This window comes from Gilliamella sp. wkB72, assembly GCF_001693745.1.
GTDB classification, from domain to species: Bacteria; Pseudomonadota; Gammaproteobacteria; order Enterobacterales; family Orbaceae; genus Gilliamella; species Gilliamella apicola_E.
In genome coordinates this window covers 57,672-115,342 of sequence record NZ_LZEI01000027.1, presented here as the reverse complement: position 1 = coordinate 115,342, position 57,671 = coordinate 57,672, and the positions used below count along the sequence as shown (strand labels likewise).

The 57,671-nt window shown below is 35.1% G+C and carries 55 protein-coding genes and 1 riboswitch (1 of these 56 only partly in view); of the genes, 25 read left to right on the top strand and 30 right to left on the bottom strand.

The annotated features are described in order from the left end of the window. Window positions 1-243 precede the first annotated feature (243 nt). Together A9G07_RS11670 and rsmB are read left to right on the top strand one after the other, a co-directional pair. A complete protein-coding gene (locus A9G07_RS11670) occupies window positions 244-1,587 on the top strand; it encodes a Na+/H+ antiporter family protein (RefSeq protein ID WP_065561762.1) in 1,344 nt (447 codons plus the stop codon). 35 nt (window positions 1,588-1,622) lie between these two features. Then, entirely contained in the window at window positions 1,623-2,909 is a 1,287-nt protein-coding gene (gene rsmB, locus A9G07_RS11665) for a 16S rRNA (cytosine(967)-C(5))-methyltransferase RsmB (protein ID WP_065735255.1), read from the top strand. A 54-nt stretch (window positions 2,910-2,963) separates the two neighbouring features. On the opposite strand, the gene A9G07_RS11660 is transcribed toward rsmB, so the two are convergent. Continuing rightward, window positions 2,964-3,506, bottom strand: coding sequence for an NAD(P)H-dependent oxidoreductase (locus A9G07_RS11660; protein ID WP_065735254.1), 543 nt, complete (start codon window positions 3,504-3,506; stop codon window positions 2,964-2,966). Window positions 3,507-3,611: 105 nt separating this feature from the next. Here A9G07_RS11660 and A9G07_RS11655 point away from each other — a divergent pair, with 105 nt between their 5' ends. The 3 genes from A9G07_RS11655 (at window position 3,612) to radA (ending at window position 6,506) form a co-directional block, all read left to right on the top strand. Then, complete coding sequence (locus A9G07_RS11655; RefSeq protein WP_065735253.1) at window positions 3,612-3,953, top strand: winged helix-turn-helix transcriptional regulator; 342 nt, start codon at window positions 3,612-3,614, stop codon at window positions 3,951-3,953. Window positions 3,954-4,145: 192 nt separating this feature from the next. Then, window positions 4,146-5,120 carry a phosphoserine phosphatase gene (serB, locus tag A9G07_RS11650; RefSeq protein ID WP_065561764.1) on the top strand — a complete coding sequence of 325 codons (975 nt, stop codon included), beginning with the start codon at window positions 4,146-4,148 and terminating at the stop codon, window positions 5,118-5,120. A gap of 9 nt (window positions 5,121-5,129) precedes the next feature. Next, window positions 5,130-6,506: a DNA repair protein RadA gene (radA, locus tag A9G07_RS11645; RefSeq protein WP_065735252.1), complete on the top strand. Its 1,377-nt coding sequence runs from the start codon at window positions 5,130-5,132 to the stop codon at window positions 6,504-6,506. 73 nt (window positions 6,507-6,579) lie between these two features. On the opposite strand, the gene ppnN is transcribed toward radA, so the two are convergent. Next, a complete protein-coding gene (ppnN, locus tag A9G07_RS11640; RefSeq protein ID WP_065735251.1) occupies window positions 6,580-7,956 on the bottom strand; it encodes a nucleotide 5'-monophosphate nucleosidase PpnN in 1,377 nt (458 codons plus the stop codon). 434 nt (window positions 7,957-8,390) lie between these two features. Next, a riboswitch (molybdenum cofactor riboswitch) is annotated at window positions 8,391-8,510 on the top strand. On the opposite strand from ppnN, the gene moaA reads away from it, so the two are divergent. Next, on the top strand, window positions 8,503-9,477 hold the full coding sequence (gene moaA, locus A9G07_RS11635) for a GTP 3',8-cyclase MoaA (protein ID WP_065735250.1): 975 nt from the start codon (window positions 8,503-8,505) through the stop codon (window positions 9,475-9,477). Its footprint overlaps the riboswitch before it by 8 nt. Here moaA and gluQRS read toward each other — a convergent pair. From gluQRS to folK, 3 genes are all read right to left on the bottom strand, one after another. Continuing rightward, entirely contained in the window at window positions 9,457-10,338 is an 882-nt protein-coding gene (gene gluQRS / locus A9G07_RS11630) for a tRNA glutamyl-Q(34) synthetase GluQRS (protein ID WP_065735249.1), read from the bottom strand. The genes moaA and gluQRS overlap by 21 nt on opposite strands. 35 nt (window positions 10,339-10,373) lie before the next feature. Beyond that, complete coding sequence (gene dksA, locus A9G07_RS11625) at window positions 10,374-10,829, bottom strand: RNA polymerase-binding protein DksA (RefSeq protein WP_065561769.1); 456 nt, start codon at window positions 10,827-10,829, stop codon at window positions 10,374-10,376. 135 nt (window positions 10,830-10,964) lie between these two features. Continuing rightward, a complete protein-coding gene (gene folK / locus A9G07_RS11620; protein ID WP_065735262.1) occupies window positions 10,965-11,450 on the bottom strand; it encodes a 2-amino-4-hydroxy-6-hydroxymethyldihydropteridine diphosphokinase in 486 nt (161 codons plus the stop codon). 186 nt (window positions 11,451-11,636) lie between these two features. Between folK and A9G07_RS11615 the strand changes: the two genes are divergently transcribed. Beyond that, window positions 11,637-12,995 (top strand): MmgE/PrpD family protein, encoded by a 1,359-nt coding sequence (locus A9G07_RS11615; RefSeq protein WP_065735248.1) that lies wholly within the window; start codon window positions 11,637-11,639, stop codon window positions 12,993-12,995. Between the two features lie 39 nt (window positions 12,996-13,034). On the opposite strand, the gene A9G07_RS11610 is transcribed toward A9G07_RS11615, so the two are convergent. From A9G07_RS11610 to syd, 7 genes are all read right to left on the bottom strand, one after another. Beyond that, the gene (locus A9G07_RS11610; protein ID WP_065735247.1) at window positions 13,035-13,787 is read right to left on the bottom strand and encodes an amino acid ABC transporter ATP-binding protein; all 753 of its coding nucleotides are present in this window, start codon (window positions 13,785-13,787) and stop codon (window positions 13,035-13,037) included. Between the two features lie 10 nt (window positions 13,788-13,797). Further along, the gene (locus tag A9G07_RS11605) at window positions 13,798-14,469 is read right to left on the bottom strand and encodes an amino acid ABC transporter permease (protein WP_065735246.1); all 672 of its coding nucleotides are present in this window, start codon (window positions 14,467-14,469) and stop codon (window positions 13,798-13,800) included. Continuing rightward, window positions 14,466-15,242: an amino acid ABC transporter substrate-binding protein gene (locus tag A9G07_RS11600; protein WP_141673889.1), complete on the bottom strand. Its 777-nt coding sequence runs from the start codon at window positions 15,240-15,242 to the stop codon at window positions 14,466-14,468. Before A9G07_RS11600 ends, A9G07_RS11605 begins: the two co-directional genes overlap by 4 nt. Next, window positions 15,242-15,763, bottom strand: a complete 522-nt coding sequence (locus A9G07_RS11595) for a GNAT family N-acetyltransferase (RefSeq protein ID WP_065735245.1) — start codon at window positions 15,761-15,763, stop codon at window positions 15,242-15,244. Before A9G07_RS11595 ends, A9G07_RS11600 begins: the two co-directional genes overlap by 1 nt. Continuing rightward, window positions 15,760-17,121 (bottom strand): adenylosuccinate lyase, encoded by a 1,362-nt coding sequence (purB, locus tag A9G07_RS11590; RefSeq protein ID WP_065561775.1) that lies wholly within the window; start codon window positions 17,119-17,121, stop codon window positions 15,760-15,762. Before purB ends, A9G07_RS11595 begins: the two co-directional genes overlap by 4 nt. 374 nt (window positions 17,122-17,495) lie before the next feature. Continuing rightward, the gene (locus tag A9G07_RS11585) at window positions 17,496-18,671 is read right to left on the bottom strand and encodes an amino acid aminotransferase (protein ID WP_065735244.1); all 1,176 of its coding nucleotides are present in this window, start codon (window positions 18,669-18,671) and stop codon (window positions 17,496-17,498) included. Between the two features lie 128 nt (window positions 18,672-18,799). Further along, a complete protein-coding gene (gene syd / locus A9G07_RS11580) occupies window positions 18,800-19,351 on the bottom strand; it encodes a SecY-interacting protein (RefSeq protein ID WP_081303432.1) in 552 nt (183 codons plus the stop codon). A 700-nt stretch (window positions 19,352-20,051) separates the two neighbouring features. Here syd and rne point away from each other — a divergent pair. The 6 genes from rne to metA all read left to right on the top strand — a co-directional run bounded on the left by rne (window position 20,052) and on the right by metA (window position 27,494). Beyond that, window positions 20,052-22,688, top strand: coding sequence for a ribonuclease E (gene rne, locus A9G07_RS11575; protein ID WP_065735242.1), 2,637 nt, complete (start codon window positions 20,052-20,054; stop codon window positions 22,686-22,688). Window positions 22,689-22,750: 62 nt separating this feature from the next. Next, window positions 22,751-23,680, top strand: a complete 930-nt coding sequence (locus A9G07_RS11570; protein ID WP_065735241.1) for an ABC transporter permease subunit — start codon at window positions 22,751-22,753, stop codon at window positions 23,678-23,680. Further along, window positions 23,673-24,533, top strand: a complete 861-nt coding sequence (locus A9G07_RS11565; protein ID WP_065735240.1) for an ABC transporter permease subunit — start codon at window positions 23,673-23,675, stop codon at window positions 24,531-24,533. Before A9G07_RS11570 ends, A9G07_RS11565 begins: the two co-directional genes overlap by 8 nt. A gap of 2 nt (window positions 24,534-24,535) precedes the next feature. Continuing rightward, complete coding sequence (gene sapD / locus A9G07_RS11560) at window positions 24,536-25,525, top strand: putrescine export ABC transporter ATP-binding protein SapD (RefSeq protein WP_065561781.1); 990 nt, start codon at window positions 24,536-24,538, stop codon at window positions 25,523-25,525. A gap of 15 nt (window positions 25,526-25,540) precedes the next feature. Further along, window positions 25,541-26,353 carry a peptide ABC transporter ATP-binding protein gene (locus A9G07_RS11555; RefSeq protein WP_065561782.1) on the top strand — a complete coding sequence of 271 codons (813 nt, stop codon included), beginning with the start codon at window positions 25,541-25,543 and terminating at the stop codon, window positions 26,351-26,353. A 208-nt stretch (window positions 26,354-26,561) separates the two neighbouring features. After that, on the top strand, window positions 26,562-27,494 hold the full coding sequence (metA, locus tag A9G07_RS11550) for a homoserine O-acetyltransferase MetA (protein ID WP_065735239.1): 933 nt from the start codon (window positions 26,562-26,564) through the stop codon (window positions 27,492-27,494). A gap of 626 nt (window positions 27,495-28,120) precedes the next feature. On the opposite strand, the gene A9G07_RS11545 is transcribed toward metA, so the two are convergent. The 10 genes from A9G07_RS11545 to A9G07_RS11500 all read right to left on the bottom strand — a co-directional run bounded on the left by A9G07_RS11545 (window position 28,121) and on the right by A9G07_RS11500 (window position 38,860). After that, the gene (locus A9G07_RS11545; protein ID WP_065735238.1) at window positions 28,121-28,321 is read right to left on the bottom strand and encodes a hypothetical protein; all 201 of its coding nucleotides are present in this window, start codon (window positions 28,319-28,321) and stop codon (window positions 28,121-28,123) included. A 46-nt stretch (window positions 28,322-28,367) separates the two neighbouring features. Beyond that, complete coding sequence (locus A9G07_RS11540) at window positions 28,368-29,147, bottom strand: class I SAM-dependent methyltransferase (RefSeq protein WP_065735237.1); 780 nt, start codon at window positions 29,145-29,147, stop codon at window positions 28,368-28,370. Between the two features lie 15 nt (window positions 29,148-29,162). After that, window positions 29,163-29,840, bottom strand: coding sequence for a nickel pincer cofactor biosynthesis protein LarB (larB, locus tag A9G07_RS11535; protein WP_065735236.1), 678 nt, complete (start codon window positions 29,838-29,840; stop codon window positions 29,163-29,165). 25 nt (window positions 29,841-29,865) lie between these two features. Beyond that, complete coding sequence (locus A9G07_RS11530) at window positions 29,866-30,687, bottom strand: hypothetical protein (protein WP_081303431.1); 822 nt, start codon at window positions 30,685-30,687, stop codon at window positions 29,866-29,868. Beyond that, window positions 30,684-32,003 (bottom strand): LarC family nickel insertion protein, encoded by a 1,320-nt coding sequence (locus A9G07_RS11525; RefSeq protein ID WP_065735235.1) that lies wholly within the window; start codon window positions 32,001-32,003, stop codon window positions 30,684-30,686. The genes A9G07_RS11530 and A9G07_RS11525 overlap by 4 nt, the downstream gene beginning before the upstream one ends. 126 nt (window positions 32,004-32,129) lie before the next feature. After that, window positions 32,130-33,407, bottom strand: coding sequence for an MFS transporter (locus tag A9G07_RS11520; protein WP_065735234.1), 1,278 nt, complete (start codon window positions 33,405-33,407; stop codon window positions 32,130-32,132). Between the two features lie 80 nt (window positions 33,408-33,487). Continuing rightward, the gene (locus tag A9G07_RS11515; protein WP_065735233.1) at window positions 33,488-34,786 is read right to left on the bottom strand and encodes a lactate racemase domain-containing protein; all 1,299 of its coding nucleotides are present in this window, start codon (window positions 34,784-34,786) and stop codon (window positions 33,488-33,490) included. Between the two features lie 45 nt (window positions 34,787-34,831). Next, entirely contained in the window at window positions 34,832-36,349 is a 1,518-nt protein-coding gene (locus A9G07_RS11510; protein ID WP_176713979.1) for a UxaA family hydrolase, read from the bottom strand. A gap of 51 nt (window positions 36,350-36,400) precedes the next feature. Further along, window positions 36,401-37,921 carry a UxaA family hydrolase gene (locus A9G07_RS11505; RefSeq protein ID WP_065735232.1) on the bottom strand — a complete coding sequence of 507 codons (1,521 nt, stop codon included), beginning with the start codon at window positions 37,919-37,921 and terminating at the stop codon, window positions 36,401-36,403. Window positions 37,922-37,954: 33 nt separating this feature from the next. Then, complete coding sequence (locus tag A9G07_RS11500; protein ID WP_065735231.1) at window positions 37,955-38,860, bottom strand: dihydrodipicolinate synthase family protein; 906 nt, start codon at window positions 38,858-38,860, stop codon at window positions 37,955-37,957. A gap of 221 nt (window positions 38,861-39,081) precedes the next feature. Here A9G07_RS11500 and A9G07_RS11495 point away from each other — a divergent pair, with 221 nt between their 5' ends. After that, window positions 39,082-40,224, top strand: coding sequence for an iron-containing alcohol dehydrogenase (locus A9G07_RS11495; RefSeq protein WP_065735230.1), 1,143 nt, complete (start codon window positions 39,082-39,084; stop codon window positions 40,222-40,224). A 57-nt stretch (window positions 40,225-40,281) separates the two neighbouring features. Here the strand turns inward: A9G07_RS11495 and A9G07_RS11490 are convergent, their stop codons facing one another. Further along, window positions 40,282-41,031 carry an IclR family transcriptional regulator gene (locus tag A9G07_RS11490; protein WP_065735229.1) on the bottom strand — a complete coding sequence of 250 codons (750 nt, stop codon included), beginning with the start codon at window positions 41,029-41,031 and terminating at the stop codon, window positions 40,282-40,284. 256 nt (window positions 41,032-41,287) lie between these two features. On the opposite strand from A9G07_RS11490, the gene pgi reads away from it, so the two are divergent. Then, complete coding sequence (pgi, locus tag A9G07_RS11485; protein ID WP_065735228.1) at window positions 41,288-42,937, top strand: glucose-6-phosphate isomerase; 1,650 nt, start codon at window positions 41,288-41,290, stop codon at window positions 42,935-42,937. A gap of 93 nt (window positions 42,938-43,030) precedes the next feature. Here the strand turns inward: pgi and crr are convergent, their stop codons facing one another. The 4 genes from crr to A9G07_RS11465 form a co-directional block, all read right to left on the bottom strand. Next, entirely contained in the window at window positions 43,031-43,534 is a 504-nt protein-coding gene (crr, locus tag A9G07_RS11480) for a PTS glucose transporter subunit IIA (protein WP_065561785.1), read from the bottom strand. A 9-nt stretch (window positions 43,535-43,543) separates the two neighbouring features. Next, window positions 43,544-45,271, bottom strand: a complete 1,728-nt coding sequence (ptsI, locus tag A9G07_RS11475) for a phosphoenolpyruvate-protein phosphotransferase PtsI (RefSeq protein ID WP_065735227.1) — start codon at window positions 45,269-45,271, stop codon at window positions 43,544-43,546. Between the two features lie 52 nt (window positions 45,272-45,323). After that, window positions 45,324-45,581 (bottom strand): phosphocarrier protein Hpr, encoded by a 258-nt coding sequence (ptsH, locus tag A9G07_RS11470; protein WP_065561787.1) that lies wholly within the window; start codon window positions 45,579-45,581, stop codon window positions 45,324-45,326. A gap of 140 nt (window positions 45,582-45,721) precedes the next feature. Then, window positions 45,722-46,048, bottom strand: coding sequence for a hypothetical protein (locus A9G07_RS11465; protein WP_065561788.1), 327 nt, complete (start codon window positions 46,046-46,048; stop codon window positions 45,722-45,724). A 129-nt stretch (window positions 46,049-46,177) separates the two neighbouring features. On the opposite strand from A9G07_RS11465, the gene A9G07_RS11460 reads away from it, so the two are divergent. Beyond that, entirely contained in the window at window positions 46,178-46,720 is a 543-nt protein-coding gene (locus tag A9G07_RS11460) for a YecA/YgfB family protein (RefSeq protein ID WP_065561789.1), read from the top strand. A 33-nt stretch (window positions 46,721-46,753) separates the two neighbouring features. Next, the gene (gene pepP / locus A9G07_RS11455; protein ID WP_065735226.1) at window positions 46,754-48,067 is read left to right on the top strand and encodes a Xaa-Pro aminopeptidase; all 1,314 of its coding nucleotides are present in this window, start codon (window positions 46,754-46,756) and stop codon (window positions 48,065-48,067) included. A 91-nt stretch (window positions 48,068-48,158) separates the two neighbouring features. Here the strand turns inward: pepP and A9G07_RS11450 are convergent, their stop codons facing one another. Continuing rightward, window positions 48,159-48,974 carry a TonB family protein gene (locus A9G07_RS11450; RefSeq protein WP_065735225.1) on the bottom strand — a complete coding sequence of 272 codons (816 nt, stop codon included), beginning with the start codon at window positions 48,972-48,974 and terminating at the stop codon, window positions 48,159-48,161. A gap of 154 nt (window positions 48,975-49,128) precedes the next feature. Between A9G07_RS11450 and ispB the strand changes: the two genes are divergently transcribed. Together ispB and A9G07_RS11440 are read left to right on the top strand one after the other, a co-directional pair. Further along, complete coding sequence (gene ispB / locus A9G07_RS11445; protein ID WP_065561792.1) at window positions 49,129-50,112, top strand: octaprenyl diphosphate synthase; 984 nt, start codon at window positions 49,129-49,131, stop codon at window positions 50,110-50,112. 153 nt (window positions 50,113-50,265) lie between these two features. Beyond that, the gene (locus tag A9G07_RS11440) at window positions 50,266-51,138 is read left to right on the top strand and encodes an EamA family transporter (RefSeq protein ID WP_065735224.1); all 873 of its coding nucleotides are present in this window, start codon (window positions 50,266-50,268) and stop codon (window positions 51,136-51,138) included. A 68-nt stretch (window positions 51,139-51,206) separates the two neighbouring features. On the opposite strand, the gene ffh is transcribed toward A9G07_RS11440, so the two are convergent. After that, window positions 51,207-52,574: a signal recognition particle protein gene (gene ffh, locus A9G07_RS11435; protein WP_065561794.1), complete on the bottom strand. Its 1,368-nt coding sequence runs from the start codon at window positions 52,572-52,574 to the stop codon at window positions 51,207-51,209. A 146-nt stretch (window positions 52,575-52,720) separates the two neighbouring features. Here ffh and A9G07_RS11430 point away from each other — a divergent pair, with 146 nt between their 5' ends. The 6 genes from A9G07_RS11430 to galU all read left to right on the top strand — a co-directional run bounded on the left by A9G07_RS11430 (window position 52,721) and on the right by galU (window position 56,738). After that, the gene (locus A9G07_RS11430) at window positions 52,721-53,104 is read left to right on the top strand and encodes a RidA family protein (protein WP_065735223.1); all 384 of its coding nucleotides are present in this window, start codon (window positions 52,721-52,723) and stop codon (window positions 53,102-53,104) included. A gap of 265 nt (window positions 53,105-53,369) precedes the next feature. Further along, the gene (locus A9G07_RS11425; RefSeq protein WP_065735222.1) at window positions 53,370-54,566 is read left to right on the top strand and encodes an amino acid aminotransferase; all 1,197 of its coding nucleotides are present in this window, start codon (window positions 53,370-53,372) and stop codon (window positions 54,564-54,566) included. Window positions 54,567-54,629: 63 nt separating this feature from the next. Continuing rightward, a complete protein-coding gene (locus A9G07_RS11930) occupies window positions 54,630-54,740 on the top strand; it encodes an entericidin A/B family lipoprotein (protein ID WP_370632592.1) in 111 nt (36 codons plus the stop codon). A gap of 47 nt (window positions 54,741-54,787) precedes the next feature. Beyond that, window positions 54,788-55,285 (top strand): hypothetical protein, encoded by a 498-nt coding sequence (locus tag A9G07_RS11420; RefSeq protein WP_065735221.1) that lies wholly within the window; start codon window positions 54,788-54,790, stop codon window positions 55,283-55,285. A 10-nt stretch (window positions 55,286-55,295) separates the two neighbouring features. Beyond that, on the top strand, window positions 55,296-55,793 hold the full coding sequence (locus A9G07_RS11415; protein ID WP_065735220.1) for a DUF2569 domain-containing protein: 498 nt from the start codon (window positions 55,296-55,298) through the stop codon (window positions 55,791-55,793). Window positions 55,794-55,823: 30 nt separating this feature from the next. Next, complete coding sequence (gene galU, locus A9G07_RS11410; protein ID WP_065561799.1) at window positions 55,824-56,738, top strand: UTP--glucose-1-phosphate uridylyltransferase GalU; 915 nt, start codon at window positions 55,824-55,826, stop codon at window positions 56,736-56,738. 80 nt (window positions 56,739-56,818) lie between these two features. On the opposite strand, the gene A9G07_RS11405 is transcribed toward galU, so the two are convergent. Then, window positions 56,819-57,671, bottom strand: partial view of a cation:dicarboxylate symporter family transporter gene (locus A9G07_RS11405; RefSeq protein ID WP_065735219.1) — the 3' portion only. 569 nt of this gene lie beyond the right edge of the window; 853 of the gene's 1,422 nt are visible here — the last part of the coding sequence; the start codon falls outside the window, past its right edge — the gene reads right to left on this strand; the stop codon is at window positions 56,819-56,821.

The window sequence follows — 57,671 nt, the reverse complement described above, 5'->3', positions numbered from 1 at the left end:
CTATCAGCACCATATCAGCATGAATTGAATATTACCGTTAATTAAAGCAAGTTATTCACACAATTTTCATTAAGGATACAAATCGGTTATTCTTTATTTGCAATGTTAGCATTAAATTTATTATAAGTTTTCTTTAGTCTTACCTAAAAAATAATTTACGCTAGTAAGCGTATACTAACAATTGCACTTTATATATCTATCGCCTAGAATAACTATCTTTATTTTGCTACGAAGAATCTATTTATGAATACTATTCTTGAGCTGTTTTCCTCGGTAAATGCAGTGGTTGTTGCAGTTATTTTAATGTTAGTCCTTTCGCTTTGCCGTGTTCATGTGGTGATTAGCTTAATCATTGGTGCTTTTGTCGGTGGTTTATGTAGCCATTTAACATTAAAAGAAACAATTGACGCTTTTAATACTGGGATTAGCAACGGGGCTAATATTGCGCTTTCTTATGCTATGCTTGGTGCGTTTGCAGTAGCAATTTCAAAATCAGGATTACCAGAATTGTTAGCTGACAAAGCCATTAAGCAGTTAACGACTAATGATGCTAAAACTCGAATTAAATGGTTGTTAATTATCATAATCGGGTTAGTTAGTATTTCCTCACAAAATATCATCCCAATTCATATTGCTTTTATACCGTTGTTAATTCCGCCACTATTATATGTAATGTCGAGATTGCAACTAGATAGACGAATGATTGCTTGTATCATGACATTTGGTTTGATTACACCATATATGTTTTTACCTGTCGGATTCGGTAATATTTTCTTAAATCAAATCTTATTAAAAAATATTATTTCATCGGGGATGGATGTTAGCCATGTTAATGTTATGCATGCTATGGCTATTCCGGCTTTTGGTATGTTTGTTGGTCTACTTTGGGCTATTTTCGTTAGTTATCGTAAACCGAGACAATATAAACTGATTCATGAAGAAAGCCATGCCGAAGAGTTTAGTAATGTAAGTACTCGTTCACTTGTCGTCTCATTATTAGCAATTATTCTCTCTTTTACTGTCCAACTTTATACTGGATCGATGATTTTAGGTGCTTTAATAGGCTTTATCTGCTTTATTGCTTCAGGCTCAATTAAATGGGGTGAGGCAGACGGAATCTTTACCGATGGTATCAAAATGATGGCGATGATCGGCTTTGTGATGATATCAGCTCAAGGCTTTGCTGAAGTATTAAAACAGACTCATGAAATAGAACCATTAGTTGTTAATAGTGCCTCATTATTTGCGGGGAATAAAGTAGTTGCATCTTTTATGATGATGTTAGTTGGCTTGATCATTACACTTGGTATTGGTTCATCTTTCTCTACTGTACCAATTATTGCAGCTATCTATGTTCCTTTATGTGTTCAGTTGGGCTTTTCACCAATAGCAACCGTTTGTTTAATTGGTGCGTCAGGAGCGATTGGCGATGCAGGTTCACCTCCTTCAGATACTATTTTAGCAACATCTGCTGGTTTAAACAGTGATGGTCAGCATGATCATATAAGAGATAGTGTTATTCCAACCTTTACCCATTTTAATATTCCATTGTTTATAGCTGGTTGGGTGGGATCATTAATTTTATAAATATTTAGATTGATGAGTTAAGGTCATTATTGGTTATGAATAAAAAGTCACACTCAAATATTCGAGCTATTTGTGCTCAAGCGATTTTTAACGTACTTGAAGAGGGGCAATCGCTTAGTACGGCCTTAACGTTATTTAGCCATAAAGTAGCAGAAAAAGATCGCGCGCTAATGCAAGAAATCTGTTTTGGTGTGATGCGTGTTTTACCTGAACTTAATTTTTATATTCATACTTTGATGAATAAAGTTCTTACTGGGAAAAATCGAGTTCTACACTATTTATTGTTAGTGGGTATTTACCAAATTTTATATACCAGAATACCTGAACATGCAGCTGTAGGTGAAACAGTTAATGCAGTAAATGATTTAAAAAAATCAGCGCTCAAAGGATTAGTAAATGGCGTATTGCGTGAATTTTTACGCCAACAAGAATCATTACAACGAAAATTTGTACAGGATGATAAAGCACCTCAAACCTTGCATCCAAGTTGGTTAGTTAATCGTCTTACGCAAGCTTACCCCGAGAAATGGCAAGCAATCATTTCTGCCAATAACCAAAAACCACCAATGTGGTTACGCGTTAATCTTAATCACTATTCTGTTAGTGAGTATCAACAATTGTTAACTGAACGGCAAATTGAATCAGAAGCTTTTGCTGATTTGCCTTGTGCTATCAGGTTATTATCGCCTGTAAATGTAACTAAATTACCTTATTTTGCTGAAGGAGCCGTTACCGTACAGGACTTATCTGCTCAATATGCTGCATATTTGTTAGAACCCCAAAATGGTGAGAAAATTTTGGATATGTGTGCCGCTCCAGGTGGAAAAACAACCCATATCTTAGAAATTGCACCTAAAGCAAATTTATTAGCGGTAGATGTTGATGCGGGTCGAGCTAAACGTATTGAAGAAAATCTGGCTCGCCTAAAACAAGTAGCAGAAGTTAAAGTGGGTGATGGGCTTACACCTGAAAAATGGTGCTCGGGTAAACAATTTGACCGAATTTTGCTTGACGCACCATGCTCGGCAACAGGCGTAATTCGTCGCCATCCTGATATCAAGTGGTTACGGCGAGATAGTGATATTGCGCAACTCACTGAGTTGCAACATGGGATCTTAACCAATATTTGGTCTTATTTAAAAACAGGTGGCACTTTAGTCTATGCTACCTGTTCAATCCTACCTGATGAAAACAGATTACAAATTGAGCGGTTTTTACAAGAAAACAGCAATGCCCAACTTGTGGGTGATACGAAACAATTTTTACCAACTATACACGGCGGCGATGGCTTTTTCTATGCTGTTTTAAAAAAAAGTAGTTAATACATTTTTACAATGCCAGCTCTGTTTAAAAATGATTAATGTATTAACATTGCGCTACTTACTGTAATTTTCAATCAATTGAACTAATTGCTGACTATGTTTTAATGCTTTTGCTTTTATTGTCGTTTTTTCTCCCTCAATAACAGGCGACACGCCATATAAAATGGCAGGGGAAAGGTATTTCATTTGCGTGTAGAGTGCTGAAGTTTTAACGGATTGAAGTAAATGATTCATTAATTCAGGGGAATATTTTTGAAAATTTTGCTCTGTTTGTCCTACAGTTAAACTTTGCAATAACTTTTTATCTTTTAATTTATCGCCTTTCGAGCCATAAGCAAATTGATAGGTTAATACCTCATCAAACCATATTTTAAGTATTGCTGGCATGTTGAACCAATACATAGGGTATTGTAGAACGATAAGATCATGTCTAAGTAAAGCAGCTTGTTCTTCTTGTACATTGATTTTGTAATCTGGATAAAGTTGGTGAATATTACGAATTTCAATATCCTTAACTTTATCTTGTAATGTTTCAATAATCGTTTTATTGGCAATTGATTGTTCAATATTAGGGTGACCTAAAATAATTAATGGCATAATTGTTCCTTTGTTTTTATACTATAAAAAATTTAGTTACTCTCTTTAGTTTAGTGATTAATATTTTTTCAGCAATATCTATCTAATTTGATAGTAGGAATGTGTATGCAAAGCAGTGAACATCGATCATCAATACGATATAAGAATAAAATTTATTATTGCCCAATAAGTTTAGCTATGGATTTAATCGGTGGAAAATGGAAAGGTGTTATCCTTTATTATTTGCTTTCTGGTGAAAAACGATTTAGTGAGTTAAAAGTGGTGATCCCTGAAATCACTGATATGACGCTGAGCATCCAGCTTAAAAAGTTGGAGGAAGATGAACTTATCACTCGTAGTGTATATGGTGAAAAACCACCACTTAAAGTGTTATACAAATTAACCCCTTTGGGTGAAAAAATTGGCCCAGCACTTGAACAGCTTTGTATGTGGGGACTATCTGTTTAGTCTTCTTTCTTCATTTCTAAACTGAAGCTAATTACTATTGATTAACAATGAAATTTCTTGCAAAAAAAGTTGAGGAACGGGGTTTTTGAGCCGTAAAATTTAAGAAATAACTTCTTATAATCCTTACTTGGACAATCTTTAGTAGATATGGTAAATTCCGAATCTGTTTTACATTTTTAAGACTTTCGATATATGGCTTATACATTAACCTATAATGATCTCCCAGAAAATATTCAATACTGGCAAGGTTTACCTTTGTCTTTAAATGGTTGTGAAGTTGTTCCATTGGATTACAATGCTGGTAAAACGGGTTGGATTATTTATGGGAAAAAGTTAAATAAAACACTGCTTTCAAAATTTCAAAGACAACTTGCAATGCCAATGGTTGTGGTTTCATCTTGGAAAATTAAAACCTATCAAATAGTACGTATTGCTGGCGTAATGCCGAAAAAAGCCAAATCGATTTCGCTAACATTAGGTATTGATGTTTCACCAATTGATAATTTACCCACATTGCATTCCCCAGGTTTATTAGTCATGGATATGGACTCGACCGCAATTGGTATTGAGTGTATTGATGAACTAGCAAAATTACACGGTGTCGGAGAACAAGTTGCTGCAGTGACTGAGCTTGCTATGCGTGGTGAACTTGATTTTGCTACCAGCTTACGTAAACGAGTTGCTACATTAAAAGGCGCACAGCAAGATATTTTAGAACAAGTAAAAGAGAGTCTACCATTAACACCAGGATTAACTTATTTAGTTAAAGAGTTACATAAAAAAAATTGGCATGTTGCCATTGTTTCGGGTGGATTTACTTATTTTGCAAATCATTTAAAACAGAAGTTAAAACTAATTGATGCTCACGCTAATGAATTAGAAATTAAAAACGGTAAGCTGACAGGTAAAGTTAATGGGCAAATTGTTGATGCTAAATATAAAGCACGGATGTTACAACAATTAGCCACCTCTTTAGATATTCCTATTGAGCAAACTGTTGCGATTGGTGATGGGGCAAATGATTTAATGATGATTAGAATTGCAGGGCTTGGTGTTGCTTATCATGGAAAGCCTAAAGTCGTTGAAAAAGCAAGAATCAGCATCAATTATGCTGATTTAACCGGTTTATGGTGCATCTTATCTACCAGTTTATTAAGTGAAGGCTAGGAGAAGAATTTGGCAAAAACAGTAAAGCGCGCTTATGTCTGTAATGATTGTGGGGCTGACTATCCTCGTTGGCAAGGTCAATGTAGCGCGTGTCATGCATGGAATACTATTACTGAAGTTAGGTTAGCTAGTAGTTCATCACGCAATGACCGATTAACCGGCTATGCCGGTGGTGCAGGGCAAACTAAAATCCAAAAATTATCTGAAATTAGTCTGGAAGCCTTACCCAGATTTTCAACTGGATTTTCTGAATTTGACCGTGTACTTGGTGGTGGTGTAGTACCAGGTAGTGCTATCTTAATTGGTGGTAACCCCGGTGCCGGTAAAAGTACTTTGCTACTGCAAACCATGAGTAAACTGTCAGCACAAATGAATACGCTTTATGTTACTGGTGAGGAATCATTACAACAAGTAGCGATGCGTGCACATCGTTTAGGTTTACCGACAGATAATATTAATATGTTGTCTGAAACCAGTATTGAGCAGATCTGTTTACTTGCTGAGCAGTCACAGCCAAAGTTAATGGTTATTGACTCAATTCAAGTTATGCATCTTGCTGATATTCAATCTTCGCCAGGTAGTGTGGCTCAAGTTCGTGAAACTGCAGCTTATTTAACGCGTTTTGCGAAAACCAAAGGCATAGCCATTATTATGGTTGGCCATGTGACTAAAGATGGGTCACTAGCAGGCCCTAAAGTACTTGAACACTGTATTGATTGCTCAATTTTACTTGATGGTGATGCTGACTCTCGATTTCGAACTTTACGTAGCCATAAAAATCGTTTTGGCGCAGTCAATGAGTTAGGTGTGTTTGCTATGACTGAACAAGGATTGAAAGAAGTCAGTAATCCATCTGCAATCTTTTTAAGTCGTGGTGAAGAGATGTTATCGGGCAGTTCGGTAATGGTGTTATGGGAAGGTACTCGTCCATTACTGGTTGAAATTCAAGCGTTAGTTGATCATTCTGTATATGGCAATCCAAGGCGAGTGACTGTCGGGCTTGATCAAAATCGGCTGGCACTTTTACTCGCGGTTTTGCATCGCCATGGTGGTTTACAAATGGCTGATCAGGATATTTTTGTTAACGTTGTTGGCGGGGTAAAAGTCACCGAAACTAGTGTCGATTTAGCATTGATTGCGGCATTGGTATCCAGTTTTCGAAATCGCCCTTTACCACAAGATGTGGTTATTTTTGGAGAAATAGGTCTAGGAGGAGAAATACGACCAGTACCAAGTGGTCAAGAGCGTATTTCTGAAGCCGCTAAACATGGTTTCAAAAAGGCAATAGTGCCTATAGCTAATATGCCAAAGAAAAAGCCAGAAAATATGCAGATCTTTGCTGTTAAGAAAGTGTCGGAAGCGTTAGATATTTTAAGTGATCTTTAGAGTGTTCAAATATTGCTAAATACTCCGCCGATTTTTGTATCGGCGAAGTATAACTGGCTAATATTAAAGTTAATTAATAACAAATTTCATAACAAGGTTGATAGGCACTACCGCCAGGAAGCTTCATGCGATCTTGTTTTACATAGCTAAGCAGTAAATTATCTAATTGCTTCATGATTTCAGGATCACCTTGCAATTTATAGCGACCATGTTCAGCAATTTGCTTCATACCAAACTCTTTAACATTACCAGCAACAATTCCAGAAAAAGCACGGCGTAAATCAGCAGCTAATAATTCAACTGGCTGATCTTTATGTAGATTAAGTGATGCCATGTTTTCATGGGTTGGTTCAAATGGGTGCTGTAATGCTTCATCAATTTTGAGTAACCAGTTAAAACCATAAGCATCACCAGTTGCTAACCGTGATGATTTAACCTGTTTTACCCCATGTTTCATTATGCGAGCAACTTGTTCAGGTGAATCAATGATAATTTCATACAATTTAGTCGCTTCTTCGTCTAAAGTATTACGAATAAATTGATCAATCGCGTCAAAATAATCTTCACACTCTTTTGGGCCTGTTAAAATAATTGGTAAAGTCTGATTTTTATTAGCAGGATTGAGCATTATCCCCAAAATATAAAGCAATTCTTCAGCAGTACCAGGTCCGCCAGGAAAGATAACTATACCATGCGCCATTCGAACAAACGCTTCAAGTCGTTTTTCGATATCTGGCATAATGATAAGTTCATTAACTAATGCATTTGGTGGTTCGGCTGCAATTATCGATGGCTCAGTCATACCAATAAAGCGACTATCTTTTATACGTTGTTGTGCATGACCAACAGCGGCGCCTTTCATTGGTGCTTCCATTATTCCCGGACCGCAGCCTGTACAGATATTAAGTTCTCGTAATCCAAGTTGCATACCAACTTGACGAGCATAATAATATTCACTTTCGTTAATTGAGTGTCCACCCCAACAAACAATTAGATTAGGCTCTTCGCCAACGTGTAGGGCATTGGCATTACGCAGAATAGAAAAAACAAGATTGGTGATGTAATAGGAGTGCTCTTTTTCAAGCTTCTCGTTAGGTACCAAGTGTTTAATTGCCGTAATTTGGCCATTTAAAAAAAGAATATCACGTAAAACCGCAAACAGATTGGCTTGTATGGAGCGAATAATGCGTTTGTCGACAAAAGCACTTTCAGGAGCATCAATAAGCTCTAATTTAACTCCACGCTCTTTACTGATAACGTTAATTTCGAACGATTTAAATCTATCTAGTAATTCTTTAGTGTTATCCGTTTTACTACCCGCATTAAGGGTAGCTAATGAGCAATTTCTAAATAATTGATAAAGTTCGCTATTTGCTGATTTTTTTAAAATATCAACTTCAGCCTGCGCAAGTAAATCCATTGATCCTAACGGGCTTATATGGGTAATCATCACAACCTCCATTTGACGGTTTTATCGACAAGGAAATCATTATATACTGAAATATGATGAATACTAAGCAAAGCTGTAGATAAGCTAAAAATATGAGGTAATAGGGTGAATTAAAAAATTTTTTCTAGTTATGAAATAAATACCTCATAATAAGAAAAAAAGATAAAAAATTAGAATATTATACAATCTTCAAGGAGTTTATCAGGTTAGTGAGTTATCAATGAAAAAGGAATTTATTTGCTTAAAGGGGAAGGGCAGTAAGTTAAAAAAGAGAGAAAAGGGAGACCGAACGCTTTTATTAATCTTGTCGAAGGGCAACTTACTTAATTACATCACGGTTATTTATACTTAAAAGAACAATGATGAAATTGAATCATCTAATCAATCATCGAATAGTGATAATTGTCCGTAGTCAATAAATAGTGTCTATGCTAGACTTAAACAAACTCTGAAGCTTTTTCACCTAAGTGAGTTTCATATGGTGGACTAGCCGCGGTATAGCACAGAAATGGCTATGCTTCCCGATTTGGATAAGGTGTTTGTGATATGCAATTAATGGATAATTTTCAGCGTCGATTTCAATATCTACGCTTGTCGATTACCGAGCAGTGTAATTTTCAGTGCCAATACTGTTTACCTAATGGTTATCGACCTAATAAAGATCATCGCTTTTTATCGTTAAATGAAATTGACAATGTTGTGTCAACGTTTACTGAACTTGGTGTACATAAAATTCGGCTAACGGGCGGTGAACCGACTTTGCGTCGAGACTTTATTGATATTTTGTCAATAATTTCTGCTTATCCCAGTATCAAACAACTCGCTATCACAACCAATGGTTCACGGTTATTAAAAAATGTGCATTATTGGCAACAAGCAGGACTTAATGCTATTAATATTAGTATTGATAGTTTTTCTCCTTACATTTTTAAACAAATAACAGGCCAAGATAAATTATGTGAGCTGATTCAAGGCGTTGAAAAATCATTAGAAGTAGGTATTAGGAAAGTTAAAATTAATACCGTTTTGATGAAAAATATGAACGACCATCTGGCTGATTATTTAACTTGGATTAAAGATCGTTCAGTTGAGTTACGTTTTATAGAATTGATGGAAACAACAGAAAGCCGTGAATTATTTAATCGTTATCATTTAGCTGGTCATGTGATGGAATCACAACTTATTGAACAAGGTTGGCAATTACAGTCAAAAGAGGCGTTCTCTGGACCTGCTAAAGTTTATGCGCATAGTGATTATCGAGGTAAGATTGGTCTGATTATGCCGTATTCAAAGGATTTTTGTAAAAGTTGCAATCGATTACGTGTCTCGTCGATCGGTAAATTACATTATTGCTTGTTTGGTGATGCAGCGGTTGATTTACGGGATTTACTACAAAGCTCTGAGCAAAAAGCGCAACTTAAAGCTAGAATTTTATCTTCACTATTAATAAAACCTGAAAAACATTTATTACATACCCACCATTTAGGTATCACACCTAATTTATCTTATATTGGTGGTTAACATACAGTCTTGTTTGGGAATATGATTAATGTCCCAGTGTGATATCGCCCAATCTAATAACGCTTTCTGTGTGGCATCTTGCCAATTTTCGGGTATTTGTTGACCTAAAAATTGTAATGCTTGCACCGTTAATAATTTGGTTTTTTTTATATCAATTGGAGAGGCATGATTTTGCTTCGAGAGTTTATGACCATGACTATCTAATGCTAATGGTAAGTGGCAGTAATTTGGGATTGTAAAATTAAATAATTGATAAAGTGAAATCTGTTTAGCGGTCACAGGTAATAGATCTGCACCACGAACAATTTCGGTTATTCCTTGATAATTATCATCTAATACAACAACTAGATTATAAGCAAATAATCCATCTTTTCGATGAATAATAAAATCTTCTAGTGCATTGATATGATCAATGCTTTGTTGACCTCGAATTTTATCATCAAAAGAGAAAATCGGATGATTCTGCTTTAAACGAATAGCAACGTTATTTAATGTTAAATGTCGCTCACGACAAAATCCATCATAAATATTGTTTTTAAGGCTATGGATCCGTTGTCTGGTACAATCACAATAGTAAGCTTTTTGCTCAGAAATTAATGATGCTAACACTGATCGATAACGTTCACTACAGTTAGACTGATATAAAACTTGATCATCCCAATAGAGATTAAAAGCTTCTAATGTTTTTAATATTAAAGATGATGCGCCTTTGACTTCCCTTGGAGGATCAATATCTTCAATACGAACAAGCCATTTACCATTGCTGGCCTTGGCTTGTAAGTAGCTACCGAGAGCTGTCACCAACGAACCAAAATGTAATGGTCCAGAAGGTGACGGAGCAAAACGACCAATATATTGCATGGGCGTATAGGATAGAAAGAATAGTTAAATGAGAATCACATACCCATTTGTTTTTCACGAAGTTCAGCTAATGTTTTACAATCGATACATAAATCAGCGGTAGGTCTTGCTTCTAAACGACGGATACCAATTTCAACACCACATGATTCACAATAGCCAAAATCATCGGTTTCAATTTTCTTTAATGTTTTTTCAATTTTTTTGATAAGTTTGCGTTCTCTATCACGCGCTCTTAGTTCTAAACTGAACTCTTCTTCTTGAGTTGCGCGGTCGGCTGGATCTGGGAAATTAGCAGCCTCATCTTGCATATGAGAGACAGTTTTACCCATTTCACCTTGTAATTGTGAAAGCCACGCTTCTAAGATTAGTTTAAAATGTTTCAATTGCTTAGGATTCATATACTCCTCACCTTTTGCCTCTTTATAAGGCTCAAGCCCAGCAATTGATAGCAGACTAAGAGAAGATGTATTTACTTTTTGTTCCTTTTTCACAGCAATCCCCTTAAATACACATTATTTTCAAGCGCTAAACTATAGCAATAAATTAGCCTTTGGCAAATTTTTTTTACTATTTTTTTTGTGCTAAAAGTGCAGAATATTACAACTATATGTTATTAATAAGATTAATTATTCATCCCATTTTTTTAAATTATTCAAAGGACATTTTTTAATTAAATCAGACAGCTTATCGTTATCAGGTAAGATGAGTTCTGGTGAAATATCAAATAAAGGATAGAGTACAAATTCTCTATTTTTCATATGATAATGAGGAATTGTTAGTCTATCGTTGTCTATTATTAAGTCATCGTATAATAATATATCTAAGTCTAATGTCCTTGCTCCCCATCGATTATCTCTGCGTACCCGACCTTGTGATTTTTCTATTGCTTGTAGTTCATCTAATAAAGCTATAGGTTTAAGTGAGGTGGTTAACTTTATAACTGCATTGAGGTAATCATTTTGATCTTGTGGACCGAGCGGTTTACTGCGATAAAATGGTGAAATGTCAGTAACTACGGTATTGGGTAATTGTTTTAGGGCTGCAATAGCTTGATTAGCTTGAGCTAATGGATCGTTAAGATTACTGCCTAAGGCAATATAACATATTGACATAATTGGATGTATTTTTTCGTGATGTTTAAGCATAGAGATATTTTAGCACATATAAAGTGTTATCAAGCTAGATTGCTAAATAATGATTATTTCTAGTTATTAAGATATAGCGATATAATCTTTTAAACGCATATGTAGCATCCACTATTTGCTCAATATTTATTGAGATTTGTATGAGAGTTTATAATGCATTTAGGTCAACAATTGAGTTTGTTAATAAAAAATACGCCAATTATTGAACAACAATCAGTCCTTGAATGTGCAATTAATGGTGTTATTGATTATTTTGCGAGTAGCTTACAGGCATCTAATGGAACTAATGTTCAGCAATTACTGGCCTGGATAAATGATGAAGGTGGCAACAATCGAGCTTGGCTAATTGGTCAAAAAACGTTAGCAACTAGCCGGCAAGCAGCATTATTTAATGGTTTTCAAGCACATTGTTTAGATTATGATGATGTACATATTGATGTACGTGGTCATCCATCAGCGGTTATCTTATCAGCCTTATTTGCTAGTATCCGCTTAGATGATTCATTAACGCGTTTAGATGGTCGTCGTTTTTTAACTGCCTATGTAATAGGTATTGAAGTTATGGCCTTATTGGGACGATGTGTCAATCCTGAACATTATGAAAAAGGTTGGCATACAACAATCACTTTAGGTGGTATTGCCGCAACAGCTGCTATTTGTTATTTATATGATGAACCATTTCTTGCTCAAGCATTAACTTTAGCTGCGACGCAAGCGTCAGGTCTGCGATTAATGATGGGGACACCAATAAAATTTTTGCATGCGGGATTGGCTGCACAACATGCTATACAATCGGTTGAATGGTTAAGAGCTGGGATTTCAGCAGATAAGGATTTTCTTGATGATAACCTCGGTTTTTTATCAATATATGGACAAGGCAATGATAATTTAGATTTAACTGTCTGGGCTAAGCCATGGAAGATTGTTGAACCAGGGTTATGGTTTAAGACTTATTCATATTGTTCTGCCGCTTCATATATTGCTGATGCGGGTAAGTTAATTTATAAGCATCCTAAGTTTAATGTAGATAATATTGATTATATTACTCTTTTCTTTGCTCCAATTAATAGTGATGCAGCACTGATCTATAAAAAGCCATTATTAGCTGAGCAAGGACGTTTTTCAGCAGAATATATTTTAGCATTGATTTTACTCGGTATACCTATCGATTTTGAACAATTTGCTTCAAAGCCAATAGCTGACAATATCCTACAATTAATCCAAAAAATGCAGCGTAGTTATGATATACAATTAACCCCTCATCCTGATGCATATAATAAGCGCTATGTCGTTATTGAAATAGTATTAAATGATGGACAAAAAATTAGCCAACGAGTGGATATTCCTCAAGGATCACCTAAAAATCCTTATAGCCAACAAGAATTGGCCGCTAAGTTATTTGGAGCATTGCAAAATGAAATTAAAGCACAACAATTATTGTCTGATATCTATGCTCTAGCCAATGGTATGGATATTAAACAATTACTCATATCGCATTGGAAAATGCTTTGATATCTACTATAAACAGTTAATTATTTTATAAATATAAGCTTAAATTTCAAAATCAATATCATCATTGAGTTGCCGTAAAAAGCGTTGAGTTAACTCGTGTTGTGGGTTATCAATTAATGATTTTGCTGGCCCTTCCTCAACAATAATACCATTAGCCATAAAGATGATGCGGTCGGCCACATACTTTGCAAACTCCATTTCATGGGTTACGATTAGCATAGTTATCTTTTCTTTGGCTAGTTTCAGCATCACTTGTAAAACTTCATGAACTCTCTCAGGATCTAACGCAGAAGTTGGTTCATCAAATAATAATACTTTTGGTCTTACAGCTAATGCCCTAGCAATTGCAACACGTTGTTGTTGCCCTCCCGATAATGTTACAGGATATTGATCAGCATAAGCTAACATTCCAACTCGCTCTAACAATGATATTCCGTACTGTTGTGCCTCACTTTTCTTCATTTTCTGTGCAACAATTAATGGATAAGTAATGTTTTCTAAAGCTGTTTTATTTCTAAATAAATTGTAGTGTTGAAAAACCATTGCTGATTGTTTGCGTAAATTGGTCTCTTGCTTATGGTTGTAATGTTCACTATTGAGTATTACTTTATCAATACGAATCGTTCCTGTATTAGGTTTTTCAAGTAAATTAAGACAACGCAATAAGGTTGATTTTCCCGATCCGGAAGGTCCAATAATGGCAACTACTTCACCTTCTTTGATATTAAGATTTATTTCTTTTAAAACTTCATTATTTCCAAATCGTTTTGATAAATGAGATACACTAATCATCATGCTCTCCTTAACGATGATATGGTTTAGTTAGTTTACGTTCTAACTGCTTTTGTAACCATGAATAGGCGACAACAGTTAGCCAGTAAACAATACCGACGGCTAAGTAAGTTTCAAAATAGAGAAAAGAATTAGCAGTTAACATTTTTCCTGCTGCTAATAATTCTTGTACCCCGACAAAAAATGCTACAGAAGAGTCTTTGAGTAGTGAAATAAACATATTCCCCGCATTCGGTAAAGCATTAATCATCGCTTGAGGTAATATAATTCCTCGATAAACCTGAATTGTACTTAATCCTGAGGTTAATCCTGCTTCTTTTTGTCCAAGATCAACCGAAGTTAAGCCAGCACGAAATATCTCGGCTAAATAAGCTGAATATTTTAAACTAAAACAGATAATAGCCGCCGTGGTTGCGCCTACCTGTTTCATAATTGGAAATATTTGTGGTAGGCCATAATAAATAATAAACAGTAAAACGACAGATGGAATTCCACGAAATAAAGAAATAAACAGCGCCAAAAAAGAATCAATTACAATAATTTTATTGTTTCTAATCAAAGCAATAGCAAGCCCTAATATAGTGGCAAACACAAATGATATAATGGCAATAAAAAGTGTAACTGGCAGATAAGGTAATATCTGCGGGAATACACTAAAGAAATAGTTTATATTAAAATTCATGAGGTAATATCTTCACCAAAATATTTAATTGAAAGATTTTTCAATGTTCCATTAACACGTAATTTTTCGATGGCTTGGTTAAATTTTTCTCGTAAAGCTTTACCTTTTTCATCCTTACTAAATGGGAAGGCAACTTGTTCAATAGTAATTGGTTCGCCCACTAATTTGAATGGTAGATTTTTTCGTTTAATTTCTGCCAATAAAATTGGTTTTGAATTGACATAACCATCGACTCTTTGAAATTCTGTATCATGCATTGCTCCATCTCGAGTTTCATAGGTTTTGATCGTAATTTCGTTATTAGGAAATGCTTTTTTAAGATTATTAATATGGTTTGAACCAAGTACCCCTGCAATAGTTTTACCATTAAAATCAGTTAACTGATTAATATTGTTATTATCTTTGTGTGTAACAATTTGACTACCATAAAAACTATACGGCTGAGAAAAATCATATTTAGCTTGACGAGTTGGTGTAACTGCCACTGCATTTGCTACCGTATCTAAACGACCTGAGTCAAATTGGCCCATTAATCCACCAAATTCAGCAATTACCCATTCAACTTTAAAACCTAACTCATTGGCAATTGCTTCTGTGACTTCGACATCAAATCCAACTAACTTTCCATCTTGTTTATAACCATTCGGGTAACTTTGACCGGTTGAGCCTACTTTTATAATGTTTTGTTCCGCCGCCTGATTGTTTGATTGATTATCACAACCACTCAGGGTAATTAATAAAATAGCAGAAAACCATGTTATTATTTTTTTCATTATTGATGACTCCTCTTTTTCCATTCGGAATAGTTTTTGTGATTTAATATTTTTTCAAAATAAAGGGTAGTGTGATCACTGGTTAAATTTACTTGCCCTATTTGTTGATATCCTTTTTTGCGATATATATTGGCTAGCCATGGATGATTGGCTGCTGTACCTAAAGTTACGGCGGGAAGCTTAAGTTGGTTAATTAAAACTTCTTTTTCAACCCAATCCCATAAAGCATTACCATAGCCTTGTCCTTTATAAATTGGATCTGTTGCAAACCAGCCTAAATGTGGTAATCCATAAGGTCCTGGGTTATTTCCCCATGGAAAACGTATGCTTAAGGTTGATATTAATTTATTGTCCTTTTCTATTATATAAACTGCATTCGAATCAATATGATGAATTATTTCTTCAGGTTCGACAGTAGCTGCTGCAAAATGAATGCCTAACTGTGACGTAGCTTGATATGCTCGGTGCAATAATTGTTGATATGCTGGAATATCGGAACAGCTGATTAAGCGAAAATTCATAATAATACTCCGCTTTGTTCCGCATATTTGATTACTTGGTCGACTTTTTGTGGTGCAGACCCCAGATAATTAATTGGATTTAACCAATTATCAAGTTCAGACTCGGTAAATTGTTCACTTAAACGTGGATCATCCAATAGGAGGGATTTAAATGGCCGGTTTTGTTCAAATGCTTGCATAGCATTTTCATAAATTAAATGGTGAGCAGTTTGTTTTCCTAATCGCTTGCCAATTTCGAACATTATTTTTTCTGATAACAGTAAGCCATTTTGTTTTTTTAAATTAGCTAACATTTGATCAGCATTGACTTTTAGTCCTTTTAAAACAGCTAAAGCGGTTTGAAGTTGTGCTGAAATATAAAGATTAATTTCTGGCAGGGCAATCCATTCTGCCCGCCAGCTCATGGCATCGCGTTCATGTTCAACTTTCATTGATTCATGAATAAGTGCTACACTTTTTAATAGAGGTGCGGTAAGACTAGCTAAACCTTCTAAGGCGGCTGGATTACGCTTATGAGGCATGGTAGTTGAGCCAATTTTACCATCTGAAAAGGGTTCTTCGACTTCGTTAATTTCTGTTCGCATAAGGTTGTAAAATTCGTTACCAATTTTGCCAAGCGAACCGCTAATAAGAGCAATAACTGACGCGTATTCAGAAAAACGATCTCGTGCAGATTGCCAACCAATATTGGGTGTATTTAGTCCAAGTGAAGTTAATGCACGATTTTCCACTTGTGGACCCAATTCACCCATTGATGCATAAGTACAAATAGCTCCGCTAATATTGCCGACTAAAACTCTTTGTTTTATTTCAGATAAACGTTGTAAATGACGAACAAACTCGTCTAACCAAACCGCTAATTTAAAACCAAATGTTGTCGGTAATGCTTGCATACCATGGGTGCGACCTACCATCGGTAAATATTGATATTGTTTAGCCAACCGTTTTAATTGATGCGCAATTAATTTAGTATCCCGTTCAATTATATCAAATGACTGTTGTATCTGGAGAACAGTTGCGGTATCGACAATATCTTGGGTGGTTGCTCCATAATGAATATATTGACCTGCATCACCTACTTGTTTTTGTAATGCGTTGATTGTTGACATCAGTGAATGTTTCGCTTTGGCTGCTTCTTGAGCGAGTTGTTCAAGTGATAATTTTGATGCATCAGCTTTGGCAATAATTGCATCAGCAACATCAGCAGGAATTACACCTAATTCACCTTGAGCTTTTGCTAAAGCTACTTCTACTTTTACTTGCTTTTCTAAGCGATTTTGTTCAGACCATATTTGGCGCATTTCGCTAGTGCCAAAATTATTGCCTAAAATTAAAAAATCTAAAATATGTGATGCCACAAAACCGTCCTCAATGAAAATTCAATAAATTGATAGCAATTATTATTAATTATTGATTTAACGTCTAATAGCTAGTTTTCCTAAATATATAACTAAAAGGAATAATGGAATGAATGACACGACTCTTTATCGAGTTTAAAAAGAGTGTTATTTAGCAAAAAATTTTGAGGAGAGGCTTTTTTAGATTGATAATATAAATTATTTAATAATATTCAAATGGTTGATGGGGATATCAATTCAGGACAAAACATAATTTAGATAGAGCTTATAAAAAAATTCTTATTGTTAATATATCGAATACATTGGTGATTAAAATTTAAATTAATTGCTAATGTATTCGACTATTACTAGAAATATTTTATTAAACTTGAGGTTTATAATACTTCGACAATTGATTCACAAAGTCTAGACATATTATCAATAGTCATTCCCGCAACATTGATACGACCTGAATTGACCATATAGATGCCATACTCATCACGCAATTTTATTACCTGTTCTTCACTTAAACCACTAAATGAGAACATACCATTTTGTTTAGCAATAAAGCTGAAGTCTTGGTTAGCACTTTTATCTTGTAGTGTTTTTACAAATAACTGTCGCATACGATGAATGCGTTGGCGCATACTGGTTAATTCGTCAATCCACTCTTCTTTTAGCTCATCATTATTTAAAATATAAGAGACAATTTTGGCGCCATGTGCTGGTGGATTAGAGTAATTGGCTCTAATAATAGTTTTTACTTGACTAAATGCTCGATCGGCAATTTCGCTATCAGCAGCAATTAAAGTAAACGCCCCAACACGTTCATTATAAAGTCCAAAGTTTTTTGAGTAAGAACTAGCAATTAGGAGTTCTGGTTGGTTATTGGCAAATAGTCTAAGTCCATATACATCTTCTTCTATTCCTTGTCCAAATCCTTGATAAGCTAAGTCGAATAGTGGTAACCAACCGTTTTTTAACGCTAATTCCGAAATAGCTTGCCATTGTTCAGGCGTTGGATCGATACCAGTTGGGTTGTGGCAGCAGCCATGAAATAGTACCGCATCACCAGCGACAACTTGACTTAAATCAGTCATTAAACCATCAAAATCTAGGTCTCGCGTTAATGGATTGTAGTAACGATATTCACGAACTTCTAAGCCTGCGGTTTGAAATATGCTACGATGATTAGGCCAAGATGGATTACTTATCCATACTCGTTTTACTTTGGTACGTCGAGATAAAAAATCAGCCATAATTCGTAATGCACCAGTGCCTCCAGGTGCTTGAGCTGTTCTAGCTCGTTGATTTTCAGTACCAAATAGTAGAATTTGGGTAGCATTATTAAATGAGTTAAGACCATCAATTGGTAAATAACTTTTTGTGATTTCATCATTTAAAATCAGATGCTCAGCTTTTTTTACACTTTCTAAAATAGGTGTTTTGGTCGTCTCGTCTTTATAAACACCAACACTTAAATTGATTTTGTTAGTGCGTTCGTCCTTGTTATAAAGATCCGCTAAACCTAAAATGGGATCTGCAGGCGCTGCTAATAAATATTCAAACATAATATACCTATTTCTTTTTTTGAGCTTCAATGCATTATATACACATTGTTTGGCAAGTTACAATTTCGTTAACAATCAGGCTTCGAAGCAATAATTTTACCACTATGGGTGTTTTCAAATACAAATTGTTAACTTTCAATTTCAAGTTTTTCAAGAAATGATTTTAAATCAGGTGCTAATGTGATTAATTGTCCTGTTATTAAATCTTCTTTAACAATTTCAGCAGTTAAATTATTTATTGCAATAATTTCAGTGTCCTTATTAGTTGAGCCAATAAAAAGAGTCGGTTGGCGTTTTAATTTTTTTTGCTGTGATAAATGCGCAATTAAATTTTGCTCTAAATTAGAGAAGTCGTTATCACTCCATGGTTGAAGTAAAATTACATCAATATCGGCAAACTTTGCAGACATATTAGCCGCATATTGTGTCCCATAATAAATATGAGCGCTTTGATGTATTTTTATATTAATTACTTGTTCAACGATGGTTAAATTTCTTGGTGGAATAAGTAAATAAGGCTGCCAATAAACAGTAAGATTTTCGGTTTTTATAATACAAGGAGAAGGTAATGAATGTAACTCTTCACTTTTGGGTGCACCATCAAATTGAGCAATCCAACGATGGGTAAAATCAGTTAAGGCAATTTTTTCAGGTAATTCCATAGATAAATATTCGTTCATTTTGTAAGCAAATCTAAATTATATTATACGGATAAAATTGGGATATGCACCTGTGTTAATGTTAGGTTTGTAAATTACTAAAATAGGTCATAAAACTATCAGTAATGATGTAGAAAATTTAGACAAAATCAAATTTAGAAAACTAGCGACTAATGCTGCATTTTATTATACTTTTAGCCTATTTTATTGAGCGTTTAAAATTAATACTTAATTGTTTATAAAATAATCACTTTAATTTACTTGCTATCCTCTGCTGAAACGTGAATAATAGACAAGGATAATTTATCCTTGTAATGCAGCAATGGCGTTAGACATTACAGTTTGTCAAAATAAAATAGCGTAAGTAGAATTATTATAATTAATTAATATGTTTATTTTAAACAATCATATAAAGATTTAGTGGTTTGTTAAATTGTAGAAATTTGCAAACTCATCATTGAAATAATATCAATAATTGTATGTTTAGTGGTGTTCAAAAAGTATATAAGTGTTTTGAATGTAATATTACCTCTAAAAATGTATTGATGTTGTATATACGGATTTCACATAAAATAATAACAAAAATAACATAAATAAAATAATGAAATACTGTATACAAAATATTAAGTTAAGTACTATTGTTTATCATTGTTAAAATAAGCATTTATTAATAATAAGATTCTACCAACAGTTAATTTAGATTAATGAAGAGTGTAGAATAATGAAAAGAATGCTAATCAATGCAACCCAGCAAGAAGAGCTGCGAGTTGCCCTTGTTGATGGCCAACGCTTGTATGATTTAGATATCGAAAGCCTTGGTCACGAACAAAAAAAAGCCAATATTTATAAAGGCAAAATCACTAAAATCAATCCTAGTTTAGAAGCCGCGTTCGTTTCATATGGTGGTGAGCGAGATGGTTTTTTACCATTAAAAGAGATCGCAGAAAGCTATTTCCCTTCAAATATTTCTGGTCGCCGTAGTATTAAACATCTGCAAGAAGGCCAAGAAGTCCTTATCCAAATTGAAAAAGAGATTCGTGGTAAAAAAGGTGCTGCTTTAACGACTTATATCAGTTTAGCTGGTAGCTATTTAGTACTAATGCCAAATGACCCAAGAGCAGGTGGGGTTTCACGTCGCATTGAGGGAGAAGAGCGTGCAGATCTAAAAAGGGTTATCGATGCGCTAGAAAAACCAAAGGGCATGGGTGTAATAGCTAGAACAGCAGGTGTGGGTAAAAGCCAAGAAGAGCTACAACAGGATTTAAATGCGTTAGTTAATTATTGGACAGCGATTCAAAATGAATCAAAAAATCATCCAGCACCAAGCTTAATTCATAAAGAAAGTGACATTATTACTCGAGCATTTCGTGATTATTTACGTGATGATGTGGGTGATATTCTTATTGATAATCCTAAAGTACTGGAAATTGCAAAAAAACGATTAGCTGATTTAGGTCGTGTTGAGTATGTTAGTCGTCTTAAACTTTATGAAGGTGATGTACCATTATTTAATCATTTTCAAATCGAAGGTCAGATTGAATCGGCATTCCAACGGGAAGTTCGCTTACCATCTGGTGGTTCGATTGTTATTGATGCAACTGAAGCATTAACTGCGATCGATATTAACTCAGCTAAATCTATTCGTGGTAGCGATATTGAAGAGACTGCATTTAATACTAATCTTGAAGCGGCAGAAGAGATTGCTCGCCAATTGCGATTACGTGATTTAGGTGGCTTGATTGTCATCGACTTTATTGATATGACGCCAATTCGTAATCAACGTGAAGTGGAAAATCGCTTAAAAGAAGCGATGAAAACAGATCGAGCAAGAATCCAAACCACTCGTATTTCCCGTTTTGGTTTGCTTGAAATGTCTCGTCAACGTTTAAGCCCATCTCTACGTGAAGCAACTCATCATATATGTCCTCGTTGTCAAGGAACAGGTACAGTTCGTGATAATAATTCATTATCACTTTCAATTCTTCGCTTAATTCAAGAAGAGGCGATGAAAGATAATACGGTTCAAATTGATGTGATTGTGCCAGTACCAATTGCTAGCTATTTGCTTAACGAAAAGCGCCGTGCGATTAATAATATCGAAAGAATGCATCCGGATGTTAAAATCGTCATTGCTGGCGATGAAGAAATGGAAACACCACTTTATAAAGTGATTCGTAAACGTAGTGGTGAAGAGACAGATGTATTAAGCTACAATTTACCTAAACTAATCCGTGAGCTTGAAGAGGAAGAAGAAGATCAAGTCGCTGAATTAGTTGTAGAGCAAGCTGTATTATCAGGTCCTAAAGTAGAAGCGAGTAAAGCATCTAAAGCGAAAAGTGAACCGAAAAAAGTTGAAAAATCTAGTGGCTTATTTGGTGGTTTATTTAAGAAAATTCGTCAGTTATTTGTTTCCGAAAAGGTAGAACCTAAACCAGAAGTTAAGCCTCAATCAAATAAAAAACGAGATAATCAACGTTCAAATAATAGACGTCAGCGTAATAATCGTAACAATTCAGCTGCAAATAATAATGTTGCAACTGATGAAGTTAAAGAGACTACACGCTCTAATCGTCGTACAAAACAAAATAATAATTCATCTAATGCTGCGAATAATATAAAAGCTGATAAAGTCGTTAATGAGGCGGCACAACCACCTAAGCAAAAAGAAGCGAAACCAAGACGTCAACAGCGTGCATTAACGAAGAGTGTTCGTGTTAAAAATAGTGATGTACCTGCTCAAACTGAAAAAGTGTGTATCCCTACTTTATTATTGCCGGTTATTGTTCCTGAAACAGGCGATAATGCTGTAACTAACGATTCACAACCGAAGCGTCAACGAAGAACATCTCGTCATTTGCGTATGAATACACCACGGACTAAACGACGCGGTAAAAATAGCGAATTAAAACAGTCCGCAATGCCATTGCAATTTGCTGCTGCGTCATTAGAGCTTGCATTAGGCCGTGTATCGGTTGATTATAGTCAAGTTAGCCATGATGAATCGCTTAATGCTGTTCCAGTGATCCCTTCACTTTTATTACCAATCGTAATTAAAGATGATGTAGACATCGCTAAAAACGTAGTTGCTAGTGAATCTCAATCAAATATCACAACTCAAGCAAATATTGAGAAATCACCTACAACTCAGGTAACAACAGAATCTACAGGAGATCCTGCAGCAGGTTATTCATCATCAATAATGACTAAGGCTCCAGCTCCGGACTATGTGGAATCTGATAGTGGAATAAAAACACGAGAAGAGTTGGATTATCGTTATGACGGTAAAGGTAATGCTGGTGGATTAAGTGCTCAAGATCATGCTTATGCCGCAGCAAGTAAACCGGTCATACCTGAATAGCAGATAACTAAAACAACAGTGATGGAGATCACTGTTGTTTTTACTCATAATAAAGATAAACAATGATTATCTATATTTTAAAAAAAATAGTGACGTTTTCATTTATTATCTGCGTACTTGCTCAGATCAGCTTTTGTCTGGTCTATTTTGATCCTCAATCTATTTTTAGTGATTTAACTTTTGTTGATGCCTATAATGCTTTTTTTAAACAATTACTACAAGGTCAATTTAGGTTAGTATCAGGTGAAACTTTACCATTTTTAGATACCTTATTAACAACGTTTGAACTTTGTATTTTAGCATTGCTTGTAGCTTTACTTATTGGATTACCTTTGGGTATTTTTCTAGGTTTAAGTAATATAAATTGGTTGAATACTACCATTCGTTTAGGCTGTTTAATCTTTTATTCTTGCCCGATTGTTATGCTCGCAACAATTGTAATGTTTTATCTTTCCTCGACAATGCCGATTTCAATGAACTTTGATATCGCACCATCAGTAACCGGTAGTTCTTTGTTAGATATTTTAATTTCATCAAGGCCAGATAAATTCACTGCATTGTTAGATCAGCTTCACTATTTACTTTTGCCAACAATTATTTTAGCTATTCAACCAAGTATTATGACCATTCAACTAGTCAGTGAAAATGTCAAAAATACTTCAAGACAAAATTATATTAAAATGGCAATTATCCGGGAACGTTCACCGTTTAAAGTGTTACGTCGACATTTATTACCAAATTCAATTCCGGCAACAATTCCACAATTGACATATAACACCACGACTTTATTATTTTTAACTATGGTTATTGAAATTTTATTCAATCGAGTTGGTTTAGGCCAATGGGTGATGATGGCTTATCGTAACCATAATTATTTTATTATTGCGATAGCAATTCTTGCGTGTGGAACAGTAATTAGTTTATTAACTTTATTAGGTGAGATAACAGCTATCGCTATTTATCCATTACGTCATAAGGAACATAATGTCTAGGATAATTTTGTTAGGTAAGCGAATAAATTCATGTTTCCAAAGACTTCATAGCAATTTATACCTGATCATAAGTTTTTATGGGGTTTTAGCAATTGCTTTTATTGCATTATCAACCAAATGGCTTTTTCATGCTCACTTGAACCCTATCTATGCAACTTCATTGCCTCCTGCTTGGTGGCCTAATGGAGATATTAATCATATATTAGGAACAACTGATCAAGGGCAAGATATTTTTGATTACTTATTAATTGGTTATCGGTCAACCATTTCAATGACTTTAAAAGCGGTTTTTTATGTCATCATAATCGGTGGAGTGATTAACTATTTAATGTTTTTTGTTTCATTTATTAGGCCTTTTATTTTATTTATTTTTAGATTTTTTATGGTCGTTCCGCCATTACTTGGTGTAATTGTTATTAGCTTGTTATTGGAAGATGATATTACCAATATTTTAATTGTGATTGGTTTATCCTATTCACCGCGCTTCATTTATAATATCCATCAACGTGTTATTAAGGAATGGAATAAAACCTATATTACTGCGTATCGACTCGATGGATTATCCTCATTTTCTATCTTAAATCATTATATTATCCCTAATATTTTACCCGTTTATTTGGCTGAAATTGTTTCATTATTTGGTTCAGTTATTTTAGCGATAACAACAATTACCTTTTTGGGTTTTGCTAATGATTTTTCTCGGCCAGATTTAGGCATGATGATGTTTAAGATGAAAGATATGATGGATGTTAATTTGCTTGCTTTTTTAGCTCCGGGTATTGCTGTGTCTACTACAATTACTTTGGTTTATTTATTCAATTTTGGATTATTTGGCCAGCGAGTAGGACATTAATTATGGCATTATTAGACATTCGTAATTTAACTATTGAGTTTATTACTCCTGATGGCCTTTTACGCGCAATTGACCGCGTGAATTTGAAGCTGTCTGAAGGCGAAATTCGAGGTCTAGTTGGCGAGTCTGGTTCTGGTAAAAGCCTTATTGCTAAAGCTATATTGGGTGTGACAAATCATAATTGGAAAATATCTGCTGATCGTTTTCATTTTAATGATATCGATTTACTTAAATTGACACCAAAACAACGTCGAAAAGTCATCAGTGACCATATTTCGATGATTTTCCAAGAACCGCAGTCCTGCTTGGATCCCTCAATGAAAATAGGGCAACAGTTAATCGAGGCTATCCCACGAAGAACCTTTAAAGGACATTGGTGGCAGCGTCTATTTTGGCGTAAACATCGAGCTGTTGAATTATTACATCGCGTTGGAATTAAAGATCATAAAGAAATCCTTAAATCATATCCTTTTGAATTAACGGAAGGTGAATGTCAAAAAGTGATGATTGCAATTGCATTAGCAAACCAACCTAAGTTACTTATTGCAGATGAACCAACTAATGCTATGGAAGCAACAACTGAGGCGCAAATCTTCAGGTTATTAGCGAGTATGAATCAGAATATGGGGACGACTATTTTACTTATTAGTCATGATTTACAAATGGTTACTCGCTGGACAGATCGTATCAATGTCCTTTATTGTGGACAAACCGTTGAGGTTGCGGATAGTGAAGATTTAATAAAATCGCCTTATCATCCTTATACTCAGGCATTGATTTATGCTATACCTGATTTTGGTAAAGCCATGCCACATAAAAGTCCATTGAACACGTTACCAGGGGTTATCCCTTCATTGGAGCATTTACCTATTGGTTGTCGATTAGGGCCACGTTGTCCTTATGCTCAAAAAAAATGTATTCAAGCACCTGAACTTATTCTGATAAAGGATCATTCTGTGGCTTGCCATTTTCCATTAAATACTGATGAGTAAATATAGGAATAGTTAATGAACCCAATATTAAAAGTCCGAAATTTATCAAAACGATTTAAAATTCCTAAAGGGCTCTTTGGTCATTTACAAATTGATGCAGTTAAACCATTGTCGTTCTCGCTCAACGAAGGTAAAACACTCGCCATTATAGGACAAAATGGTTCAGGAAAATCGACACTAGCCAAAATGCTGGTTGGTATGATAAAACCAGATAGTGGGGATATTTGGATTGACGGTAATAAAGTTGAATATGGTGATTTTGTCCATCGGTCACAACTTATTAGAATGATATTTCAACATGTTGAAAGCTCTTTTGACCCAAGACTTCGTATTGGTCAATTACTTGAAATTCCACTTAAACGCAATAGCAATTATAGCGCTCTTGAACGAGAAAAATTGATTAGTGATGTTTTAAAACAAGTAGGCTTACTGCCTGAACATGCTTCTTATTATCCATCAGTGATGGCAGCGGGGCAAAAACAACGCGTCGCATTGGCTAGGGCCTTAATTCTGAAACCCAAAGTTATTATTCTCGATGAAGCTTTAGCTGCGTTAGATATTTCAATGCGTTCACAGATTGTTAATTTGATGTTGTCTTTACAAGAAGAACAGAATATTTCTTATGTCTATGTAACACAAGATATTGGTATGATGAAACATATCAGTGACCAAATTTTAGTTATGCATAATGGTGATTTAGTTGAATATGGTAATACTGCTGAAGTCTTAGCTTCGCCATTAAGCGAAATCACACAAAAACTGATTAATAGCTATTTTGGTGAGGCTTTAACCGCAGATACTTGGCGGACCGATACTCGAATCATTTAAATTTTATTTTTACTATTTATATTACTATCATCACACTTATTTGTTAATTCATATAATCTGCTATTGTTCTGATTTTGTTTAAAATATTATATCTATTTTTTCTAACAAAACGCTCGACAATTTTTCTAAAAAACACTATATTTAGCTATATGGATTTCTAGACGTCTATTTAAAATGTTATAAAAAGTAATTAATAGGAGCTTTTAATATGCCTATATGTATTCCAGATTCATTACCGGCAGTAGATGTGTTACGTAATGAAAATGTATTTGTGATGACTTCAACTCGTGCTAATACTCAAGAAATTCGTCCACTAAAGCTTCTCTTCTTAAATTTAATGCCTAAAAAGATCGAAACTGAAAATCAGTTTTTACGTTTGCTTTCCAATTCATCTTTACAAGTCAATATTCAACTCTTGCGTATTGATCAACGTGAATCCAAAAATACCCCTGTAGAGCATTTAAATAGTTTTTATTGTGATTTTGAAGATATTCGTGAGCAGAATTTTGATGGTCTTATCATAACTGGCGCACCATTAGGTAAAGTCGCATTTTCAGATGTAGTGTATTGGCCAAAATTAGCTGAAATAATTACTTGGGCAAAAGATCATGTTACTTCAACAATGTTTGTTTGCTGGGCTGTACAAGCTGCATTAAATGTACTCTATGATATGCCAAAATTTACTCGCTCACAAAAATTGTCAGGCGTCTATCAACATCAAATCATACAACCTAATGCACTTTTAACTCGAGGTTTTGACGATACTTTTTTAGCGCCACATTCACGTAATGCTGATTTTCCAATAGATAAAATTAAAAGTTATACTGATTTGACGATTTTAGCTGAATCAGATTTAACCGGTCCATATTTGATGGCAACTGCGGATAAACGTATGGCTTTTGTAACAGGGCATCCAGAATATGACTCCTTCACCTTAGCTAATGAATATAATCGAGATTTGAAAGCTGGAATAAATCCGGAAATTCCTTACAACTATTTTCCTGAAAATAACCCAAATTTAACGCCAAAAGCCACATGGCGAAGCCATGCTTATTTATTATTTAGTAACTGGCTCAATTATTATGTTTATCAATTAACACCATTTGATTTAACAACTCGCAATTTGACAATTGATGATTAAATGATGGGATAATTGACTTAGTAAATCTCCAAATTGAGTTTGAGTACCAAATTTATCTTTTATATTGAAATTATGTTAACCGTTACAAGCCTACTAAAATAGTGTGTTAAAATTCATTGAGTAGGCTTTTAGTATAATCACTGGTACTTGTGATAGTTGCGTTGTAGGGATTTGTTTAATCAGCTCGTCTTGATATAAAAAGCAATAGATTGACAAAGATAAGTTACAGCGTGTAGATCATGCGAGAGAAATAACTCAGTCAAAACTCTTATAGTAGTGATTTCAGTAGATCTAAGCTCTTGAGTTGATGAACAACATCAAGGGAGCGGATAGGTTCATAAAGAACAATTAATGATGGATAGCTGTTAAATTCTACACCATTTAATTGTTTATTAAATAATACGTTAATTATTGTATATAAACCACTTCGTTTGCTAGCATGGTTAATACCTGTTTATATGATTGTTAGTGTAAATTATCATCTGGCGTAATGAATAAAGTTGAAATCCATTTATCCAACTTTTTTGGGGTAATCCAAGTTGGACATGATAATCAGCATGAGTAGGTACTCAAAATGGTGAAACATAAGATTGAGGGTCTCAAGGTTTACTTCAAGATACAATATATTAAATATCAAAACCACTGGCGCGTTGCAAATCTAAGTAAATCTGTTTTTCTTCACCTTGTAATATAAGCTCAGCACCAATGGCTTTTAAATCAGTTTGTATTGCTTGAGACAAGGTTTTATTAATCGCATTTTTAATAATAAAATTAAGTGTAATTTGTAGTCTTTGTCCGTTTTTTTCGCTATAAAGAGTATGAAGCATTTTATATAGTATGAATTAATAAAAATTTTCATAGTTATTATGCCTATTACTCTTTTTCTGCTCTAATCATAAACATTGGGGTAGAATGATAATTGATCTGCTCAATTTTATCCCAAACATTTTTTGATATATCAGTATCAATAAAGACTTTTTTATAACCAATTGACAGTAAGGTATTAACATCCCATTGCGGTCTAATCTCTTGGCTTAATGGTAGTAATCTTGCAATGCGTTCCATCTCTTCGGTATCTGTTTGTACATAATGATCGTCTATATCTTGATTAGCCGTATTACGTCTGTCTCGTTTATATTGAAAATAGCGGTATTTATCAAACAAAAATAGATACCAGTTCGCATCAAAATTAAGTAATCGACCTCCTGAATTTAATACCCGATACCACTCTTGATAAGCTAATGTAGGGTTATTTAAGTTCCATGTGACATTCCGTAATACAATTAAATCAAAACTATTATCCTCGAATGGCAAGCATTGTACATCAGATAACACAAAATTAACCTCCACGCCATATTGTGTGGCGTTGTTTTGTGCTTGAACTAACATAGCTTCAGTCACATCAACTGCCGTTACATTATGATCGGCTAACGCTAGTATGATAGCCAAAAAACCAGGACCGGTTCCTACATCTAAAATGCGTAATTTTTCTTTTTTAGGGGCATGAGTTAAAATTAAATTTTGCCAAATAGTTCTTTTTTGTGTTGCCAGTTCTTCTTGATTAGTTTGACTATATCCTAGGGCTCGATTGGTCCAATAAATGATAAGATCTTTTACAATGTCCTCATCGCTATTGTTATATGGTTGTAACACTCGCTTTTCTCGCTTCTATATATTGTTTTTAATTATTTTTTTGTAAATTTTGATTGCTGCACAAGCAGCACCATATCCATTATCGATATTCATTGTCATAATTCCTCCGGTACAACTTGATAAACAAGCGTTAAGAGCAACATGACCTCCTGCGGCAACACCATAACCAATAGAGGTAGGAACGGCAATAATAGGGGTATCAATTAAACCAGCTAAAACAGTAGGTAAAGCTGCTTCCATACCTGCAATAGCAATAATTATATTGTAGGTTTGTAATTGGGGTAATTGTTGTTGCAGGCGCCATAATCCCGCAACACCAATATCTTGAAATAGATCGACTTTTATTCCGTGATAATTTAACGTCAGTTTTGTTTCTTCACAAATTGGGGCATCAGATGAGCCGGCAGAAACAATGGCAATATGGGTTGATTCCTCTTCAATTAATGGTTTTGGTGAACCAAATACAGCACATTGACAATTTTCATGATAATTGATTTTTGCTTGCCAATTGGGTTTTAAACGCTGATATTTTTGACTCGTTAAACGAGTAAACAGTAATGATTGTTGATTTTGCTTAGCAAGTGATAATATCGTTTCGAGTTGTTCAACTGTTTTATACTGGCAAAATACAGCTTCTGAGATGCCACATCGTTGAGGACGCTCAAAGTCCATGATAATATCCGGTGTTTTCATTTTTTATTGCTTCCTTTAATAATTATTAGATATTTTTTACCCCGATAAAAGCACTACCTTTTTTATAGGTTGAAATTTGAACATTATGAGAGATAGCTAGAGGTTCTATAATCAGTTTTATTTTGTTAACCAGTGAATCTTTTTGATGATCGGATAACTGATTAAAAAGGAGGGGTTCTAGCTCAAGTTCAACTTTATCATTACGTATTCTAAAACGAACAAGATCCGTTTTTAGTTCTGAACGAACAAAGTTTTCAACGTGATCGACCGCTTGTAGATAATCCGGGTAGATTTTAATCCCTGTCTCAATTCGGCTTGATAGGCAAGGGGATGCTGGAATATCTTTTAAATCATTGAGTTGTAGATGCTCAACCATCTTACGTATCATTATTTTATCAATCTTGAGTTCAACATAAGGTTGTCTTACATTTTGTTCTTTCGCAGCAATTAAACCCGGTCGATAATCGCCTAAATCATCTTGATTGGTTCCAGTGATTAGCACTCCATGATGTAACTTTTTAAGACGATCAAACAAACAACTTTTACAGTAATAACATCGATTCACCGGATTGTTTTGGTAAGATTCATTATCTAGCTCCCCTGCTTTTATAAATTCGATATGCCAACGATATTTTTGTGCATAATTTCTAACTCGTTTAGCATCTAATGTTGGAACCGAAAGCGAAGTTGAATGTGCAATAAGTGCATTTTGTCCCAATGTATTGTGAGCAATATAAGCAAGTAACATACTATCTATACCACCACTGGTCGCAATGGTACATTTTTTTATTTTTTTAAACCATGATGTAAGAATTAAAATAGTTTCTTCAATATCTTGATTAGTCATGATTTGATATCCTTCTCATTCGGCTTTTCATGATGACTTAATTGCTTGGTATAGGTATTTAGCGCAGATTGTTCAAATTTATATTTTATATTTTGACGCTCGGCATAGGATGTTTCTAGTAATTGAATACAGTCAGACTCTAATTTTGCAGTGAAGTTGTGATTGGGTCGGGCAGCAATTTTAATCGGCCAGGATTGTTGATCTGCATTTATCGTGATTTGTTCTCTTGGTAGTTTAGAACGCTTAACTTGCCAATACCTTACACCTAGAGTTGTTGTTTCAGTAAATAGTTGAAGACATATATCAGTTAATTTATCTGGCTGGCACAGTATTTCTATTCTGCTCATCCAACGTCCTTTTTTGCCTTTTATTTGTTGACTGACTAAATCAAGCACCCCCGATGATAATCTTAATTTATCTTCAGATATTGCCAGGCTTTCAGCGGTCATATCATCAATATCACACTGAATAATATAGACACTATCATGTTCTAAATTTGTTTGGGGGTTAGTGGTAAAAACGTTTGCCCGCATTATATTAGGTTTTTGTTTAAAAGACCGATTACCACAACCATAACCACTTTTAATGAACGTACCATTTATAGGGCCAGGACAATGTTGCATAATCCAAGCTAGAATAGCAGCCCCAGTTGGTGTAATTCGTTCACCGATTTCATCATCATAAGTCCACTGAAAATTGGTGAGTATCTTTAAAGTTGCTGGCGCGGGTACAGGTAAAGTGCCATGTGAGCACTTTATTGTGCCTTGCCCCCAAGGTAGGGCAGAGCAAGACCAACTCGATACGTTGCTCTGAGTGATCAGAAATGCCGCTGCAATAATATCGATAATAGCATCATCCGCGCCGACTTCATGTAATCCTATATTTTCTAGTGTAATGCCGTGTACTTCGCTTTCAGCTTTAGCCAAAATGGTATAAATTGCTTTAGTGCATTGGTAAATCTTATCATTATCTTTAATTTGATCTAATTTTGTTAAAATCTCTTGCCAGCTATAATGTTCATGCTGATCGTTCATTAATAATCTATTTTTTATTATTGAGTGAGATTGATCGTTTAATGGCTTCAAAATGAGATGTTGGGTATCCTCGATTGCTTGTTGATTTTTCAAGATAATAAATTGTTTACCCAAGATCTCTTTTTGTCGTGTAGCCTTTATTTCGAGTTGATATTTTTTAAAAATAGCTAATGAAGATAAAAATGTACGTAATGGGGTTTCCAGTTCAGGAAATGCATCTAGCATTGCTGAACAGAACATATCTCCAGCTATACCGCCCACTATGTCTAGATGAATATGCATTATGTAACCTTTCAGATTTTTCTAAAATACAATGTACTTAACATTAATTCTAAATACATTGTATTAGTTATACTAGTTACTTCGATCGTATATTAATTAATTTATTGATTATTTTACTAATAGTTTCTACTCACTTGTACCCACATTTTTCGGTAAAATGAAAATCAGGATTGAACCAATTACCACAACTAGACCGATTGACAATAAACCAGCTGCAGGAGTACCTACAACATTTTCAGAGTGTTGTCTTAAAATAGGGGCTCCAAAACTAAACAGTGCACCAAACATATTGACAAATCCAATACCAGCAGCTAACGCGTTACCCGTTAAAATTGATGAAGGCATGATCCAGAAAATAGGTTGGCAGGCAAAATAAGCCGTACCGGCAATGCATAAGGCAATAATGGCTGGTATAGGGCCAACGTAAGCAGATAAACCTAATGCAACTCCGCCTACTAATAATGTGACTGCACAGGTATTACGTCTCTCTTGAACTCTATCTGAGTATCGAGGTATAAAAAATGTCCCTAATAATGCACATAACCATGGTAGTGAAGTGACGAGAGAAGTCATAAAGTTAACTTTACTTGACATAATACTGGCCACTTGGCTTGGTAAAAAGAAGATAAGTCCATATACACCACATTGAATACAACCATAAATAATAGCAAAGTGCCATATTCTTGGGTTTTTCAATGCATCCATAAGTTTAGCTGACGCTGCTTTTTTATTGTTCTCTTCTGATAGCATTTGATTAGCTAGTAAGGTTTTTTCTTCTTTAGAGAGGAATCTAGCGGTTGCAGGAGTGTCATCTAAATAGAAGAATGTCCAAATACCTGCAATAAATGCTAATGCACCTTCAATTACAAACATCCAAAACCATCCCGGATGACCAAGGAAACCATGTAATTCTAAAAGAGCACCAGAAAGCGGTGAACCAAATGCCATTGCCAAAGGCGCTCCCATATAAAACAATCCCATTACTGCTGCACGATTGGCTTGCGGGAACCATTGTGATGTTAAATAGATCATACCAGGAAAGAAACCAGCCTCGGTGATACCTAATAAAATACGAATGGTTAAGAATTTCGCTTCACTGTCGGCAAATCCCATACCAGCAGATAAAAGCCCCCAAGCTAAGGTTGTTGCACCGATCCAGTATCTGGCGCCAAACTTTTTTAAACATAAATTAGCTGGTGCACCTAAAAATGCGTATACTACGAAGAATAATCCAGCACCTAAAGCATAAGCTTCATTGCTTAAACCAATGTCAATTTGATAACTCTCTTTGGCGAAGCCGATATTTGAACGATCCAAAAATGCTAAGACGTAAAGTATTAACATAAAAGGAATTAAGCGAAGTTTTGTCTTTTTTATTACCGACAATAATGTAATATTACTCATAAGGGGACTCCCTAGCCTCGTTATATAGACTATATTAATTTTGTTATAATTTGATTGTTAAGCTGTTAGAAATTACATATCTATAAGTTAATTCCTATATCAGTTACATTGTTATTTTCATCAAATGCAATATATTCAGGCTCACTTAAAATCTCGATTTGTGCATTTGCTTTTGCATCTTCAAGCATATTTTCTGAGATATATAATTCATCGATATGTAAAGTGTTGGCAATCCTGATAATACGTGCTTCTTTTCGTCCATCTAAAATAATGCAGGTTTTAACAGCAGCTTGTATGGCTTGCTTATCATTAGCTAGTATTACCGGAACGTAACCGTCCTGGCTTAAGCGTGATGTAAGTACATTTGGGTATGTTTCAGGAAAATCGACTTTATCAAGTAAACGTTTTGTAGAGAAATCAGCAAATCCCATACCGGTTGCATTGCCGCCGCTTTTTTCATGAAGATCGAGTACCACTATTCTATCTGGGCGTATTGAGGCAATGGGTTGCATAAATGGTGTACAGGCTCTGCCTGTAACATGGCAATCCATACCTCCACCAGAGTAAATTTTACCCATTAAATCAACAATACAGATATCAACGTTATCAAACATTACTTTAGGAAAGTAAGTTTTTGATTTTGCCAGTAAGGCTTTTTCGCGTTCTTCAAGTTTATTAGCGGGGATAGCTTCAATGTCAACGACCTGATCAAAGGCATTTTCAATAGTGCCAATACCAAACAGGAAAGGAGTATTAGCGACTTTAATTCTTGCCATATTGACGATATTTTGCGCCATACAGCCAAAACCATAAGTGTGGCAGGAATCAGCACCTTTTTGTTTCGCAAATCCAATAGATAGCATTTTGATAATGCCACTTTCAATAGGTGCAGTAAATGCGTTGTGAGCTTTGATTCGGTTGATACAAATAATGCCATCAGCTTGCATCGCATTTTTATCCATTAATACTTCTAACCCGTTAGGTAGCTCTCCTACTTTTACTGTTTCCATCGAGGAACGTATTTCACAACCAAGAAACTCTTCTGTCATGCCTAATTTTTCTAAAACATGGATTTGTCCTTCAGCAGTGGCTCCTCCATGACTTCCCATTGCTGGTACACCATAAGGTTTAGCCCCTAAGGCTTTTAATTCATTAATTACAGCTCTTGCAATTAAGTCTATTTTAGCAACACCACGGCTACCTAAACCCACTGCAATCACCATATCTTTTTTTATTGTATTTTTTATTTCTGGTTTAGAAAATTCAATGTGAATTTTTTCATCAATATCCTGAATTTCAGCAGGCGATTCGAAGCGCTGTCTGATCCTTACCATTCTTGGTAGTTTTATATCATTGAGTAGTTCATCAACAAATGACATAGTTTTCTCCTAACTTGGAATATCATTAAAATTTAAAGCAATACATTACATAAAAGCGCCCATTTGCCATGGCACAAATTCCAAACTTCCATAACCAAATTTTTCACTTTTACTTTTTTCCCCTGATGCAAATTCAAGGAGCATTGAATATAGGCGTTCTCCTGCCTGAGCAATTGATTCATTTCCTTCGATAATATCTCCGCAATTCATATCCATATCTTCCTGTTGTCTGTTCCATAAGAAATTATTTGAAGCGACTTTTAGGGTGGGTGTTGGAGATGAACCTAGTGCTGAGCCTCGTCCAGTTGTAAAACAAAGAATATTAGCTCCACCTGCAATTTGGCCCGTTACAGCCATAGGATCAAATCCGGGCGTGTCCATAAACACTAATCCTTTACTTGTGACAGGTTCTGCATATTCATAAACAGCGACTAAATTTGATGTTCCTCCTTTTGTGATTGCTCCAAGTGATTTTTCTAAAATTGTGGTCAAACCACCGGCTTTATTTCCTACAGAAGGATTATTGTTAATTTCACTTTTATTTTGTTTACAATGCTCTTCCCACCATTTGATTCGTTGAATCAGTTTTTCACCAACTTGTTGAGATACGGCTCGTCGGGTGAGTAGATGCTCTGCGCCGTATATTTCGGGAGTTTCAGATAAAATAGCCGTTCCACCTTGTTGAATAATTTTATCTGCTACATAACCCAAAGTAGGGTTGGCTGATATACCCGAATAACCATCAGAACCACCACACTCTAAAGCGAGGATAAGTTCTGATACAGGGGTTTCTTTGCGTTGAACTTGATTGGCTATAGGTAACATTTCCTCAATAATTGATATAATTTTATCAATTGTTTTTTTGGAACCGCCTGTTTCTTGGATAGTTAGTGTGTGTAAATTTTCATTTTCAGTTAAATGAGCAAAATTCATCATATCTTTTATTTGTGATGATTCGCATCCGAGGCCAACAATAATCATACCTGCAAAATTAGGATGTGTTGCGTAACCTGATAAAGTTCTTCTCATATTCGTCATGGAAGGTCCGTCTTGTCCAATACCGCAACCAAAACTTTGAGGTAAAGCGATGACACCATCAACATTGGGGTAATTGACTAGTCCAACTTTGTTATAGTAAATTTCAACTGCCTTAGCTACAGTTGCACTACAATTTACTGACGACATTACCCCAATATAATTACGGGTAGCGATTTTGCCATTTTTTCTTCTGATACCTAAAAAAGTATCAATTTTATCTGCAGGGGGGAGTGTATGTACGTCTTTACCAAACGCATAGTCTTTATCAAAATTACCTACGCCAACGTTGTGAACATGGACATGTTCGCCTTTTAGAATCGGTTTTGTTGCAAATCCAAAGGTTTGTCCATAACGTTTGATTTGTGCTCCTTGTTCAATATTGCGAATAGCAATTTTATGACCTTCGGGTATGTTATTTAATACTACAAGCTCATTGGATAAACACGTTCCTTTGCTAATAGGAATTCTGGCTATAACAACGTCATCTTTCTCATTTAATTTAATTATAGGACTTATATTGCTCATTCATTACTTCTCTTTAATATGCACTGCTAATAGAGGTAAGATTATTCATATTTACATAATTGCACCCGGTTGCCATGGGACAAATTCAAGTGATCCATATCCAAATTTTTCACTTTTTGTTTTCTCACCAGAAGCGACAGCTAGTATCTTTTCAAAAATACGTTTACCTGCTTGCTCCAATGTTTCTTGTCCTTCGGCTACATCACCACAATTAATATCCATATCTTCTTCTTGGCGCCGCCATAAAAAATTATTAGAAGCAATTTTTATACACGGTGTTGGTTTTGAACCATAGGCTGACCCCCTCCCTGTGGTAAAACACATAATGTTTGCACCACCAGCAATTTGACCTGTACATGCAAATGCGTCATATCCTGGAGTGTCCATAAATACTAAACCTTTTGCGGTTACTGGTTCTGCATATTCATATACATCCATAAGATTTGTACTTCCTGCTTTACAAATAGCACCAAGCGATTTTTCAAGAATAGTTGTAAGTCCACCTTCTTTATTGCCTGCGGATGGATTGTTATTTAATTCTGCGTGGCATCTTTTGGCATAATCCTCCCACCATAAAATTCGATTAATAAGTTTTTCACCTACTTCTTTCGAGTCTGCCCGGCGAGTAAGGATATATTCAGCACCATAAATTTCAGGAGTTTCGGCGAGTATTGCTGTTCCACCTTGTTGTACAAGTAAATCAACAGCTACGCCAAGGGCTGGATTAGCAGAAATACCTGAGTAACTATCAGAACCACCACATTCAAGGGCTAAGACTAATTCCGATGCAGGTACCTCCTCTCTGGTGTATTGGTTTGCTTCATTTAACATGCTTTCAATAATAGAAATTCCTTTATCGAAAGTTTTTTGTGATCCACCAGTTTCTTGAATAGTCATATGTTGTAACATAGGACCTTCATTCAATTCTTTTACTTGGATAAGATCTTTGATTTGATTAGATTCACATCCAAGCCCAATTATTAAAATGCCAGCGAAATTTGGATGATTTGCATAACCACTCATTGTGCGTTGCATAATCTTCATCAAATCACCTTTCATATCCATGGCACAGCCAAAACTTTGTGGAAGCGCTACGATGCCATCTATATTTGGATAATCGTCTAATCCTTTTGCTTTAAAGTGATCTTCAAGGCGGCGTGCAACTGTTGCACTGCAGTTAACCGATGTCAATATGCCGATATAGTTACGAGTTGCTACTTTTCCATTTTTACGCTTATAGCCCATGAAAGTCCTTTTTTCACTGGCTTTTGGGGTTTCATTCTTATCTGCACAAAAGTCATATTCATGTCCATAATCACCCATTTTTAGATTATGTAAATGTATGTGTTCTCCTGCTTGGATATTGCAAATTGCATAACCTATAATTTGATTATAGCGTTTGATTGGTTGATTTTTTTCAATATTGTGTAGTGCTATTTTATGGCCTTCTTTAATATCAGCTAATACTGAAATATTTTTTTCTTGAATTACATACCCTTTGGTTACCGGAAAACGAGCTATGGCAACATCATCATTAGGATGAAGTATAATTACTTTAGATACTTCGCTCATAATTTGCTCCTAAAACTAATTAATAATAAATTCTTATAAAATTTTTGAATCAGATAATAATTTTTTAAGTATTTTCTTTTTATCGGAAGTTAATGGCATTACTGGAGCTAAAACTTCAGTTGATATATTCACACCTGTTAGTTTGATTGCTTGTTTAATCACACCAAAGAAAGGGGTTTCAATGGCATAGATAGGCATCAATTTTGCTAATTGACGTTGTAATTTAAATGCTGTTTCATAATCTTTTTGTATGAACGCTTTATAAATTCCCTTAGTAATTTTAGGTGCAAAATTAAACGTTGCCGGAATACCACCATGACCACCTAAAATCAGCGTGTCTAGCATATATTCGTCAAAACCACTAAAGATGATAAAATCGGGTCGGAAAGAATGGACTTTGTTGATCACTTCTCGTGTATGGCTAATGTTATCAATAGTATCTTTTAGCCCGATGATATTTGGCAGATCCTTTGCCAACCGGGTAATTACATCAATACCAATGTCTTGACCAGTTAGTGCAGGAAAATTGTAAAGTAGGATCGGTATACTAATATTTTCAGCGACAGTTTTATAATGGTGATAAATTGCATCACTATTCAATAAGGCATAGTAAGGATTCACAACTAAAACAGCGTCCGCACCTATTTGAGCAGCATGTTGACCATATTCAATCGTTTCTTTGGTACTTGGGCTTGATATTCCAATCATAACGGGAATACGTTTATTGATATGCCTCACCGCAAATTCAGCGACTTCGAGCCTTAGTTTAGGTGGCATATGACAAAACTCACCACCGCTACCTAAAATCAAAACGCCATCCGCTTCATTTTTAATAAGATGATCTAATAGGTTGGCCATTCCTTTTTTATCTAGTTTTCCTTGTTTATTTACGATTGTCGGAACGGGAGGGAATATCCCTTTAAATTTTTCTATATTCATCTCTTCTCCTTGTTCACTGAGTAGAACATAATTTCTTTGTTGTGAACAAATTATTGGTGAAAAAATTTCGAATTGCAATCAATTAATACAAAAGAAAATTAATTTTGTGATCATTCTCTCATTGTAAAGATTATTTTTTTTGGAAGTTTATTTTTTCCGTATAATGAAATTAAGTTCTTTTCTGGGAATTTTTTAAAGTGTTATTAATTTAAGAGGTAAATATGATTTATTACATTCCACCCGTTAATTTATTAGGTAAAGGTTGCCTGTCTGAGTTAGGCGTACCAGTGAAAAAATTAAATTGCAAAAAAGCATTCGTTGTTAGTGATAAGTTTTTAATTGGTAATGGCACTGTAGATAGAGTGGTTGATATCTTAAAAAAAGAGGGTATTGAATCAGTTATTTTTTATGATGTGAAACCAAATCCAACGGTTGCCAATGTTGAAAATGCATTAAAATTATGTCAAGAATCAGAGTGTGATTTTATTGTATCAATCGGTGGAGGTTCACCTCAAGATTGTGGTAAAGCCGTTGCTGTTTTGGCCACCAACGGTGGCAAAATTACCGATTATGAAGGGATGCATAAAAGTAAACAAAAATGTTTACCTATTGTGGCAATAGCAACCACTGCAGGTACTTCTGCTGAAGTTACCATTAATTATGTTATTACCGATGAAAGTAGACATGTAAAAATGATTATGGTCGATCCCAATACGCTGGCATCAATAACCGTTAGCGATCCTGATTTAATGATTTCCAAACCTGCCAATTTAACCGCTGCAACAGGTATGGATGCGTTAACTCATGCAATTGAAGCGGTAGTTGCTAAAGGTGCGATGGATGTTACTGATTCAACCGCATTATATGCCATAGCTCAAACTTTTAAATATTTAGCCAGAGCAGTTAAAAACGGTAATGACATTCAAGCCAGAGAACAGATGAGTTATGCCTGCTTTTTAAATGGTATCGCTTTTAGTAATGCTGGGCTAGGTAATGTGCATGCTATGGCACATCAATTAGGTGGGCTTTATGATTTACCTCATGGTGTTTGTAATGCGATGCTATTATCGGTAGTCGAGAAAGAAAATGCTAAACATGCACCACAAAAATTTAGAGTGATTGCTGAAACAATCGGGTTTGATACAAAAGATAGAAGTGATCAAGAATGTGTTGATTATGTGATAAAAAGAATTGAAGATTTAGCGCAAGAAGTCGGTATTCCTAAATCATTAAAGGAATTGGGGGTTAATAATCCTGATTTTGAATTATTGGCGGAAAATTCAATGAAAGATGCCTGTGCTGGCGCCAATCCCGTATTTTTTGATAAACAAAAACTTATTGAGCTATTTAAACAGATCGCTTAATAAATTATTGAATAAAATAGTTAAAATAATATTGAATTATAATTATTCAATATTATTTTAAAACTTATTGGTTAACTGTTGGCAGGCTTTACGGACTAGCTCTGAGTATTTTTCGATTTTCTCTACCGGTAGCTGAAAAAGAACGCCGGAAATACTTATAGCCGCAATTGGTTCATGATTTTTATTAAATATCGGTGCTGCGATACAATGTACGCCTTTTACATCTTCCTGATTATCGTAAGCCCAACCTTGCGACCGGATTTTAGCTAGCTCTTTTTTTAACTGTTTTTTGCTGGTTATAGTGGTATCGGTATATTTGGGCAATTTGTCTTCGGGTATCAGTTGATCGATTTTCTCATCAGGTAACCAAGCTATTAATGCTTTACCAATACCAGAACTATGTAATGGTAATTTTTTGCCAATCCAAGTACGAATACCAATAGCTTGGTCATTTTCAATTTTTGCAATATAGACAGAGTAAAGCCCATCAAGAACACCTAGATGACAGGTTAAGTTGGTCTGATCTCTTAATTTAGTCATCAATGGTTCTGCGATTTTTGTGATATCGAACTGTTCTAACGATTTGTCTCCCCATTCATGCAATTTTAGTCCAAGATAAAACTTATTTTGATCTTGACGTAAAATACCATGCATAACTAACGCATTAAGCAGTGTCGAAGTACTACTTTTAGGTAAATTAAGGTCTTGAAATATTTGACTAAAAGTTGCACCTTTATTTCCATCTAAATAATCACAAATGCGAACAATTTTATCCAAGGCTGGTACTAGAGTCTGAATATTTGGCATGAAATATCCTAATATAATAATGTAAGAAATTTATTTAGTTTATTGGTTCTAATTTATTAAAAAATCATTTTTTGAACGGTTATGTGTATCAAATATCTTATTTTTTACATTATATTCAAGTTATTTGATTTGGAAAAGAAAATAACTTCTATTATTTTTCTATCAACTCGATTTGAAAGGATAAATCCTTATCTTGCATCATGTTATCCATAGTTATATCATGGTTAATAGTGCTATATTAATTAAGGAATAAGTTATGTTAAAGTCAATAGATCCAACTACTACATCCGCTTGGAAGTCCCTTCAAGTTAGTTATCAGAAGCATTGCGATAAGACGATTGCTCAAATTCTAAAAGATGAACCTAAACGAGTTGAAAAGTTAAGTATTCCTTTTGAAGATGAGTTCTTGGTTGATCTGTCTAAAAACCGCATTACTGAGGAGACCTTAAAGCAACTTTATCAGCTCGCTGACGAGTGTGATTTAAGCGGGGCTATTAATGCCATGTACAGTGGTGAAAAAATTAATCGGACCGAAAACCGAGCCGTTTTACATATTGCGCTTCGCAATGTATCAAATTCACCAATTTATGTTGATGGTAAAAATGTTATGGATGACGTCAATGCTGTGCTGGCGAAGATGGAATCCTTTAGTAAAAAAATTATTAGTGGTGAATGGAAAGGCTATACTGGTAAAGCGATTACTGATGTAGTTAATATCGGAATTGGAGGTTCAGATTTAGGACCAGTGATGATTACCGAAGCATTACGCCCTTATAAAAACCATCTAACTATGCACTTTGTTTCTAATGTCGATGGTACTCACATTGTTGAAGCTTTAAAAGGTTTAAATCCAGAAACAACGCTATTTTTAGTTGCATCGAAAACCTTTACAACTCAAGAAACTATGACTAATGCACAAACCGCTCGTCAATGGTTACTTGATGCTGCAAAAGATGATAAAGCTGTTGCGCTTCACTTTGTAGCTTTATCAACCAATGCCAAAGAAGTAGAAAAATTTGGTATTGATACTGCCAATATGTTTGAATTTTGGGATTGGGTTGGTGGTCGTTATTCTTCTTGGTCTGCAATCGGCTTATCAATTGTACTTTCAATTGGTTTTGAAAACTTTAAACAGTTTTTAGCTGGTGGACATGCGATGGATAAACATTTCCAAAGCACACCAATTGAAAAAAATATCCCAACATTACTTGCTTTAATTGGGATTTGGTACAATAACTTCTATGGTGCGGAAACCGAGGCAATTCTACCTTATGATCAATATATGCATCGCTTTGCAGCTTATTTTCAGCAAGGGAATATGGAATCAAATGGTAAAAGTGTTGATCGTAATGGCAACAAGACTACTTATACTACAGGTCCTATAATTTGGGGTGAACCAGGGACAAATGGTCAACATGCGTTTTATCAATTAATTCACCAAGGTACTAAACTTATTCCTTGTGATTTTATTGCACCGGCAATTAGTCATAATCCAGTTGGCGATCATCATCCTAAATTGCTTTCTAACTTTTTTGCTCAAACAGAAGCTTTAGCTTTTGGTAAGACTGCCCAACAAGTAGAACAAGAATTTCTTGCCGCTGGTAAAAAGCTTGATGAAGTTAAATCTATTGTTCCATTTAAAGTTTTTGAAGGCAATAAACCGACTAACTCTATTTTAGTGAAAAAAATCACACCGTACACTTTAGGCGCATTAGTGGCGATGTATGAGCACAAAATCTTCACGCAAGGCGTTATTTTAAATATCTTTAGCTTCGATCAGTGGGGGGTTGAATTGGGTAAACAGTTAGCTGGTCGCATTTTACCTGAACTTGCTGATGATAAACCAGTCAGCTCGCATGATGAATCAACCAACAGCTTGATTAATCAATACAAAAAATGGCGTTAAACGAATTATTTGAACTCTATGTTTGATTATTCTCAATAAAAAACCTTCAGTGAAAACTGAAGGTTTTTTTATGGGTAGTAACGTTGTGCGATGTTATTTTTTAACACGCATAATTGGTGTTTTACCTGCCTCAACTGAGCCGGATAACTTAGTTAATTCAACAACAGTTTCCATATTAGAGATCACAACTGGTGTTAACACTGATTTGGCTTTACTTTCAAGTAAAGGCAGATCGATTTCGATGATAGTATCTCCAATTTTAACTTGTTGTCCTTCTTCGGCAACTCGTGTAAAACCTTCACCTTTTAATTCCACCGTATCTATACCGAAATGAACAAAAAGTTCGATACCTTCATCTGATTCAATAGCAAATGCATGATTGGTTTCAAAAATTTTACCAATTTTACCATTTAATGGTGCTACAATTTTATTACCAGAAGGTTTTATAGCAACACCATCACCAACGATTTTTTCTGCAAAAACTACATCTGGCACATCTTCGATCTTAACGATTTCACCACTAAGAGGTGCAATAATTTCGATGCTGTTTTTGTTATCATCAGATACAAATTGCTTTATTTTATCGAATAAACCCATCATTGCCTCCTAACAAATTTGCTTTTCAGCAGTATATTTTTCAATTAAATCGGTTATTTCTTTAGCTGTTGCTTTTTCAAGAACAGTATCAGCAAATTTCTTCGCTTCTTCATAATTAGTATTACGAATTAATTTTTTGATTTTAGGAATTGATACCGCACTCATACTGAACTCATCAAGCCCCATACCTAGTAATAAAATTGTTGCTCTTTCATCACCAGCAAGCTCTCCACACATTCCTGTCCATTTTCCTTCTTTGTGAGAAGCATCAATTACATTTTTAATCAATGTTAATACTGATGGTGAAAGTGGATTATAAAGATGTGAAATAAGCTCATTACCACGGTCAACAGCAAGTGTATATTGGGTTAAATCGTTAGTTCCAATACTAAAGAAATCAACTTCTTTAGCTAAATGTCTAGCAATAACCGCTGCAGCTGGTGTTTCGATCATCACACCAATTTCAATGCTTTTATCGAATGCTTTACCTTCAGATGTTAATTGTTCTTTAAGGATATTAATTTCAGATTTTAGAATACGAATTTCTTCTACCGAAATAATCATTGGGAACATAATACGCAATTTACCAAATGCAGAAGCACGTAAGATAGCTCGTAACTGCGCATGTAGTATTTCTTTACGATCTAAACAGATACGAATTGCACGCCAACCTAAGAATGGATTTTCTTCTTTTGGTAAATGCATATATGGTACATCTTTGTCACCACCGATATCCATTGTACGAACAATAACTGATAGGCCATTAGTTGATTCAGCAACTTCTTTATATGCTTTGAATTGTTCATCTTCATTAGGATAAGCTTCACGATCCATGAATAAGAATTCTGTACGATAAAGCCCAACACCTTCATAACCATTACGATCTGCACCAGCAATATCACGAACAGTACCAATATTTGCACAAATTTCAACTTGATGACCATCAAGTGTAACAGCCGGCAGATCTTTTAATTTTGCTAACTCTTCTTTATCAGCAAGATATTTTGTTTGTACTTGTTTTAGTTTTTCTTGAGTTGCATGATTTGGATTAATGTAGATAGCATTGTTGATTGCATCTAAAATAACAAAATCACCTTGTTTGATTTCTTGTGTTGCATTAGATGTACCCACGATTGCTGGAATTTCTAATGAACGGGCCATGATTGATGTATGTGAAGTGCGCCCTCCCGCATCAGTGATGAAACCTAACACCATATCTAAATTTAATTGAGCAGTTTCAGACGGTGTTAAATCAGTCGCAACTAAAATACAAGGTTGGCTAATAGCACTTAGATCAACAATTTCGATGCCTAAAATATTTTTTAGCAGTCGTTTACCAATATCACGGATATCGGCAGCACGTTCTTTTAGATATTCATCATCTAGATTTTCTAACTCTTTTGCTTGGGTTTCAAATACAGATTGGACAGCTGCGTCAGCACTTGAGTGTTTACTTTTGATGCGTGAAATAACTTCTTGTTCAAGATCTTCATCTTCAAGAAGCATGATATGACCTTCAAAAATAGCAGCTTTATCCTCACCTAAAGTGGTTTTAGCTCGTTCCATGATCGCATGTAATTGTTCGCTTGATTTTTCACGTGCTTCTTTAAAACGATCAATTTCAGCGTCAATTTTGTTATCAAGAATTTGCCTATTATTTATAACAATAGGTTCTTCTTTTAATAATAGCGCTTTTGCAAAAGCGATACCTGGGGAAACAAGTATACCTGATACCATAACATTTAATCCTTATCTAATATTAAAACCGTTCAACGCTAACATGGGAGTATTATTCCAATTCAGGAATTAATTTTACTAAATGAGTTACTGCTTCTTTTTCATCTTCACCTTCGGCTGAAATAGTAATAGTTGTACCTTGAGTTAAGCCTAATGTTTGTAATTTGAATAAGCTTTTAGCACTTGCACTTTTTCCATTTGATGTGACAGTAATTTCTGAATTGAAGTTTTTAGCTTCCTTTACAAATTGTGCAGCAGGGCGGGTGTGAAGACCGTTCGATGCAGTAATGGTTACATCTTGCTTGTACATAATTATTTTACTCCCAAAAATATATTTGTTCATGCGACAATATAAATAAAAACAGCTTGAAAGGCTAGTAAGATTTCACGGATATGTGACAATTAGTCAATCTTATTAGCGATACTTTACAAAGTAAGCTGAAATATTTATTAATATCGGTAAATTCGAGTGACTCTATCACTACATTTTTTAAATTCAACCTGACCGTGAATTCCTCGTTTGATATTTTCAAATACCATCTCTTCACTACCATCTAGTTGTGAGGCACGGATCTCGTCTCGGCAGAAAGCTTCAAACTTATCAAGTTCTTGTTCTCCATTGCCTAACTGATAATCTTTAGGTAAGTCTTGGCTGGTTATATAGGTATTATTCTGTACATCAAGAACAATCACACCTTTATTTTTCAGCCATGAACTACAAGCAGTTAACGATATAACTATATACAGTGATGTTAAAATTAATCTAAAAATGTTCAAAATAATTCCTTTATAAAGCACAATAACCTGTTTATTATTTACAGCTAGGCACAAATTATATACTAATAATGAGTGAAAGTGCAGAGGGATGTATTTTCACTATTATTATAAACTAATAAGGTGGAGTTAATGACTAATACCAAGATTTATGACGAGCTTAATCGTCAACTTATCCAAAATAAAGTTGGCATAACTGCAGCCGAGTTACATGGATTCTTATCTGGCTTATTAGCTGGAGGAAATCATGACGAAAGTTGGAGAGTGTTAGTTCAAGACATGTTGAATGATGGGCAAAAAATAGCTGAACCTTTAAATAAGGAAGTGGAAGAATTATATCATACAACTAAACAACAATTTATTGATGAAGATTTTGAGTTCCAACTTCTACTTGGTGAGCAAGATTTGTTTACGCAAATTGACGATTTAGTGGGATGGGTAAATCATTTTTTATTGGGTATTGGTTTAGTTCAACCAAAACTTAATCGAGTTAAAGGTGATGTGGGTGAAGCAATATATGATCTAAGACAAATAGCTAAACTCGGTTATGATGAAGATGAAGATCAGCAAGAACTGGGCTTTGCATTTGAAGAGATCAAAGAGTACGTTCGCATTACGGCGATGTTATGTTTTGATGAATTTAATGAACCCGATATCACACCAACACTTCACTAATATTCAAGATTACTGATTATCAAGGTAAACGCTATGATAGATATTCAGACCAAGACAGAACTGCTAGATCGGCGAAATAAATTATTGGCTCAGATGGAGCCAAATAGCATTGCCTTATTTTTTGCTTCGCCAGAAGTTAAACGAAGTAATGATACCCACTATCCTTATAGACAAGATAGTGACTTTTGGTATTTTACTTTTTTTGCAGAGCCAGAAGCGCTTTTGGCAATAATTAAACAACAAGACGGTCAAGGACGATATATTTTATTTAATCGCAAGAAAGATCCTTTAGCCGAAACATGGACTGGCTACCGCTTAGGCCAGCAAGAGGCATTAACAAAGATTTTAGTCGATGAGGCTTATCTTTTCGATGATATAGAGAGTGTTTTACCAAATTTAATAAATGGAAAAAAAGCAATTTATTATGCAGACCAACTATATGATTATGCTGACGAGATAATTAAGAAAGCAATCAATACATTACGGCAAGGTGCTCGATTCAAACTTTCTGCGCCGAGTACAGTTATTGATTGGCGACCAATTGTTCATGAAATGCGAATGTTTAAGTCTGAATATGAAATGGCTCTTTTACGTAAAGCGTGCGAAATCAGTGCTCAAGCACATATTCGGGCAATGCAAAAATGCCAGGCTAATTGGTATGAATATCAATTAGAAGCTGAAATATTACATGAGTTTGCATGGCATGGCGCTCGATGGCCGTCATATAATACTATTGTTGGCGGAGGTAATAATGGTTGTATATTGCATTATGAAAATAATAGCGACACGCTCAAAGATGGCGATTTAGTCTTAATTGATGCAGGTTGTGAATATCATTATTATGCAGGTGATATTACTCGAACATTTCCGATTAATGGTAAATTTAGTCAAGCACAACTCGAAATATATAACATTGTGTTAACTGCGCAATGTACAGCTATCAAATTATTGAAACCAGGCACCTCAATATCATTAGTTAATCAAAAAATTATTCGGATTATGGTTGAAGGATTAGTTAAGCTTGGAATTATGCAAGGTGATGTTGAAACATTGATTACAAACAAAGCTTATTTAGCATTCTATATGCATGGATTAGGTCACTGGTTAGGTATTGATGTGCATGATGTTGGCAGTGATCGTGATCGCATACTCGCTCCGGGTATGGTCTTAACCGTTGAGCCTGGACTTTATATTAATAAAGATGCTGATGTGCCAGAATGTTATAAAGGTATTGGGATTCGTATCGAAGATAATATTTTGGTTACCGAAGCTGGCAACGAAATTTTAACCTCAACGGTACCTAAACAACCGCAGGAAATTGAACTTTTAATGCAAAAGAATAGATAAACTATTTATCAACTAAGCACTAATTGAATTATAAAATTAGTGCTTTTACAGTTTTTTATTTAATAATGGTTATTGATTGAGGAATGAGTGATTAATTGCTTCCTAAGCTAATTGAACTATCACGATTGAAAACAATTTTTATTTTGAGATCTTTTCCAGCAATCGGCTTATATTTCCACATTTTCATTGCAGAGATAACCGAGCGATTAAAAATATTATTAGGTTGGGCTTCAATAATCCTAATATTTTCAACGCGACCCTCACTAGTTACATCAAACATAGCAACAACATAACCTTCTAAGCGCATATCTAGTGCTCTTCGAGGATATTCTGGTCGATTACGACTAATTGGAGAGGGATTACCAGAATATTGTCGATTATCAGATACTTTAGGAGCTACTGAAGTATTTGCTATATTATCACTTATCACATCTTGTCTAACTTGTTGACGAGATGATTTTTGTGTCGGTGGTTTTTTCTTATTTGGTTTAGGTTTAACAATAACTGGTTTATCTGGCTCTGTTGCTGGTTTTTTTTGTTCTATTTCAGGTGTAGGTTCCGGAATCTTTTCTTCAACGACTTCTGGCTCTACGACTGGTTCTTCAATTGGTTTATTGTCAATGATTTCACTGTTTTCAGCACCTTTGATTTCAGGTGTTTCTTCAACCAATGATTGTTCCGGAGCTGCTAACTGAGTAAGGTCAATCATGACAGCTTTAATTGAATTATCACCTTCATCAACAACGATATTATTTGCAAATAGAGCAGAGCTGAACAATAATCCAAATAAAAATAAATGTGATATTACAGAGATCGATGTATATATATAGGCATCCTTTTGCTTATTAGAAGCAGGTGATTGCGGCTCTTTTTCGTTGTTGATATCTATATCAAAGTTGATCTTCATAACAGTAATTAATGTTCATTTAAGGTGTGTATTCTAAATGAAAATGCTTATCATTTGTAGTATTTTTTTAAATATGATTTAGCAGTACTTGTTGCATAAAAATATTTATCAGATAATAGTAAATAAATATCTCCCATTTGTAGTGGTTAGACTGATGAATAATCCATCGATAAAACAAATACTCGATCTAGTGCAAGATGATTTAGTTAAAGTTAATGAAGCAATACAAGCAGAACTTAGTTCCGATGTTGTACTAATTAATCAATTAGGGAATTACATCATTAGTAGTGGTGGAAAACGGATTCGCCCAGTTATTGCCTTGTTAATAGCTAAAGCGCTTAATTATCAGGGTGATAAACATATTATTACCGCAGCTTTTATCGAATTTATTCACACTGCAACTTTATTGCATGATGATGTTGTTGATGAATCTGATTTACGGCGAGGTAAATCAACCGCTAATGCGCTATTTGGTAATGCGGCAAGTGTCTTAGTTGGTGATTATATTTACACAAGATCTTTCCAAATGATGGTACGCACAGAATCATTCAAAGTATTGAAGATAATGTCAGAAGCAACAAATATTATTGCTGAAGGTGAAGTTCAACAGCTGATAAATTGCAATGATCCTGATATTACTAAAGAGCAATACCTACAAGTTATTTATCGCAAAACAGCAAGACTGTTTGAAGCAACATCGCATTCAGCAGCAGTATTAGCAGGAGCAACACCAGAGCAAGAATTTGCACTGCAAGAGTATGGAAAATACTTGGGTACCGCCTTTCAAATTATTGATGACTTATTAGATTATAGTGCGGATAGTAATCAAAAATTAGGTAAAAATTTGGGTGATGATCTCAATGAAGGTAAACCAACCTTACCATTATTGCATGCAATGCATCATGCTAATTCAGAAGATGCGACGTTAATCCGTCAAGCTATCGAGCAAGGTAATGGCAGGCATTTATTAGATCATATTTTAAAAGTTATGCAGTCGTGTGGATCTCTTGAATTTACTTTAAAAACGGCTCAACAAGAGGCCAATAAAGCATTCAATGTTATTTCAATCTTACCTGATTCCCCTTATAAAAAAGCGCTACAAGATCTGGCTTTACTATCAGTAAAAAGGGATAACTAAACGTGATGTGATATTGAAAAAATATTATTTATACGATTCGTTTAATAATAAAGCTTTTAGCGAAATATCGTAATAATCTTAAATTGATTTTACGTTGCTATGTAAACAAATTGCTTCCCTTAATATGCAATTACTTTAATCTAGGTAGTCATTATGCTCAAAAGATCTTGGCCTGTTTTTTTAATTTTTATTTCGATGATATCAGTGCAAGCAAGTGCTTCATTTGCTAAATACTTGTTTCCTGTACTAGGGCCTGAGGCGATGACAGCATGGCGGTTGTTTTTCTCAGCGATTTTATTGGTAATAATCTTTAAACCTTGGCGTAAAACTATTACTAAGTCAGCCATTAAATATATTATTCTGTATGGTGTCGCTATGGGATGTATGAATTTGGCTTTTTATAATGCCATATCTCGAATCCCAATAGGAATTGCTGTGGCAATAGAGTTAACTGGACCAATTATGGTTGCGATGTTTTCTGGGCGCCGATTAACTGATTTTGTTTGGTTAGCTATTGCGATCATTGGATTGGTGATGTTGCTTCCTATTCATCAGGCTTCTAACGATTTGGATCCTATCGGTATATTACTAGCTTTATGTGCAGGAAGCTGTTGGGCCGGTTATATTGTTTTTGGGCGAAAAGCGGGTGAAATTTATGGTGCCTCAAGTGTTGCGGTAGGTTCGATTATTGCCTCAATATTACTCTTTCCTATTGGTGTATGGCACAGTGGTAGCACCATGTTTTCGATGGATCTGTTGCCTCTCGTTTTTGTCGTTTCATTATTGGCGTCTGCTATTCCATATGGCCTGGATATGATCGCTTTGCCACGATTACCCGCACAAACTTTTAGTACTTTGATGAGCTTGTCACCTGTATTTGCTGCGTTTTCTGGATTAATTGTTTTACACGAACAGTTAACTCATTATCAATGGATTGCTATTTTATTTATTATAGTTTCATCGATTGGTACTGTATTAACTATGCAGCGTCCAACTAAAATTAAAGCGCTAAATCGAGAAAATTGAGTTTATTGAAATACTATCGTGTAACTTTGCACGATAGTATTTTATTGAAAGAAAAGCGAAGTAAAATGTTATCTAGGTGGGAAGCCCATGCCTCCACCCATTAGACCTTTCATTTGGCGCATCATCTTCATCATGCCACCACCTTTCATCTTTTTCATCATTTTTTGCATATCTTCAAACTGCTTAAGCAGCTTGTTAACATCTTGCACTTGGGTTCCAGAACCATTAGCAATACGGCGTTTGCGTGAGCCTTTGATGATTTCGGGATTAGCTCGTTCTTTTAATGTCATCGAACCAATTATGGCTTCCATCTTGATGGTGATTTTATCATCCATCTGTGCTTTGATATGATCAGGAAGTTGACCAACGCCAGGTAGTTTAGCCAGCATAGCGCCCATTCCACCCATATTACGCATTTGTCGAAGTTGATCTTGGAAGTCATTAAAATCAAACTTATCGCCTTTTTTGAGTTTTTTAGCGATTTTCTCCGCCTTTTCACGATCAACATTACTCTGTAACTCTTCAATTAAAGAGAGTACATCACCCATCCCTAAAATACGTGAAGCGATACGGTCAGGATAAAAAGGTTCTAATGCATCCGTCTTTTCACCCATCCCTAAGAATTTGATTGGTTTACCGGTAATATGACGAATCGATAACGCCGCACCGCCACGAGCATCACCATCCACCTTAGTTAAAATAACCCCGGTCAAAGGTAATGCGTCATTAAATGCTTTTGCCGTATTAGCAGCATCTTGCCCGGTCATGGCATCGACCACAAATAACGTTTCAATTGGATTGATTGCATCATGCAGTGCTTTGATTTCATCCATCATCTCGCTATCGACATGTAATCGACCAGCGGTATCGACAATAAGGACATCAAAAAATTGTAATTTAGCATGTGAAATTGCTTTGTTAACAATATCAATAGGTTTTTGATTGATATCTGACGGGAAGAACTCCACATCAATTGCTTTAGCTAGTGTTTCTAACTGTTTTATTGCCGCAGGGCGATAAACGTCGGCAGAGACAACTAACACTTTCTTTTTCTGTTTTTCTTTTAAAAATTTTGCTAGTTTTGCGACGCTGGTAGTTTTACCCGCACCTTGCAAACCTGCCATGAGAATGACGGCTGGAGGCTGGGTGGCTAAGTTAAGTGAACTATTAACTTCACCCATAGCTGTAGTAAGTTCTGCTTGAACGATTTTGATGAATTCTTGGCCTGGTGTTAGGCTTTTATTAACATCTAAACCAACAGCTTTTTGTTTAACTTGGTTAATAAATTCTCGTACCACAGGTAGGGCAACATCAGCCTCAAGTAATGCCATACGGACATCACGTAGGGCATCTTTGATATTATCTTCAGATAAGCGTCCACGCCCACTAATATTGCGAAATGTCTGTGATAAACGGTCAGTTAAATTCTCAAACATGCTAACTCTCAACAAATGAAAAAATTTTCAACTATCATATCAGAAAATTGGCAGAAGTCCCATGATCATAAATTTACCATGACTTGACACCAAATTTGGTTCCTGTTGAAATGAGATGCATAACAAGATGAAAGGAGAAATCATATATGGTAAAAGTTGTTAATACCAACAAAGCACCAGCAGCAATAGGTCCTTATGTTCAAGGTGTTGATTTGGGCAACATGTTATTTGCATCAGGTCAAATTCCAATTAATCCAGCTACAGGTGAGATGCCAAGTTGTGTCAAAGAGCAAGCTAAACAAAGTTTAGCGAATGTAAAAGCAATTGTTACTGAGGCAGGATATCAAGTTAAAAATATCGTTAAAACGACGATTTTTTTAGCCGATATGAATGATTTTGCGGATGTGAATAGTGTCTATGAGGCATTTTTTACAGAGAATCAGGCAACATTCCCTGCTCGTTCTTGTGTGCAAGTTGCTCGCATTCCTAAAGATGCGAAAGTTGAAATAGAAGTTATTGCGGTTAAATAATCGACTTATAATTGTTAGCACCGAAAGGTGCTAATGAAGTAAAAAAAGTTGAGGAACGGGGTTTTTGAGGTTTTTTTTATTTAAAATCCCTTTTTTGACCATCTATTCTAACGTTTTATATCCAAATCAGTCTTTTAAACGGTCTATTTTATTATCCTAAAATTATTTATATTTAAACTATTATTTAGTGATTGATTGCCAATTAAGTTGGTGCAATAATCTACAATTATCTATTGATATTTACTGATTTAATTAGGTTGGGAAAATGTTTGAAAAAGTAGAGTCGTACGCAGGGGATCCAATATTATCATTAGTCGCTGAATTCAATAATGATAAGCGCGAAAACAAGACCAATTTGAGTATTGGTTATTATTATGATGAAAATAGTGTGGTTCCTCAATTATCGTGTATTAAAACGGCTCGTGACTATATTTATCATCATCAACAAGGTGCACAACTTTATTTGCCGATGAGTGGCTTACCGAGTTATTGTCAGGCAATCCAATCATTGCTTTTTGGTGAAGATAATCCTGCTTTTCAAACAAAGCGGATAGCCACTGTTCAAACATTAGGGGGATCAGGTGCGCTGAAAGTCGGTGCTGACTTTTTATATCGTTATTTTCCTGATTCTCAAGTTTGGGTTAGTGATCCAACTTGGGAGAATCATATTGCCATTTTTAATGGCGCAGGATTTAAGGTAAATAAATACCCTTATTTTGATCCTCAGACTTGTGGCGTGAATTTTGATGCGATGCTTGAAACACTTAATACTTTACCCGCTAAAAGTATTGTGTTATTGCATCCTTGCTGCCATAACCCAACTGGTGCAGAATTAACAAACCAACAATGGGACAAAGTGATTGATGTTTTACAAAACCGAGATCTCATTCCATTTATGGATATCGCTTACCAAGGTTTTGGCGAAAGTATCGAAAGTGATAGTTATGCAATAAAAAAAGTGGCTGAGCGAGGATTGTGTGGGTTTATCAGCAATTCGTTTTCTAAAACTTTTTCACTTTATGGTGAGCGAGTGGGCGGTTTATCCGTTTTATGTGATAATAACCAAGTGGCTAATCGAGTGTTTGGTCAATTACAAGCAACGGTTCGTCGAAATTATTCTAGTCCTGCCGCTTACGGTGCACAACTTGTATCATACGTATTAAATAATGCTGAACTTAAAGCTTTATGGTTTACAGAAGTCGAATCAATGCGTAATCGTATTGTTAGCATGCGCTCAACATTAGTCGATTTATTAAAAACAGCAGCGCCTAAACAGAATTTTGACTACCTACTTAAACAAAGAGGTATGTTTAGTTATACCGGTTTTTCTAAAGAGCAAGTCGCACAACTAAAAGATGATTTCGCTGTTTATTTGGTGGGCAGTGGAAGAATGTGTGTGGCGGGTTTAAATCACCATAATATACATCGTGTAGCAGAAGCATTTGCCACAATCAAATCATAATGTGACTAACTAGAGGAGAATCACATGTTACGTAAAGTATTTATTTTATTGGTAAGTATCGCGATGACAACACTTGTAGTAGGTTGTAACACGGTTAAAGGTGTAGGTAAAGACGTGCAATCTGGCGGTAAAGCTATTACCAATACTGCCGAAGATGTTAGTGAAAAATTGTAAATAATAAATGGGTTTGCTTATAGCTTCTTAAAAGCAAACAAAACCATATGTATCGACTATTTATTTTAGCATTTTTACTTGTAGGGTGTGGTTCGTTGAACTTTCGAACTGCACCTTTAATCATGGATAATTGCCAGTATCCAAATCGTTCTGGTGTTGAATTTAAGTTAAACCAACTTGAATCCAATCTTACACAATATCCCCATATTTATCTTTCACAAAGTCGAGCTAGTCGACACTTACCCATGAGTTATGCTGGCTTAAAAGGCAAATTAACAGGTCAAACTTTTGAGCGAGATTATCCAAAAGAGACTTTTTGGCGTAGTACTAATATATTTGAAAGAGCATCAATGTATGATGATGGTTATGATGATCTTTACATTAGCGCCAAACAGAAAGAGGAACGCGATCGTAAAGCAAAGTTTGTTGTTAAAGAAGCTGTGTTAGAAACGTGTCAAATTGTTTATATTTCCATTGATTCTTTAGCTAAAGACAGTGATAATTCGTCATTAATTAAATTTAATGATTTATCTATTATTAATTAAGGATCTTTATATGACGGATAATCCAAAACTTAAAGGATTAGGTGGCTGGCTTATAGTTGTTGCAATATTCATCGTATTTACGCTTGTACTAAATCTATTCACTATTGGCTTTATTGTAATGACTTTGAAGTTCCATGGGAGTGATTTTATTAATCAAGTTTCTGACCAATATATTCCTAATATTAGTTGGATTTTATTTGTAGAAATAGGTCTAAACGCAATTTTAATTCTTTTTGCTATTTATTTGCTTTATCTTTTTTTTACTAAAAACTATAAATTTCCTTATTATATGCTAGGTTATCTAGTCACTTCATGTTCATTTCTTCTTTTGGACCAATATCTTTGTTATCATTATACTAAACTTCCGATCGAATCAAGAGAGATAGCTAAAACAGTAAAACAACTCATTTGGAGCGGTATTTGGGCTGCTTATATATTAAGATCAGAGCGAGTTGTAAATACCTTTGTTGAAGGACAATGTAAAAGTCATAACAATATAATTAATTAATTTATCATTTTATTATTTTAAGGAATTAAAATGCCATTAAATTTTGAATCATCTGTTAAAGGAAAAGTTAAAAAAGCAGTTATTCCTGTTGCTGGTCTTGGCACAAGAATGTTACCTGCAACCAAAGCGATTCCTAAAGAGATGTTACCTGTGGTTGATAAACCACTTATTCAGTATGTTGTCAAAGAGTGTATTGCGGCAGGGATAACTGAAATTATTTTTGTAACGCACTCGTCTAAAAATTCTATAGAAAATCACTTTGACACCAGTTTTGAGCTTGAAGCTATGCTTGAGGCCCGAGTTAAACGTCAACTTTTGCAAGAAGTACAAGGGATTCTGCCAAAAAACGTGACGATTACTAGTGTTCGCCAGGGGTTAGCAAAAGGACTTGGTCATGCTGTGCTTTGTGCTTATCCTTTGGTTGGTGATGAGCCTTTTGCTGTAGTATTACCGGATGTGATTATTGACGAGTATGATAGTGATCTTGCTCAAGATAATTTAGCGGCGATGATTAATAATTATCATAACACTAAACATAGCCAAATCATGGTCGAACCTGTACCAAAAGATCTTGTTTCATCTTATGGTATTGTTGATTGCCGTGGTGAAGAGTTATCAGCTGGTAATATAGCGCAAATGTATAGTGTAGTTGAAAAACCGTCAATAGAAGAAGCTCCATCTAACCAATCAGTTGTTGGGCGTTACGTTTTATCTGAAAAAATTTGGCCACTTTTAGCTAAAACGCCTTTAGGTGCTGGAGGTGAAATTCAATTGACTGATGCAATTGCGATGTTACTTGATGAAGATCGAGTGGATGCATACTGTATTAAAGGCCGAAGCCACGATTGTGGTAATAAATTGGGTTATGTACAAACTTTTGTACAATACGCAATGCGTCACAAAAGTTTAGGTGATGATGTTAAAGCATGGTTAAAAACCATTTAATTTTGTTTTTCCGCTGATATAAAAAGACGCCAATTGGCGTCTTTTTGTTAATTAAATTAAACTGAAAATTATCTTTATTGTTAAACTTCAGACTGTTCATTATCCAAAGTCACATTAGGATCATTATAAATATCCATATTCATTAATCCGACTTCATGATCGGTTGCTATTGCAGCGGTCATTGATCCAGAAACATTAGCTAACGTTCTAGCCATATCAATGATTGGATCGACGGCTAACACCATACCAATTAATGGGAAGTATTCAGCCATACCCATGCCTGAAAGTACGACAGTTGCTGCAACTGTTGCAGTGCCTGGAATACCAGCGATACCAATTGATCCGATAACTACCACAATGACTAGCATTATATAGAATTGAATATCAGTATTAATACCCACCATATGAGCAACCATAACCGCAAGTAAGGCTGGGAAAAAGCCAGCGCAGCCATTCATTCCCATTGTACTTCCGAGTGAGCCAACTAGATTCGCTGTACCTGTATTGACGCCCATTCTGACGGTCAATGTTGAGATCGTCATCGGTAATGTACCAACAGATGAGCGGCTAGTGAAAGCAAGTAACCATGTGCCAAGTGCTTTTTTGATAAATACGATAGGTGAAATTCCATGAAGCATGACAATCACAATATGCACAACAAGCATTATTATGGTTGCAAGGTAAATCGCTAATACAAAGCTTGATACATCAATAATTGCTGGGATACCGTTTGAAATAATAGTACGAGCAAGTAAAGCAATCACCGCATAAGGCATATATTTAATAACCGTCATGGCAATTGACATGATAATTTTATAAAGCGCTTCAATAAAGGTTTTAAAAAGAGCAATAGGTTGTGGATTCTTTTTTTCCATTCGGTTTGCGGCAAGTCCCATCAATGCTGAAAAGATAACTAAGCCTACAATATTCTCT

Coding starts and splice junctions, on each gene's coding strand:
- A9G07_RS11670 (WP_065561762.1), top strand. CDS start 244: ATGAATACTATTCTTGAGCTGTTTTCCTCGGTAAATGCAGTGGTTGTT.
- rsmB (WP_065735255.1), top strand. CDS start 1,623: ATGAATAAAAAGTCACACTCAAATATTCGAGCTATTTGTGCTCAAGCG.
- A9G07_RS11660 (WP_065735254.1), bottom strand. CDS start 3,506: ATGCCATTAATTATTTTAGGTCACCCTAATATTGAACAATCAATTGCC.
- A9G07_RS11655 (WP_065735253.1), top strand. CDS start 3,612: ATGCAAAGCAGTGAACATCGATCATCAATACGATATAAGAATAAAATT.
- serB (WP_065561764.1), top strand. CDS start 4,146: ATGGCTTATACATTAACCTATAATGATCTCCCAGAAAATATTCAATAC.
- ppnN (WP_065735251.1), bottom strand. CDS start 7,956: ATGATTACCCATATAAGCCCGTTAGGATCAATGGATTTACTTGCGCAG.
- moaA (WP_065735250.1), top strand. CDS start 8,503: ATGCAATTAATGGATAATTTTCAGCGTCGATTTCAATATCTACGCTTG.
- gluQRS (WP_065735249.1), bottom strand. CDS start 10,338: ATGCAATATATTGGTCGTTTTGCTCCGTCACCTTCTGGACCATTACAT.
- folK (WP_065735262.1), bottom strand. CDS start 11,450: ATGTCAATATGTTATATTGCCTTAGGCAGTAATCTTAACGATCCATTA.
- A9G07_RS11615 (WP_065735248.1), top strand. CDS start 11,637: ATGCATTTAGGTCAACAATTGAGTTTGTTAATAAAAAATACGCCAATT.
- A9G07_RS11610 (WP_065735247.1), bottom strand. CDS start 13,787: ATGATTAGTGTATCTCATTTATCAAAACGATTTGGAAATAATGAAGTT.
- A9G07_RS11605 (WP_065735246.1), bottom strand. CDS start 14,469: ATGAATTTTAATATAAACTATTTCTTTAGTGTATTCCCGCAGATATTA.
- A9G07_RS11600 (WP_141673889.1), bottom strand. CDS start 15,242: ATGAAAAAAATAATAACATGGTTTTCTGCTATTTTATTAATTACCCTG.
- A9G07_RS11595 (WP_065735245.1), bottom strand. CDS start 15,763: ATGAATTTTCGCTTAATCAGCTGTTCCGATATTCCAGCATATCAACAA.
- A9G07_RS11585 (WP_065735244.1), bottom strand. CDS start 18,671: ATGTTTGAATATTTATTAGCAGCGCCTGCAGATCCCATTTTAGGTTTA.
- syd (WP_081303432.1), bottom strand. CDS start 19,351: ATGAACGAATATTTATCTATGGAATTACCTGAAAAAATTGCCTTAACT.
- rne (WP_065735242.1), top strand. CDS start 20,052: ATGAAAAGAATGCTAATCAATGCAACCCAGCAAGAAGAGCTGCGAGTT.
- A9G07_RS11570 (WP_065735241.1), top strand. CDS start 22,751: ATGATTATCTATATTTTAAAAAAAATAGTGACGTTTTCATTTATTATC.
- A9G07_RS11565 (WP_065735240.1), top strand. CDS start 23,673: ATGTCTAGGATAATTTTGTTAGGTAAGCGAATAAATTCATGTTTCCAA.
- sapD (WP_065561781.1), top strand. CDS start 24,536: ATGGCATTATTAGACATTCGTAATTTAACTATTGAGTTTATTACTCCT.
- A9G07_RS11555 (WP_065561782.1), top strand. CDS start 25,541: ATGAACCCAATATTAAAAGTCCGAAATTTATCAAAACGATTTAAAATT.
- metA (WP_065735239.1), top strand. CDS start 26,562: ATGCCTATATGTATTCCAGATTCATTACCGGCAGTAGATGTGTTACGT.
- A9G07_RS11545 (WP_065735238.1), bottom strand. CDS start 28,321: ATGCTTCATACTCTTTATAGCGAAAAAAACGGACAAAGACTACAAATT.
- larB (WP_065735236.1), bottom strand. CDS start 29,840: ATGAAAACACCGGATATTATCATGGACTTTGAGCGTCCTCAACGATGT.
- A9G07_RS11530 (WP_081303431.1), bottom strand. CDS start 30,687: ATGACTAATCAAGATATTGAAGAAACTATTTTAATTCTTACATCATGG.
- A9G07_RS11525 (WP_065735235.1), bottom strand. CDS start 32,003: ATGCATATTCATCTAGACATAGTGGGCGGTATAGCTGGAGATATGTTC.
- A9G07_RS11520 (WP_065735234.1), bottom strand. CDS start 33,407: ATGAGTAATATTACATTATTGTCGGTAATAAAAAAGACAAAACTTCGC.
- A9G07_RS11515 (WP_065735233.1), bottom strand. CDS start 34,786: ATGTCATTTGTTGATGAACTACTCAATGATATAAAACTACCAAGAATG.
- A9G07_RS11510 (WP_176713979.1), bottom strand. CDS start 36,349: ATGAGCAATATAAGTCCTATAATTAAATTAAATGAGAAAGATGACGTT.
- A9G07_RS11505 (WP_065735232.1), bottom strand. CDS start 37,921: ATGAGCGAAGTATCTAAAGTAATTATACTTCATCCTAATGATGATGTT.
- A9G07_RS11500 (WP_065735231.1), bottom strand. CDS start 38,860: ATGAATATAGAAAAATTTAAAGGGATATTCCCTCCCGTTCCGACAATC.
- A9G07_RS11495 (WP_065735230.1), top strand. CDS start 39,082: ATGATTTATTACATTCCACCCGTTAATTTATTAGGTAAAGGTTGCCTG.
- A9G07_RS11490 (WP_065735229.1), bottom strand. CDS start 41,031: ATGCCAAATATTCAGACTCTAGTACCAGCCTTGGATAAAATTGTTCGC.
- pgi (WP_065735228.1), top strand. CDS start 41,288: ATGTTAAAGTCAATAGATCCAACTACTACATCCGCTTGGAAGTCCCTT.
- crr (WP_065561785.1), bottom strand. CDS start 43,534: ATGGGTTTATTCGATAAAATAAAGCAATTTGTATCTGATGATAACAAA.
- ptsI (WP_065735227.1), bottom strand. CDS start 45,271: ATGGTATCAGGTATACTTGTTTCCCCAGGTATCGCTTTTGCAAAAGCG.
- ptsH (WP_065561787.1), bottom strand. CDS start 45,581: ATGTACAAGCAAGATGTAACCATTACTGCATCGAACGGTCTTCACACC.
- A9G07_RS11460 (WP_065561789.1), top strand. CDS start 46,178: ATGACTAATACCAAGATTTATGACGAGCTTAATCGTCAACTTATCCAA.
- pepP (WP_065735226.1), top strand. CDS start 46,754: ATGATAGATATTCAGACCAAGACAGAACTGCTAGATCGGCGAAATAAA.
- A9G07_RS11450 (WP_065735225.1), bottom strand. CDS start 48,974: ATGAAGATCAACTTTGATATAGATATCAACAACGAAAAAGAGCCGCAA.
- ispB (WP_065561792.1), top strand. CDS start 49,129: ATGAATAATCCATCGATAAAACAAATACTCGATCTAGTGCAAGATGAT.
- A9G07_RS11440 (WP_065735224.1), top strand. CDS start 50,266: ATGCTCAAAAGATCTTGGCCTGTTTTTTTAATTTTTATTTCGATGATA.
- ffh (WP_065561794.1), bottom strand. CDS start 52,574: ATGTTTGAGAATTTAACTGACCGTTTATCACAGACATTTCGCAATATT.
- A9G07_RS11430 (WP_065735223.1), top strand. CDS start 52,721: ATGGTAAAAGTTGTTAATACCAACAAAGCACCAGCAGCAATAGGTCCT.
- A9G07_RS11425 (WP_065735222.1), top strand. CDS start 53,370: ATGTTTGAAAAAGTAGAGTCGTACGCAGGGGATCCAATATTATCATTA.
- A9G07_RS11930 (WP_370632592.1), top strand. CDS start 54,630: ATGACAACACTTGTAGTAGGTTGTAACACGGTTAAAGGTGTAGGTAAA.
- A9G07_RS11420 (WP_065735221.1), top strand. CDS start 54,788: ATGTATCGACTATTTATTTTAGCATTTTTACTTGTAGGGTGTGGTTCG.
- A9G07_RS11415 (WP_065735220.1), top strand. CDS start 55,296: ATGACGGATAATCCAAAACTTAAAGGATTAGGTGGCTGGCTTATAGTT.
- galU (WP_065561799.1), top strand. CDS start 55,824: ATGCCATTAAATTTTGAATCATCTGTTAAAGGAAAAGTTAAAAAAGCA.